Raw genomic sequence first — 57,671 nt, 5'->3', positions numbered from 1 at the left:
ATACTTATCTTAAATATTAATAATATCTATTGAATAATTCATTATTATACTCATCTGCTCCATCTAAATTGGAACTTTTAAATACTGGTGGTTCTATTCCTGCCTTTACTAATTTATCAATAACAGCTGCTATTATAGCTTGAGCTATTGCTATACCTGTTGCATCTGAAGTTGCTCCTATAGGTACATCAAATCCTTCTACATAAAATGCAGCGTCACCTTTTTCAGCGCAATTATCTATTACTACATCTGCTATTTGATACATATTTTTTCCTGACTTATGTCTTGATTCAACTTTAGTAGAATGTTTAAGAGATGTTAATGCAATAACACTTGCTCCTATTTCCTTTGAATATAAACACATTTCAACAGGTACATTATTTCTTCCTGAATTAGAAACAACCATTATAGTATCATTTTTGTTTACTTTATATAAATCTAGAATGCTTTTTGAATATCCATCTAATCGTTCTAAATATGTGCTTTTATTAGGCATTTCATGTAACATTAATTCTGGAGGTAATATCCCTTGTACATATGCTAATCCTCCAGCACGAATATATAATTCTTCAGCTACCATATGAGAGTGCCCTGAGCCAAATACATAAAATCTTCCACCCTTTTTACAAGATTCTACTATTAAGTCTGCTGCCTTCTCTATATTTTGACTTTGAGTTTCTTGTACTTCTTTTAGTTTTGAAATTACAAAATCTAAATAATTGTTTATTATCATTTATATACCCCCTACATAATTTAGTTAGCGTAAAATTTTTTTTACACTATTTTCTTTTTAAAATCTTTATATTTTATTTATTATCAAAATCTTGTTTTAGCTTTTCTAATATAAAAGAAATCATCTTTTCCCCTTGTCCTCTTTTTATAATACTTGAGGAAGCTTCATAGCATTTATTATCAAAAGATTTTTCATCAGCAAAATATAAATAATATCCATTGGTATATCCTAAAATTATATTATTACCAACTTCCTTTATCTTCTTGCCTAAGCTTGAAAAAAGTTCCCCAGGTACTGTTATTAAATTCCAATTACTTATTTTTATTATATTTATTTCTACATTTAGCTTATCCATTTTACCTATATTTTTAGCAAATTTTAAATTTGTGCAAGCCCCTTCATATTGAGATTCTATTACTCTTAAATCATTATAAGAGATTTCTTTTTTCTTAACTTCTTCTAATTTCTTTTCTAACTCATATAATATTTTTTGAGCTTCTTCAACACTATCTAAATCTTTAATTTCTAAATCTAAATTATAATTTTTAACTTGTATATTATTTATAGGCCCTTTATATATAGGATTGCTTAAACTACTTTTAATTGCATCTGATAAATTTTTTCCAAGCCTATCTACTTCATCAAATGATGATTCTTTTCTTGTAAATCTAGTACTTATATCACCAGCACTTCCATTAGTAAAAGTAATCATATCGTATGAATTTCCTAAATGCTTTAATACACCAGAAGGAAGATCCGCTGTAATATATAAATTTTCCTGGTTCATTATTGTTGGATGACATGAAAAATTATACATTAATACTTTTTTACCATTATTAAGTAAAAATTCAATTGTAAATAATTCTGTATCCCAAGGAAATTTAATATTATGCCTTTCACTACATACATTATAAACATTTGAAATTCCTATTTGTATTTCACAATTTTCTCTATTATCTAGTGCTCCCCTTACTCCTTCTATTAATTTATTAATATAATCTTCAACTAAATTTTTATTGTATTCTCCAAATATTTCTTCTAATCCATTAAGTATTCCATTTATATTATCAGAAACTCCCTTAGGTCCAGAGTGAGTGTGTGTAGCTCCCACAATTAAATTTCCTCTTTTTATTCCTAAGTGTTTAATTTTATCATGTAATTCTTGAATAAAATAATTATCTACACAAAGTGTATCCATTTGTATAAAGCATAATAATTCTTCATTATTGTCAATTATTAATATTCTTGCAAATAAATCATCATGGATACCTTTTGAAGGCCTAAAATTATCATACCCTGAAAGTAACACTCCAATTTCTGGTGTTATATTTACTTGAGAAAACCCGACTTTTGTCCCCATATAAAATCTCCCTTACATTATTATAAACCTTAAATTCTTTATATAATTATTTTACTTATAAATCTTTTTATATAAATTAATAATTTGTATATACTATTTGTATATACAAATTATATTATCCTTTAAAATGTAAGTCAATAAGAAATAAAAAATTTTATACAAAAAAAGACTGCTGATACTTATCAGCAGTCTAGGAGTCATTAGCTAATCTAATGATCCTCTATTTATAGGGAAAATCAATGTATATTAATCCATATCTAGGATGTTCTTAATTTCATTTTTATATGCATCTGCTTTAGCTCCGAAAATAGCTTGAATTCCATTACCAACTTCAACAACGCCAGCTGCACCTAATGATTTTAATTTGTCTTTATTTACATTTGCTTTATCTTTTACTTCAACTCTTAATCTAGTTATACAAGCATCAACACTAACTATATTTGCTTCTCCACCTAATGCTTCTAAAACTGCTGGAGCCTTTTCAACTATTTCATTGCTTTTACCCTTTGAAGCTTCTTTTATATCAGCTTGAGGAATTCCAGCTTTTTCTTGGTAATCTGCTTTAGTATAAAGTTTAGTTTCTTCTTCATTTTCATCTCTACCTGGAGTTTTTAAGTTGAACTTCTTAATGATGAATAAGAATAAGAAGTAATAAACTACTGCATATACTAGACCAACAATTACAGCCATTATCCAGTTAGTTGGTACTCCTGCTCCCGCTGGTAATAAACCAAATAATGTGAAGTCTATTATACCACCTGAGAATGTCATACCTATGAATACATTTAGTATATCCATTAGCATGAATGATAAACCTGCTAATAAACAGTGTACTCCGTATAATACTGGAGCAACGAATAAGAATGTAAATTCGATTGGTTCAGTAATACCTGTTAACATTGCTGTTACTGCTGCTGATACTAATAATGATCCAACAACTTTTTTCTTGCTTGGAGCTGCTGTTCTATACATTGCTAAAGCAGCTGCTGGAAGACCAAATATCATGAATGGGAATTTACCAGCCATAAATCTTGTTGTACCTGAAACTATCGTTGCCATATCTGCTGATGAAGCTCCAACTAAGCTACCCATACTTGATAATTGAGTAAAGTAAGCTGTGTTAGCTCCTGCAACTGTTTGCCATGTTCCATCTACTAATATCTTTCCTTCAACAAATGATCCAAACCAGAATGGTGTATAGAATACATGGTGTAATCCAAATGGAATTAAAGCTCTTTCAATAACTCCATAGAAGAATGTTCCAATTGCTCCTGCATTTCTAACTAATTCAGAAAGTACTCCTATACCGTTTTGAACTATTGGCCATAAGAATGCTAAAACTGCTCCAACTAATGCCATTGCTAATGATGTTACTATAGGAACAAATCTTGATCCTGAGAAGAATCCAATAACTTGTGGTAATTGTATTGTATGATATTTATTGTGTAATATTGCTGTAACTATACCTGTTATAATACCACCAAATACTGACATATTTAATGTAAATATACCTAAGTTAGTAGTTACATAAGTACCATATGCACCAACTTCTGTAGGAGTAACAACACCTAATTGAGTTAATCCTAAAGTTAACATTGTAGAAATAACTTGGTTCATAACTATGAAACCAAATACTGAAGCTAATGCAGCTGTTCCTTTATCCTTTTTAGCTAGTCCAACAGAAACACCTACTGCGAATAATAAAGGTAAGTTACCAAATATTATATCTCCAATGTTTTTCATTATTGTTAATATTGCAGTTACAGCTGGAATAGTAACAAAAGATATAAGTGGTTGATAAACTGCTGGTGGATTGTCAAGTCCTGCTATTCCTAGTAAAGCACCACCAACTCCTAATAAAATACCTGCTATTGGTAAAGCTGCTATCGGAAGCATGATAGCTTTACCTATTCTTTGTAAAAATTGTAGCATTTATAATTCCTCCTTAAAAATTTATATTAATAAAAATAGATTACTACAGTAGTTCATGCTACTATGGATTTATTATTTCCATTTAAGATTAAAGTTATGAAGCTTTTTATAAATAATATTAAAAAATAAAAAAAGGACCAAAACCTTATAGATATATCTATATCTATAATATTTTTAGTCCTTGCCTGCATAACCAGTAACACACTACTTATTTATTTATGTACTTATAATATCATATGTTTTTTTAAATGTAAATGTTTTTTTGAGATTTTTTTATTTTTTTATTCAATTAATAATACAATATAAAATTTATATTTAGAATATACTTTTCAATTACTTTTATAAATTTTGATTATAACTCTATGAACTGGATATAATTTCAATGAGGTGATATTTTGGAAAATAACAACAGTTCACTTAGAATAGATTTATCTATAATTTTATTATTAACATCCTTATTATTCTTTTTAATATATTGCTTAAGCTTATGATAAATAAATCTTTACAGATTAGATAAAGGAGTAATTTAATATTAAATTTACCCCTTCTTTTAATCTACATTTATACTATTCAAAAACTTATTGCAATCTTTTCTGTTATTAAAAATATATACAGATTTTTCTCTTTCCGCTTTTAGAATATTATAAAAATCATCTCTATGATTTTTATTAAAATTCCATATCCATTTCATAAATTCCATATCAAATCTCTCTGGGCATCCCTCTGACATATCCGGTCTAACCTTGCCATAATTTAATAAAGTTCTTTTTATTACACTACATATGCAGGTTATTCTTGAATAGTCTAAATATATTACAGTATCACAGGCTTTAAGTCTTTCTTTTAAAGTTCTATCATAGTTACCGTCTATTATCCATTTATCTTTTTTTAATTCTTCTTTAAGAAAAGCATTAAACTCTTCTCTTGAAATATTTACCCAGCCTTCTTTCCAAAAAATTTTATCAAGATGAATCACTGGTAGACTAGTTTTTTTAGATAAATTTCTAGCTAATGTAGATTTTCCACTTCCACCACATCCAATAATTATAACCCTATTCATACCTTAGCCTCCTTTGTGCATTCATAGTCCTCTTCCTATATAAGCTAATTATTTATCTCATTTACATATTTCTCTAAATCATTTCCCGCGATTTTCTTTAAATCTTCTGTGTTCGAAACATGATTTCCACAGTTATTTCCACAGTATATACCTTTCTTTATTGGTGCAATTAAAAAACCAGCTACAACACCTCCTAAAAAACATGTTATACCTAATAATGCCTTTTCTTTATTTTTCATCTATTTCTCCACCATCCTTTTATATTCTAATACTTTGTTTGCTCTATAATATAGTTATATAATTATACCATATCATTATACATTTTTATCCATATAGAACTTTATTTTATCATTGCTATTAATAAATAATAAATCTATTAATCTACCATTAAATATAAAATAAAATGGAGCTGTCTACACAACAGCTCCACTTTATTTATTTCTTTTCAACTGGTATCCATATCTCACAAAAACAATCTGTATTATTTTCTTCTTTATATAATTCAAAATCAATATCATCTAACATAACATATTCTGAGCCTGGTAGAAATTCATTAAATATTCTATTCCACATTTCACCAATACATTTTTCATCTTCTCCTATGCACTTAAAAACTCCCCATAATGTTGGCTTTACATCCCATACCACAAATCCTTCTGGTATATCACCACCACAATATTCCATAGCGATTCCATAATCAAAATATTTACTTTCTTTAGATATAGGCTTACAAGCTCCATAAATGTCCTGTTTTTTTGTATTACTTTTTAACTGCTTTAGAACTCCACTTTCTGCACATTCATTCCAAAAATTAGGTATATCCCTATTATCTTCTTCTGAAATTGACTCAACTCTAAACTCCTTAACCTTTGTTAGTAACTTGAAACTCTCTTTTTTTACAATCTTATAATCCATAATTGTTCCACCTTCCAATGAAATTTTTATTATAAGGCGATTAAAAGATTTTAATTCCATTCCAGAACGTCTTGCTATACTGGGGGTTACTCCATGGAATCTCATAAATGCCTTCGAAAAACTCTCTGGAGAATCATATCCATACTTTAATGAAATATCTAAAACTTTAGCATCCGACATAGAAATTTCTTGTCCAGCCATAGACAATCGTCTTTTTCTTATATATTCGTTAGCCGTTATACCTGTTATCATGCTAAATAATCTATGAAAATGATAATTTGACATGTAAACATATCTTGCTACATCCTCATAATTAATGTCTTCTAAAATGTTACTTTCCATATAGTCAATTGATTTTTGTATACTTTGGATACAATCCATCTTTATCTCACCTCATGTATTTATTGTAAGGTATTAAAATTTATAAATCCTAGCTAAGTTTGCTCAAATTTGTCCAAATGGTTTATCTAAATTTAAGTTTTACGGAGTAAAACATACTCAATGTCAATTATTCATTTTATAAATTACTTTTTAATCTACTATAATTATATCAGAATACAAATAATGAAATATAGTTATCCTATGATATAATAAATAAAAATAATGTTGGAGATGATTTTATGCAAAATAATATATATAAATTAACTCAAATAATAAATGAGAGTGATAACATAGTCTTCTTTGGAGGAGCAGGCGTAAGTACAGAATCAGGTATTCCAGACTTTAGAAGTGCTAATGGACTTTTTAATGAAAATCTTAATATAACCTTTACTCCTGAACAATTAGTTTCTCATAGCTTTTACATTAGGTACCCTGAGGAATTCTTCAATTTTTACAAAACTAAACTTATTTATCCTGAAGCTAGGCCTAACAAAGCTCATATAGCATTAGCTAAACTTGAAGAAATGGGAAAATTAAAGGCAGTTATAACTCAAAATATAGATGGACTTCACCAAGAAGCTGGAAGCAAAAATGTTTTTGAATTACATGGATCTGTATTAAGAAATTATTGTATCAGCTGTAATGCCTTTTATGATGAAAAATTTATCCTAGAATCAAAAGGAGTTCCCACTTGTACAAAATGCGGTGGAAGAGTTAAACCTGATGTTGTTCTTTATGAGGAAGGTTTAGATGATGCTACTATTAGAGGTGCTATTGAAGCTATATCTAAAGCAGATACTTTAATAATTGGCGGTACTTCACTTGTAGTTTATCCAGCTGCTGGACTTATTAATTACTTTAGAGGTAAAAATCTTATTCTTATAAATAAGAGTACCACTTCTGCAGATAATAAAGCTAATTTAGTTATTCATGATTCTATTGGAAAAGTTTTAGGAGAAGCAGTTAATAATTTATAATAAAAGAGTCTATAGTTCTATAAATTTAGAACTATAGACCCTTTTATAAATATTTTGCCAAACAATAAATTATAATAGCTTGCTGCACACTTAATAAGCATTTTTTAAATTCATATCCCACAAAATATTTTGAATCTATTACATCTTCTGATACTTCTTCTCCTCTATAAAATGGTGGGCAAGGATTTAATATTGCCCCTTCATTTGCCATACTCATTACTTCCTTAGTTATCTGAAAGTCTTTAAGATATGATGAAAAACTAGCTGGAAGAGAATCTGTACAAATTATATCTTTTCCCCTAACTGCTTCAATTATATTATCGTAAACTTTTATTCCGTCAATTTCATATCCATCTGCAGTACTTTGGCATAAATTAAATCCCATAACCTCGGAAGCTTCCTTCCAAGCCAATCCAATATTCCCCTTTACTCCACAAAATAAAAACTTATCATTAGTGAAATCTTCTCTGATTTTAGAAAGTGCATACATATCTGAAATCACTTCACAAGGATGATTTATATCCGTCATTGCGTTAATTACTGGTACATTTGAATATTGTACAATTTTTTCTATAACTCTAATATCTTTATGTCTTACAATTACAACATCAGCCCAATTATTAATATATCCACATACATCCTTTAGATTCTCCTTTTTATCTAGTGTTTCAGTAGGAAATAATATGGTTTGACCACCTAATAAATATATTCCTTTCTCAAAGGTAACTCTTGTTCTAATACTAGAACTTGGAAAAAACAAAACAATAGTTTTACCCTTTAATATTTGATTATACTTTCCCGCTTCTACTTCATCTGCGATTCTAAAAATATCATATATATCTCTTGATTTATAATCAGTTAGTCTTATTAAATTTTTCATTTACATCCCCTTTCCCCAACCTGTATTATATACCTTTTTATAACTTTATTGAATTCTATTCAATATCCTTCCACCACTTTTCTTGGTAATTTAAATATTTATCTAAATATACAGTTTCTCCAATTTTAGGGGTAATTACCTCAGTATCAAGCTTTTCAGAAGCTTTTACAAATCTTTCTACTGAGTCATCCCAACCATGATCTGATAATACAAAGGCTCCCCAATGGATAGGCATAGCCTTTTTTGCTCCTAATATTTTTGCAGTTTCAGCTGCTTCTTCTGGAAACATGTGACTGCTATGCCACTTCATATTATACTGTCCATTTTCCATAATAGCGATATCAAAGTCACCATACCTTTCACGTATTTCCTTAAAATGTCCCCCAAAACCACCATCACCACTTTCATATACTTGGTAGTTCTCATTCTTTAATACCCAAGAAGCATAAAGTGTCCTATTAATATTGAAACCCTTTCTATTAGAAAAATGTCTAGCCGGAGTACAGGCTATTGTTAATCCATCTACTTCAAATTCTTCCCACCATGCCATATCTTGAATCTTACTTTTATCAATCTTCCAACGTTCCAAATGTTTATTTACTCCTAGGGGTACTATATATTTACTTACTTTACTATCAAGTTCTTTAATTGATTTCATATCTAAGTGGTCATAGTGGTCATGAGAAATAATTACTATATCAATTTCAGGTAATTCTTCTATTTTTATTGGTGGTTTGCTAAATCGCTTTGGCCCCATAAAAGAAATAGGTGATGAACGTTCAGAAAACATAGGATCAATAAGAATATTCATTCCATTCATTTGAATTAATAAACTTGAATGTCCAAACCATGTTACTGCAAATTCCTCTTTTGAAGTCTTGCTAATTGACGGATTTGCTGATGGTAATACTCCTTTTGGAACTTTCTCTTTCTTTGATACAGGATCATCAGTAAACTCATTTTTTATTTCATATTCTGATGGATATATAAACCTTCCATTTACATAGTTTTCTGCACGTTTTTCATAATCACTTTTGTCTTCTTTTGATATTCTCCCCCCAAATATAGGGTTAATATTTATAAATACTGTAACTAGTATAATTATTGCTATTATAATTTCTAATATTCTCAATGCTATTTTCACCAACTTCTTTTTTTGCATTATTAATTTACTCCTTAAAGTATTTTAAAGTATCTAATTAATTCTTTCTCTTTTACAATGTTTATATTCTAAAATACACCTGAAAATATTATATAATTCTTTCAGGTGCATTTTTCATTATTATTAAAATTTATATTATAGCTTTTTTTCTATCCTATTTCTTATCTCTTCCATACGCTTGTCTAAGGCAGCACTAACCTCTGAACATTCTACTAATTCTCTCTCTAATAGTTCAATCTCTTCTGAATCAATATTTTTCTTATATTTTAATTTATGTTCTAGGCTTGCCCAGAAATCCATAGCTATTGTTCTAAGTTGAACTTCTACCTTCATATATTTCTTTTCATTTTTCAAGAAAATTGGTACTTCTATTATTAGATGTAAGCTTCTATATCCACTTTTTTTAGGATTTTTTATATAATCCTTTCTTTCTATCAGTCTAATATCATCTTGATTTAACAAGCAATCTGCCAGCATATAAATATCTTCTGGAAAGGAGCAAATTACTCTTACTCCAGCAACATCATTTATATTTTCTTCTATTGATTGCAATGAAAAAGGTAGTTCCTTCCTTTTAAGTTTTTTCAAAATGCTTTCATTAGATTTTAGTCTAGATTTTATAGTTTCTATTGGATTTCTATCATATTGTACTGAAAATTCTTCATTTAATACATTGAACTTTGTTTCAACCTCCATTATTGCACAACGATAGTAAGTCATTAATTCGTTTACTGGTCTTATATTTTCATGCATTGCTGATAAAAAATCATCAGTAATTATTTTTTCCATAATTAACTTTTCTCCAAACTCCCTAAGCATATAATCATCCCTCACATTGTAATATAATATATTCTTATATTAACATTATATAAGAATAAACGCATCTTTCTTAACTATATTTTAATAATTATATGTACTATATTTGTATAGAAATTAGTCATAAAGTATTTATTTTACAGTATATATTTTGATATGGGGGGATGCCAAATAAAAGATGGAAAACTAAATAAATATACTATTGCATTGACTTGGAATTTAAAATCAAGTAAGCAATAGTATATTTTTTTATTTAAAAGCAAAAAATTTTAATAATACAAAGGTTACTGGAATTCCTATTACTGCAGCTAAACAATAGGCAACTAATTTATGTAATTCTAAAATATTAAAGGTTATTATTACAACAATATTTTGAATTATAAAATTTGGTATATATGAAATTCCAAATTTTAAAAACTTAGTAATGGATAGTTTTTCTTTAAAGGTTATATAACTATTTAGAATGTATGAAACTATTAAACCAGAAATATATCCTAAAACAAATGCTAAGTTTTCATTAAGTAAACTTGAGTATATAAAGGAAAACACAATTCCATTAAAGGTATTTATAACACCTATAATTATAAATAATATAAATTCCTTATTTATAAATATATTTTTTATTTTATTTATTATATTCATTTATCTTTTATTCCTTATTCTTTATTAATTTATCTTTAATAATATATCTTGGTCTAGCCTTAGTTTCATTATATATTTTTCCTATATACTCTCCTATAACTCCTAATGAAAGAAGTTGTATTCCTCCTATCATCCAAATGGATATTGTTAAAGATGTCCATCCTGTTGTAGTTCTACCAAAAAATTTTACTGATAAGGAATATACTAATGCTACTAAGCTAAGTATAAATATAGAAAATCCTAAAGTTGAAATTATTCTTATAGGCTTTATGCTAAAGGATGTTATTCCATCCCAAGCAAAGGCTAACATTTTTTTTAAGGGATATTTAGATTCTCCTGCAAATCTTTCATGCCTTTCATATTCAACAATGGAATACTTATATCCAATTAGCGGTACTATTCCTCTTAAAAATAAGTTAACTTCTTTAAATTCACTTAAACCTTCTAAGGCTCTTTTGCTCATAAGTCTATAATCTGCATGATTATAAACAACATCTACACCTAGTTTATTCATAACCTTATAGTAACCAAGTGCTGTTGTTCTTTTAAAGAAGGTATCTGTTTTTCTTGAACTTCTAACTCCATAAACCACATCACTTCCAGTATAATATTCCTTAACAAATTCATCTATTACATCAATATCATCTTGTAAATCTGCATCTAAAGATATAACCATATCTGCATGTTCTTTTGCTGTCATAAGTCCTGCCAATAATGCATTTTGATGTCCCTTGTTCCTGGAAAGATTAACGCCACTAAATATTTTATTTTCTTCATATAAATTCTCAATTATGTCCCATGTCTTATCTTTTGAGCCATCATTCACAAATAATATCTTGCTTTTTTCTGATATATATTTATTTTCTATCATTGAATTCATTTTTTCTAGAAGCCTGCTACTTGTTTCTGTTAAAACTTCTTCTTCATTATAACAAGGAATAACCAAGTATAATGTCTCATTCATAATACCCCTCCTAATTATCCTAACATTAATCTACCTTATTTGTATTCACATAATAGTTGTTTTTTATTATCTTATCTGCAATGTCATAAGCTTCCTTCAGCATTATTTCTTCTTCTTTAGATGGATTTCCTATTATTATTCCATCTTTTATGACCGTAGCATCTCTTTTGGTTGTAAGTAAATTTCTTCCCATACAATAATCTTTTGTATCTATGCCTAATAAATAAGATACTGTTGGAACTATATCTATTTGCCCCCCATTAACATCTATAGTCTTTTCTTTTATATCCTTGCCATATACTATAAGAGGAACTTTACTGTCTTTTTCTTTCCACCATTCTCCTGGAATATTTGAAGCTTCTACATCTTCCATATAATATTTATGCACTCCTCCATGATCCCCGTATATTACAACTATTGTATTATCTAATAAATTATATTTTTCCAATAAATTAAAAAATAATCCAATTTGTTTATCTGCATAGTTGACACTTTGAAAATAGCCACCTAATTTATTTTCATCTAACTCTTTAGGTAAATCTAATTCCCTATACTTTTTAGCTATGTCAAAGGGTCCATGACTTGTTAAAGTAGGAATAACTGCAAAAAATGGTGATTCTAATTTTGAAAGTTTTTCACTAAATTGAGTATATAAACTTCTATCTGATAGACCAAATCCAGCATATTCATCTATTGTATATTGTCTTATGTCCCAAATTTCATTATACCCTGCCGCCGACTTACCAGCTTCTGCCCAATTCCAATCTCCAGCTCTTTCTGCATGACTTAAAATTGTATTATACCCTTGCTCTTCTAAAAGCCTTGGTAATGATTTATACTTTACTTCTGGATATTCTAAATATGTTATAACATCTCCTAAGGGTAATACTCCTGAAGCTGCCATCATATCCATATCAATACTATTTCCTGCATTATTTTGCTCGTGAATATTACTAAAATATAAACTTTTCTTTATTAAATTATTTAAATTTGGTGTTATCTCTTGGTCATAAATTTTATTATTTATAACAAAATTTTCTAATGATTCAATTTGTAGAAATACAACATTTTTTCCCTTTGCTATTGATTTATATTCATTATCTTCAGTTACTTCCTTATTCCATAATAACCATTTATTAATTTCTTCTATTTCATTATCCTTAACAGTACTATTTACTTTCTTTAAAGTCTTATAAGCTTCGTATAAATGATTTCCTATAGGTGATCTATTGGAAAATCTTTGAGCTGGACTCCATGAAGCCTGCCACTCATTCTGAATAAACTTTATTCGTCCATCTAAAACTCCCTTTATATCAAATAAATAATGATATGAAGCCACTATTGTTATTGATGCTATAACTCCTATTAAAGCAACTTTAATATTTCTTTTAAACTTTGAGATATATTGATATTTTTTATATTTGTATATTAATACTGGAATATCTATTATATAAAATATATCTATTAATGATGGATTTATTAGACTTCCATTTAGAGGATTAAAGTTATCCTTAAAAAATAAGTACTTAAGCTCTAATACATAGCCTGTCCCTCTGTATGCCCATATATCAGAAATAATTAAAATTGAATATATTATATCTATAATAATTAAATATCTTACTTGTGATTTACCTTTAAACATTAAACTTGGAAATATAATTATTCCTAATATAGCTAAGTGTGGTAGCATTAGCCTTACATCAACAGATACTCCATATAAACCAAATCCGCTATTTGAAGAGCTCATAAAAGTTAAAATTAAGCTTTTTATATATAAGATAAACAGCATTATAGTTGCCCAAAACATTCTTTTGTCTATTTTCTTCATTTAAACTACATTCTCCAATTTATTATTTTTATTAAATTTTTTTGTATTCTTTTTATTTAATAAAAAGTTTACTCCTTCCATTGCCAAAATTACAAATACCCATGAAACAATATAAGAATATCTTCCCTGCTCTTCAGTTAATAAATACATAAAACTATATCCATATAATATTATATAGAATAAATTCATCTCTTGGGTTTCTTTATTATTTTTCCTATTTAAGATTCCTAAAAATATAAGTATCATTATAAATGTATAAATAATTTGTGGAATTTCTTGTGAAACGTCTACTATTATATCTTCATCTGGAACATCTGACTTTGTCCAAAGAGTCCCTTCAAAATCTCCTACACTCCACTGTAATGCAAACTTTTTAATATAAAATCCTATAAGCTTTAGGGGTGGCGTTGTAGTTAATCTTTCTTTTATAATTTCTTCACTTGCTTCTTTTATTTCTTCATAATCATAGTTATACTTTTCTACAATAGATGAATCTTCTTTATTCCATCTTCCATGGTTTTCTATATTAGTTCCCTTTAATATATTAGTTATTTTAGGCTCACTGCCTCTCCATAATGGAAACTCTGTTATTTTTAAATTTTGAAGTGTAGAGCTTACTAAAAATAAAAGCATAAAATATGGAATAGTATATAACGCTATATTTCTTATTTTATTAACTATTTTATCTTTAGGATAAATTATTATATACATTGCATATGCAATTACCATTATTACAGCTACCATTCTAAATAAATTTCCTAAAGACAAGCTTAATCCTGATAAAATAAGATAGTATTTATTTTTTTTCTCTCTAAGAACAAGTATAAATATATATACACTAAACAAATATAATGGTATTGCTATATTTTCCGTACAAAAAACTCCTGTATATGTTACAAGGGGTGGAAATACTGTAGATAATGCAGCTGCATAAATTCCTTTTTTATTTGAATTGAATATTTCCTTTACTATTAAATATATAAGGTAAATTGTTAAAATGCTTAAACCTAAATTAATAACTTTCATCATTAAAAGATTATTAGTCGGAAATATCTTAATCATTAACGCCATATAAAATACCATTATTGTTAAGTGTGGAAACCTAGCTATATAAGAAGTTCCCCAAAACATGCTTGTACTTCCATTTAAAACTTCTTGTGCACTTTCGTAAATAACTCTAAAATCTGATGTTGGAACGCTATCTACGTTCAGTAACCACAAAGCCCTCAAAGCAAGTCCACAACATAATATTAAAAATAATTTCTTTTTATATTGTAAGTCCTTCTTTAAAATATAAAATTCTGCTGCCATTACACATGCTACAATTAAAAATACTATTATGAAGTTTTTAATAAAGTTTTCATTATCAACAAAAATATGTGAAAGAAAAGTAGCTCCGATACTGCAAACTATAATTATTATAACTAATACTTTTAATACTGCTAAAAAAGTTATAGTAAACCTTTCTTTAAAGTTTTCCAAATCATGCACCTCCAAGAAGTTATTTTAATATTCTATTATATATTTATAAACATTTTATTTGCTAAATAGCACCAAACAAATTATATCATACATATTTTACATAAGGATTATAAATATGTATTTAAATGTAAATATTCTAATTTTATACCTATACTTCCTTTTAAATATTACTTAATAAACTTAATAAAATTCTTAATAATATGTTAATATTATCTTAATATATATTTCTTAAGCATATCTTATATAATTCTTAACTATATCTTATATAAATCAAAATTCTTTTTATATTTATTATGATACTCTATATTAGATATTTTAAATTTATTTAAAATAAAGTTTATTCCTTCTATCGCCAAGATTATAAATATCCATGAAATAATATAAGCATATCTTCCTTGTGACTCAGTTACTAAATACATCACACCATATCCACACAATATTATGTAAAGTAAATTTATTTCTTGGCTATCTTTATTATTCTTTCTATTAAAAAGCCCTATAAATATAAGTATCATAACACTTAAATAAACAATTTGTAAAACTTCTAATGAGATATCTACCTTTATATCCTCCTCTGGAACCCCTAGTTTTGTCCAATAAACGCCTCCAAAGTCTCCTTCATTCCATTGCAGGGCAATCTTTCTAATATAAAACTTCACTAATTCTAATTGTGGAGTTTTAGTTAATCTCTCCTTTATAATTTCTAAACTAGCATCTTGAATTTTTTGATAATCATAATTATATTTTTCAACAATAGCTGCATCTTTTTCATTCCATCTACCATTACTTTCTAAGTTGCTTCCTTTTAATATACTTGTTATCTTAGGTTCGCTACCTTTCCATAATGGAAACTCTGTTATTTTTAAGCTTTGTAATGTGTAGCTAACTACAACTAAAAATACAACATATGGAACTATATAAAGTGCTATATTTCTTAATTTATTAATTATTTTATCTTTTAAATAAATTAATATATATATTGCATAAGCTATTACAACTATTGCAGCTACCATTCTAAATAAGTTACCAATAGATAATAAAATTCCAGATGAAATAAGATAATATTTGCTCTTTTTATTTTTAATTACAAGTATAAAAAAATATATACTAAGTAAATATAATGGTATTGCTACATTTTCTGTGCAAAATACTCCTGTATATGTTATAAACGGTGGGAATATTGATGCTAAACTTGCTGCATAAATCCCCCTTTTCTTTGAATCAAATAATTCTTTGACTAAAAGATATATAATGTAAATTGTTAAAACACCTAAAGCTAAATTAACTAATTTCATCATTACTATATTATTTGTTGGAAATATCTTTATCATAAGAGCCATATAAAGTACCATAATTGTTAAATGAGGAAACCTTGCTATATATGAATGTCCCCAAAACATACCTGTATTACCATTTAAGAATTCTTGTCCACATTCGTAAATAACGCTAAAATCAGATATTGGAATGCTCTTTACATTTAATAACCATAAACCTCTTAATATAAATCCACAAATCAATATTAATGCTATTTGTTTTTTATAACATATATTTCTTTTTATAATATAAACCTCTATTACTATAATACTTAATAAAATAGCTCCTACTATTATGGAGTTTTTATTAAAATTTTTAATATATCCACTACTGGCGACCATAACTACTATCATTAGTACTTTCAATGTTGTTAAGAAAAATGTCGTGAATTTTTCCTTGAATTTCTCCAAATCTTACCCCTTTCTAGTCTATAAGATACTGATAAACATTTTACTTTTCTAATAGCATAAGTACAAATTATAATTTTACTTACAAGAGTTATTATCTCCCGCAATTAATAACCCTTTAATTTTATGTTAGTTCATATTTATTAAGGATTTATTAAGAAATATAGAATATATAATTAATAGTTCATTAACATTTATTACAATGATTAGTTATCTTCCATAAAATATGTATTCATAATAATCCTTATATAACTAAAAAGAGCTACTTGTTTAAGTTATCTTTAAACAAATAGCTCTTTAAATACCTTATTTAATTTATTCTAGATTTTATAGTTTTCTTATAATTTATTTATATTTTGATTTTACAATACTGAATTTTCAGATAAACTCTTATATCTTTGATATCTTTCTTTAGCATCCTCCTCTGTTTTAGCAAATAACTCTTCTGCTATTTCAGGGAAAGCTTTTGCTAATGAAGAATATCTTACCTCTCCCATTAAAAACTCTTTAAGATTACTATTTGGCTCTTTTGAATCTAATGTGAATTTATTCTTTTCTGCAATTTTTAAGTCTGGATTATATCTATATAAATGCCAATATCCAGATTCTACTGCTCTCTTTTCTTCATATGGTGTATTAGACATACCCATCTTTATTCCATGGCTTATACAAGTTGAATAAGCTATTATTAACGAAGGGCCATTATAAGCTTCTGCTTCTGATATTGCCTTAAGAGTTTGATTTAAATTAGCACCCATACAAACTTGAGCTACATATACATAACCATAAGTCATTGCCATTAATCCTAAGTCTTTTTTCTTTGTTCTCTTTCCTGTTGCAGCAAATTTTGCTACTGCTGCTTCTGGAGTTGCTTTGGATGATTGACCACCTGTGTTAGAATATATTTCTGTATCAAATACTAAAACATTAACATTTTCACCTGATGCTAAAATATGATCTAATCCACCATATCCAATATCGTAAGCCCAACCATCTCCTCCAAATATCCATTGAGATCTATGTACAAAGAATTCTTTATCCTTTAAAATCTCTTTTGCAATTTCAAAATTCTCTTCTTCTAAAACTCTTGTTAGGTTTTCTGCTCTTTGTCTTGTTCCTTCTCCACTATCTTTATGATCTAACCAATCTTTCAATACAGCCTTTGAATCTTCAGACATATTGCCTTCTAAAGCTATCTTAATATTATCTGCAACTCTTTCTCTAATTGTCTTAACACCCAAGTACATACCTAAACCGTATTCCGCATTATCCTCAAATAATGAGTTCGCCCAGGCTGGACCATGACCATCATAGTTTGGTCTATAAGCTGTTGCTGCTCCTGATGCTGCCCAGATTGATGAACAACCTGTAGCATTTGCAATCATCATTCTATCTCCAAACAATTGAGTAACAAGTTTAGCATAAGCTGTTTCTCCACAACCAGCACATGCTCCTGAGAATTCAAGTAATGGTTGCTCAAACTGACTTCCCTTAACGGTAGTTTTATTCATTGGGTTTTTCTTATGGGTAACTTTTTCTACAGCATAATTCCAAGCTTCTATTTGCTCACTTTGCGTATCCATAGGTTTCATAACTAATGCTTTTCCTGGTGCAGGACAAATTTGTGCACAATTTCCACATCCAGTACAATCTAAAGGAGTAATTCCTATTGTATAGAAGTATTCCTTATCTCCTTTTATTCCATTAGCTTTTAAGCTCTTATAGCTACTTGGTGCATTTTTTATTTCTTGAGATGTTGCTAAAAATGGTCTTATTACGGCATGTGGACATACAAATGAACATTGGTTACATTGAATACAATTTTCTGGAATCCATTCTGGAACATTAACAGCAATTCCTCTCTTCTCAAAAGCAGTAGTACCAGCCATAAATGTACCATCTGCTGCTCCATGCTCTATAAATTTAGATACAGGTAAATGATTTCCTTCTAATTTATTTATTGGAATGCATATTTCTTCAACAAACTTAGGAACATTCATTTTTTCTTCTAACTTATCATCTTCAGCATTTTTCCACTCTTCTGGTGGGTTTATCTTAACTAAAGATTCAATTCCCTTATCTATGGCTTCGTAGTTCATGTTTACTACTTTTTCTCCCTTTTTACCATAAGATGTAACAACTGCTTCCTTTAAATATTTAACAGCATCTTCAAGCGGAATTATATTTGCTAACTTAAAGAAAGCTGATTGCATTATCATATTTATTCTTCCACCAAGTCCTATTTGTTGTGCTATTTTTATTGCATTAATAATATAAAATTCTATATTATTTTCTACTATATATCTCTTAATACTTGCAGGAAGCCTATCATTTAGTTCTTCCTCAGTCCAAATAGTGTTTAAAACAAAAGTACCATTTTTTCTAAGTCCTTTTAATAAATTATAATTATATACATAAGATTGATTATGACATGCCACAAAATCTGCTTGATCTATCTCATAATGTGATTTTATTGGAGTTTTACCAAACCTTAAATGAGATACAGTTATTCCTCCTGATTTTTTAGAATCATAAGCAAAATATCCTTGTGCATACATATTTGTATGATCACCAATTATCTTAATTGCACTCTTATTTGCACTTACTGTTCCATCCGAACCTAATCCCCAGAATTTACATGCAGTCGTTCCTTCCTCTGCAACATCAATTTCTTCTTTTGGTGAAATTGATAAATTAGTAACATCATCTTCTATGCCAATAGTAAATCTATTTTTCGGCTTATCTTGACTCAAGTTTTCGAAAATTGCTACTATATGTGATGGATATGGGTCCTTTGAACCAAGTCCAAATCTTCCTCCATATACTTTAGGTGGGTTCTCCATTTCATTAACTGCTCTAACAATATCTAAATATAAAGGCTCTCCAATAGAACCAGGTTCTTTAGTTCTATCTAATACAGCAATTTTTTTAACTGTACTTGGAATAACCTTTAGTAACTTTTCTATTGAAAAAGGTCTGTAAAGTCTTACTTTTACAAGTCCAACCTTTTCTCCCTTTTTTCTTAAATAATCTATAGTTTCTTCTGCGACCTCCATCACAGATCCCATAGCTATAAGTATTCTATCTGCTTCTGGATCTCCATAATAATCAAAGCAGTGGTATTCTCTTCCTGTAAGTTCTGTAATTTTTGACATATACTCTTCAACGATTTCTGGAATATCATCATAATATTTGTTTAAAGATTCACTTAATTGAAAATATGTATCTGGATTTTGTGATGTTCCTCTTACAACTGGATGATCAGGATTTAATGAATTTTTTCTAAAATCATTAATTGCTTCATAGTCAATTAATTTAGCCAATTCATCATATTCTAAAACTTCTATTTTTTGAATTTCATGAGATATTCTAAAGCCATCAAAAAAATTAAGAAATGGCATTCTAGCCTTAATTGCAGTTAAGTGTGCAACTGGTGCTAAATCCATAACTTCTTGTACTGATCCCTCTGACAATATCGCAAAACCTGTTTGTCTTGCCGCCATAACATCTTGGTGATCTCCAAATATACTTAATGAAGATGTTGCTATTGCTCTAGCTGCAACATGTATAACTGCCGGAAGTCTTTCACCAACCATCTTATACATATTTGGAATCATTAATAGTAAACCTTGAGATGCGGTAAAGGTAGTAGTTAATGCTCCAGCTTGAAGTGACCCATGAACTGCTCCAGCTGCTCCAGCCTCTGATTGCATTTCTACGATGTTAACTGGTTTCCCAAAAATATTTTTTCTTCCTTGTGCTACCCATTCATCCATATGCTCAGCCATAGGTGAAGATGGAGTAATTGGAAAGATTGCACTTACTTCTGTAAAAGCATACGAAATATGTGCTGCAGCAGTATTTCCATCCATTGTCTTTGTTTTTCTCATATATTTACTAATCCTCCTTATAATTATTATATTAACTATTTTATATAAAAATTTTTTAATCTTTATAATAACTTAAGTATTTGCATCGCCATGTTCTATTATGCGTTATTATTTTTATTACGTATGTAATATATCTTAAATTTTATACGCTAAAATTTTCTTGCAAATACAAAATTATAGTTATTTTTTTATAATCATTGATTAGTATTATTAGCTTACTAAAAATATATTATAATTTTAAAAATCCTTTTTATGATGATTGTAAAAACAAAAAGTAGGAGAAGTTCTCCTACTTTAAAATTTACCACTTTAATTGCTTTTTCATTTCAATTACAAGTATATGTGATTTTTTATTTGATTTAATCTTTATATTTTCTTCTATTATTTCTAGTGCATCTCTTTCATCTAATTCTACATCATTAATAATTGAATTTCCTTCTATTTGAACTAGATAAGCCTGTCTATTAGAAGCAACTTGAAAATCTATCTCTTTTCCTTCATCTAACTCAACTACATAGAAGTTAGCATCTTGATTAATTTTAATAGGAGCATAGCCTTCTTTACTTGAAACTATATTAAGCCACTTATTTTTTCTATCTTCCCACTGAAATCTATAATCACCATATGCTGGTTTATAATCCTTTCTATCTGGAACTACCCATATCTGAAGTAATCTTGCAGTTTCATCACCAAGGTTATGTTCACTATGATATACTCCTGTTCCAGCACTCATATATTGAACTTCACCTCTATATATAGTGTTTTTATGCCCCATTGTATCTGCATGAGTTAATGCACCATTAATAACATAAGATACAATTTCCATATCCTTATGGGGATGAAAATCAAAGCCTGTTCCTGCTGATATTAAATCATCATTTATAACTCTTAATACCCCGAAATTCATATTATCTATATTAAAATATTCTGCAAATGAAAAATGGAATATACTATTAAGCCAGCCTAAATTACTTTTTCCCATATTTCTATGGTCCAATTTTCTTAACATAATTAAAACCTCCCTTATATCAGTTTAGAGTTCACATAACACAGTTCACAGTTGTTTTGATTTTATAGGTAACAGGGAACAGGTATCAGGGAACAAGTACTAAGTGTAAACTATAATTAAAATTAAGAAACATCTACTTCAGACAAGCTTCAGTAGATGGGCTTTCATACTAAGTTCAGTTATCGCTACACTCAACTTCACTAAGTATTCGTCAAATGAACATCTACTTCAGACAAGCTTCAGTAGATGGGCTTTCATACTAAGTTCAGTTATCGTTACACTCAACTTCACTAAGTATTCAATGCCGCGTACATTATATGGTTTAGGTTTTGCGGAGCAATTTATATAATAACCTGTTCCCTGTTCCCTGACACCTGTTACTTTCTCCAAGAAACTGTGAATTGTGAACTATGAACTATAAAAGTGCTTTACACTTTTATAAATTATTTTATAACTTTCACTCTTTCTTCTATTGATGTAAATTCCTTTTCCCCTGCTGGAGCAGTTCCTTTACCAAATGGCATTTGAGCAACCATTTTCCAGCTACTTGGAAGGTTAAATTCTCTCTTTACTTCCTCTTCTATTAATTCAGTATAATGTTGCAGGGTTGCTCCAAGTCCTTCCATTGATAAAGCAGTCCAAATTGCAAATTGTAACATACCTGAAGTTTGCTCTGCCCAAACTGGGAAGTTATCTTTATAAAGTGCAAATTGATTTTGTAATGCTTCTATAACATTAAAATCTTCAAAGTACAATACTGTTCCATATCCAGCTTTAAATGAGTTTACTTTTTGTTCTGTTGAAGCAAAATTTTCCTCTGGAACTATTTTTCTTAATGCTTCCATTGTGATATCCCATAGCTTATCATGACTTTCTCCTAATAATACAACTGCTCTTGAGCTTTGTGAATTAAAGGATGATGGTACATGTTTTACTGAATACTCTACTATTTCCTTAATCTTTTCATCTGATATTGGTGACTCCTTACTTATTGAATATATACTTCTTCTTTCCTTTATTGCATCATAAAAATTTTTATTCATTTATATCATTCTCCTATCTTATTTTCATTTTTTAATTAATATTCATTTAGTATTAATTATATAAGTATTAATTTGATGAAATTTATCAAGCAAAATAAATTCTATTACTTTAATGCCTTTCTTAAATGTATTAAGTTATCTACTAATTCTCTTTTTGTATCTTCATCTAACTGAATAAATAAATTATCTAAGAAATCTTTGTGTTTTGGAAATATATCTGAAATAAATATCCTACCTTTCTCTGTTAATGAAACGTGAAATACTCTTTTGTCCTTTTCGCATTTTCTTCTAATAACTAATTCCTTCTTTTCTAATTTATTTATTACATATGTTATTGTCCCACTAGTAACTAGAATTTTCTCAGCTACCTTTTGAACAGATTGGTCACCTTTATGATATAACATCTCTAAGACACCAAACTCACTAATATTTAATCCAAATCCCTCTACATTTTTTTCTATTTCAGAAAACATGTCATTATAAGTTCTAGCCATAGCAATAACTAGTTTTAAATTTATATCACTCATATATTCACCTACATTATCTTGATTTCAAGATAATTATATCTTTAAAATATCTTGAAGTCAAGATATTTTAAAAAATTAATTATCTTCCCTCTTCCCCCTGTGCATTTCTATAGCTTTTCAATATAATTCTTTATTATCTATTTATATTTATAAAATTATTCTTAATTATTATTTGAAATATTTTAATAGTATAAAATAAAGTATTTTACACAAAATAGACTCGGAGGTGTGATAATATGGATATAACATTAACACAAAAGGAAAGATTATTACTTGAAGATCAAAAAAGTCATGAGCAAATTTGCATAGAAAAATATACAAACTATGCTAATCAAGCTCAAGATCCTCAATTAAAACAAATATTTAATTTACAAGCTCAAGATGAAAGAACCCATCTTGATAGCATTAATCAGTTATTAAGCGGCACAATCCCTCAAATGGGTCAGCAGCAAAATCAAAATTCAAGTCAAAATATGGCTAATCAAAATTCGGCTCCTACTATGAATACTACACAGGTAAATACAGCAAATGTATCTGATGCTGATATGTGTAAAGACCTACTAATGACAGAAAAATATGTATCAGGAACTTATGATACTACAATTTTTGAATTTAGAGATACTAGAGTTCGTGATGTGTTAAACCATATACAAAAAGAAGAACAAAAACATGGGGAAACCATATTTCAGTATATGGAAAGTAAGGGACTATATAATCCTCAATAATTATATTTTTAAAACTATATAAAAATAAAAGTACATAAATCTCTAAATTATATATTAGAGATTTATGTACTTTTATATATTAATTTATGTAATCATTATGATATTTTTCTTTTAGTCTTATTATTTTCTAATATTATACATTTTTTAATGCTTCATTAATATTATCTACATATTGAACCGATTCAGTCCATCCAGGTATTTCTTTGCCTAATCTCTTAAATTGAGATATAGTAACAACATTTCCTTTTGTAATAAAAAGTCTCTTTTTAAAAGGTACATCCATATATCTTTTTAGTAATACACCTAACGCTTGTGCTACTTCTGGACTTGATGGCTTTAATTCTGCTGCATCAATAATTAATGCATATTCTTTTGCAGGAAATGTTTTAGTTAACTCATCATAATCCTTTAAAAAAGCTGCTCCGTCCTCTGCACTAAAGAATCCAGATGCTTGCGCATGAAAAATCTTTTTTAGCTTGTCTGCATTTAATTGATAATTTGAATTTTTTCCTTGGTATTTTACCATAATAACTCCTCCTAATATTTTATTATATATTTCAAATAATATTAACTATCTATGTTGTTAATACTATATTAAAACCTAAATAACAAAACGGTGACTACAGATCCAGAACCCATGGATGATAAAGTAACATAATCGTTTTTCTTAATTTTACCTGACTTTAATGCTCTATCAAGTGCTATTATCGGACTTGTTGTTCCTGTATATCCAAATTCATTTCCAATATAAGTTGTCCTATTTTTATCTATATTTAACTTTTCTAAAGTAAGTCTAGCATCTGGAATAGTGAATTGTGAAAAAATTAGATGATTTATATCTTTTGCTTTTATTTCGTTGTCTTCAGCTATCTGTTTAATTAAATCTACCCATACATCCGAAATGAAATTCCCATCAAAAGGTTCCCAAGACCATTTTTTATCATCTTCATTTTTTATTTGCCCTTTTATAACCTTGGAATATCCTGCCCTAGGCATAAGTATATTATTACATTCTGCCGTTTGTGCTAAATGTATAGAATCAATAAATCCCCTCTTTTCATCCTCTTCTATCTTCTCTAAAACTACAGCCGCTGCTGCATCTCCAAAATTAGCATATGAAACTGAGTCATTTGGACTTCCTACTGAACTAAATAAAATTCCTCCAACAACTAATGCTCGTTTAAATCTCTTATTAGTCATTAATATTCTGCTTGCCTGATCTAATGCAGTTATCATACCTAAGCAATTAGAATTTGTATCATATGCCATTTTTATTCTTATATCTGATCCACCAAGCATCTCCAATACCTTAATTGCATTGGAAGGTGATGTGTACTCTGGAGTATCTGTCGCAAAAATAAGTAAATCTATATCTTTAATATTTAAGTTTGCTTCTTCTAATGCGCTTATACTTGCCTTGTAACCCATAGTTATTACAGTTTCATTAGGATCATTAGAAATATATCTATACTCTCTTTCTAAATGATTTAGTAACCCTTCTACTTCAATTCCCATCTCATTAAAATGATTAATAAAGTAATCGTTATGAACCCTATTTGAAGGATGATATATTCCTGTACTGATAATATTAATATTTTGTTCTCTCATAGATACCTCCCCTTATGTTGCTTTAAAATTACTTCAAAGTAATTTTCTATATTTTTCATGTATTACTTTAAATTCCATATAAATAAATATTATAACATAATGTGTAAAATTTCAACTTTTTTAGATTTATTTTTAATTGTAATTATATTTTATATTATAATCATCTGTTACTTAATATATATCTAATAAGTCTTACATTTTCAAAAGACTTTTACAACTTCCAAGTTATAAAAAAACTATTACAATGAGTAAAACTCGATGTAATAGTTTTTTTATTTATTTATTATTTAGGGTATTACTAAATGGCTTATTTTTTCTTTGCTTTTCAATTTCCAATTAATGATCTTACCTCGTTGTAGTAGTATTCGATTTTGCTTAGTATTTCACTATCTTCCGGTAGTTTTGCAACTTCTGATAAAGATCCCTTTACACCTTTGCTCTTTATTAAACTTTGTAATTTAACACTCTGCTCATCCTCATCATTTTTGTAATTCATTGCCGCGCCTACACCTAGAAGTAAATTTTCAGTGTTTATATTATATGATCTTGCTGTAATTAGAGGCTTTATAAGTCTATCATTTTCATTAAGTTTTCTTAATGGTTCTCTTCCAACCCTAGCAACATCATCCTTCAAATAAGGATTTCTAAATCTTGTAATTATCTTATCTATATATTTCATATGCTTTTCTTCATCAAAATTATATTTAGCAATTAAAGCTTTTCCACTTTCTATCATTGCATTTCTTACAAAGTTATATATCTTTTCATCACTTATACTTTCATCTATAGTTCTATAACCTTTAAGATATCCAAAGTATGCAGTTATAGCATGTCCAGTATTTAGTGTAAATAATTTTCTCTCTATATATGCTGTTAAATTACCTACTAAATTCATTCCTTCTATTTTAGGAATTTCACCTTTAAATGCATCTTCTTCTACATTCCATTCATGGAAGCTTTCAACCACTACATCTAGGATATTTTCACTTTTTACTGGTGGAACTATTCTATCTACAGAACAATTTGGGAAACCTATATATTTTTCTAAATATTCTACTTCTTCTTCATTTAAATACTTAACAACTTCATTTTTAAGTTGTGTGCTAGCATTAACTGCATTTTCACACGCTATTATATTTAAGTTTTTTTCCACTCCTGATTCTTTTCTTCTTTTAATACCTTTTGCTATTGTTCCTGCTATCTTAGGTAATACTAATGGTCCTACAGCTGTTGTAATTATTTCAGCATTATTTATCTTATCTAGAATTAAATCATCTGTAGAAAAAACTCCACTTATATTTGTTACTTTTTCTTTAGTACATTCAACATCCATAACATTAATAACATATTCTTTATCTTCATTAATTTTATTAATTATGTCTTTATTTACATCTGCAAAAATAACATGATATCCAGATTTAGATAGTAATCCTCCTATGAAACCTCTCCCTATATTACCTGCTCCGAATTGTATTGCTTCCTTCATTGTTTTTCCCCCTTATTTTTGAAATACGTCTAGTATATCCTTTTTATTCTCAGTTTTGCTTAATCTATCAACAAGTTCTAGGTCTTCTAATGATATTGCTATATTTGATAATATCTCTAAGTGCTCATCTCCAACCCCTGCTATTCCAATAACTAAGTATGCTAATTCCTCACCAAAATTAACTCCTTCTGGATATTGAAGAACTACTATTCCTGATGCCTCTATTTGTCTTTTTGCTTCTCCTATTCCATGAGGTATTGCTACTCCCATTCCTATATACGTTGAAACAACTCTTTCTCTTTCTTGCATAGCATCAATATATTCTTCTTTTACATATCCTCTGCTAACTAGAAGTTTTCCAGCTCTTTCAATAGCTTCTTCTTTAGTTTCACTTTTTAAACCTAAAAGTATATTTTTCTCTGATAATACTGATAATTTTTCTTCAATCATAATATCCTCCGATTTCACTTCACATGCTAAATTATTTTTTGACTTTTCTTCTAATCTTTCAAATAACTCCTCTATTTTGTCATCTTTTAAGAAACTTTCTATAAAAATATGCTCCGCATTTGGAGAATTTCTTTTTGCTCTTTCTACTAAATTTACATGACTTACTACTATATCGGCATCTTTTGGTATTGTATCTACTGATGAATTAGCTACCTCTATATCTAAATCTAAAGACTTGATCCTATTTCTTAATTTAGTTGCACCCATTGCACTTGACCCCATTCCGGCATCGCAAGCAAATACTATTTTCTTTATTGTCTCTTTTTTCACTTCTTTTTCTTTAGTTGTTTCCATAGTTAGTATTCCTTCTTTTTCTTCCATTTGTTTATCATTTTTCTCTTCATTTTTAGCTGCTCTCTTTACTAATGGAACTGCTATTATAAATGAAACAATTATTGCTACTATTACTCCTGATAACACTTGAATTATTCCTCCTTTTGGTGACATTGCAACCAATGCAAATATACTTCCTGGTGATGGTGTTGCAACAAGCCCTGCCCCTAAAACAGAGAATGTAAAGGCTCCTGCTGCTCCACCTGCAATTACTGATATAATTAATGCTGGGTTCATTAGTATATATGGAAAATATATTTCATGGATTCCTCCAAGAAAATGTATTATGGCTGCTCCTGATGCTGACTGCTTTGCTACGCCTTTACCATATAGTAAATATGCTAAAATCACTCCTAGTCCTGGGCCTGGATTAGATTCTAGCAAGAACATTATAGATTTTCCAGTTTCCTGAACTTGCTCTATTCCTATTGGTCCTAAAACTCCATGATTTATAGCGTTATTTAAAAATAGTACTTTTGCTGGCTCTATAAATATTGAAACAAGCGATATTAAACCATTTTGTATTATTACTTCTGCTCCATTTTTTAAGAAGGTAGTTATAACTAATATTATTGGACCAATTGTTTTGAATCCTATTATTACAAAAAATACTCCTAGAATTCCAATTGAAAAGTTATTTACTAGCATTTCAAAACCTGCTGGGACTTTATCTTTAATAAGTTCATCAAATTTTTTTATTGTAAATCCTGCTATAGGCCCAATTACCATAGCTCCAATAAACATTGGAATTTCTACACCAACTATAACTCCCATTGTAGCTATAGCTGCCATAACTCCTCCTCGTTTACCTGCGACTACATATCCACCAGTCATACCAACCATAAGTGGTAATAAATATTTTAAAATCGGATCTACTAATTCACCTAAAGATTCATTTGGCATCCACCCTGTTGGTATAAAAAATGCAGTTACTAGTCCCCAAGAAATGAATGCTCCTATATTTGGCATCACCATGGCACTTAAAAACTTACCAAACTTTTGTATATTGTCTTTAATCATTTTTAATTGCCTCCAAGCTTTTTTGTACCTTTTTTAAATAGAAATCTTTCAATATTCTTTCTACTTCTTCTACTACCTTTTCTTCTTTTTCTTGTCTTAATATTTCTATAAATTTATCTTCTTCTATTAATGCACTATTTAACTTACTCATTAACTCTGGCGTAATTTCTTTACTTTCTTCAGGTATTATAGAGACTACTGCTCCCTTTATAATCTTTTCTTTATCTATAAATTCATCTTTAATTCTTATATATCCAAATCTGCTATTACTAAAACAATTACATTTGCAGTGTAAAAGAATTATTTCTAATTCATGTAAATAAGTACTGCTGATATCTTCCCTTTGTAAAAGTTTATTCTTAACTTCCTTTATATCATCTTCATTATCTGTAAATAGCTCACTTCCTACATCAATAATATCTTCTAAAGATTTGACATTATCTATTACCTTTATCTTCACATTATCTATGATAGATATAATCTCACTTCCTAAGTCTGTAATTTCTCTAATTCCAATTTTACCTTTATTTACTTTTGCTTTTTTTATTATACTTTTATACTTTTTTTGCTTAGATATCCTTCTAAAGTTATCTTGTAGTATAGCTTTATCTTGTAATGATAAAATTGGATTAACACAAACATTTTTAAAATCTATATTTAGAGGTATCGTAGAAACTATGATGTCTATTCCATCTTCCTTTAGCTTTTCTTCATTTATATTTAATGCTGAAATAGTTCCCATAAGCTCTATATTATTAAATTCTTTTTCTAAGATAGCTTCTAGTAGACTTGATGTTCCAATCCCCGTTGGACAAGATATAACAACTTTAACCTTATCCTCAAAACCTTTTTTATATAAAGCTGCTGCTATATGCATTGTTATATATGCAATTTCTGATTCTGGGATTTCATCTACTTTAGTTTGAATTTTTAATATTTCACATGCTTTCTTAGTAATTTCATATTCTACAGAATATTTATCTTTAATATTATTTAATAGTGGATTTCTTATATTTAGTTTCATCTTTAATCTACTTATAGCAGGTACTAAATGATTCGTAAGATCCTTTATAAGCTTTTCATCATTTTTAAGATAAACATTTAGTTCATTTTCTACTACTGTTATTATGTGGTTTGCTATTTGTTTAACATCTAGATTGTTTAAATCTTTTTCTAAATCTGATACAGAGTTTAATCTAAGTTTCGCTCCTTTAAGGTGCATTGTTATATAACCTATCTCATCTTTTGGAATGCTGACTTCAAATCTTTTTTCTATATCTCTAACTATTTTTTCTCCAATTCTAAATTCTGGCGATTTTGATAATTCATCTAAAACAGCCTTATCCATTTTTATATTTTCATTGTTTTTTATTCTTTGAATAGCTAATGATAAATGAACTACAAGTCCTATATAAGCGCTATCTACAAGATGTATATCTATATCCTTCTCTAATCCTTGAACAATTTCTTCAATTGACTTTATTATTGACTTATCAATAAAGCTTAAAAGTCTATTTTCTATAGAAAATTCTATAACGTTTTCATTTCTACTAGTTTTTAAGGAGCCCTTTAAAAGATTAATTAATTCTTTTTCTTCTAAGGTATCATATAAAATATTTATAAGAGCTTTTCTATAGTCATTTTCTCTTCCTTCAACATAAATTCCTAAGCCAGGCTTTCTGATTAGTTTTATATTAAAGTCTTGAAGCCATTTTTCTATACTATCTAAATCATTACTTAAAGTTCCTTCCGAAACCTTCAGATGAGATGTGAAATAGAATAACTTAATAGGTTCTTTAGCTATAAGCAATTCATTTGCTATTATTTTCTTTCTTTCTTCCCTAGAGTATTCCTTATGAATTTTTTCTATTTCTAGTAACTCTAATATTAACTTTTGATTTTCTAAATCTTCATCAATAACCAATCCAACACCTGGCTTTTTTATAAACTTAAACTCATTTTCTTCTAGCCAAGCTTCAATTTTAGGCATTTCTCTTAATACTGTTCTAGAACTTAATGAAAGTTTTTCCGCTATAGCTGCTATTGTTATAGGGCTTGTAACTGTAGACTTAGTTAGAATTTGTATTATTTCCTTTTGTCTAGAGTTCAACTTTTTACTTTTCATATTAAACCTCTCCATTAATGACATTTTTATATGCTAAGCTCCTTCTATCTTTATTTTAATCCCATGAATCCATTTACTCAATTCAATCATCCATTACAAATGTCTTAAACCATTAGTGACATATTTAAAGATGTCACTATCTCTTAATACTTATTAATAAATTTACATATTAATTATATCAGAAGAATAGCTTCCTTTTTTGGATATATTTACTAAATATAACTTATATAATTAATTAAGTAGAATACAAATATCTATTATATTATTTGAATAAAATATTAAATGAAAAATTTATATATTTTTAATTTACCCAAATATAGTTTAAAAACAATTGTGTTATTATAATTTATCTTTTTAAATTTAGCTATACATATTTTTTATAGTTTACTCATATATAAAAAAGGATTGAGACTGGTTTAATACCATACTCAATCCTTTGGAACTGTATAATAAAATTATCTAATATTTGAGGTTTTAATTATTAGTAAATTATTTTAATTTATTTACTTGCTAGTCTGTTATATAATTCTTGAATATTATTATCTGTTAAGAAGTTTTGAATACCGATGATTTCTGCACTTGGGCAAGATTTTCTTGCTCTTTCTATTAAAGTTACATGAGTAACTACAATGTCCGCATCTTTATCTATATCGTCAACAGATGCATGTTTTACTTCTATTCCTAAGTTTAAATCTTTTATTTTATTCTTAAACTTTGAAGCTCCCATTGCACTTGATCCCATTCCTGCATCACAAGCAAATATAATTTTGCTTACATTGCTTTTTACTGTAACTTTCATATCTTTTATTTGTGCTTTTGCAACTTCTAAATCTTCATCTTTACTATTTTTTGAAGCCTTTTTAACAAATGGTGATGCTACTAAGAATGATACTACTGTAGCTACTAATACCCCTGCTAAAACTGGGAATAATCCTCCCTTAGGTGCCATTGTCATTAATGCAAATATACTTCCTGGTGATGGTGTTGCAACAAGTCCTGCTCCTAATATTGAGAATGTAAATACTCCTGAAGCTCCCCCTGCAATTACTGCTAATATTAAAGCTGGATTCATTAATACATATGGGAAGTAAATTTCGTGAATTCCTCCAAGGAAATGTATTATTGCAGCTCCTGGAGCTGATTGTTTAACAGATCCTTTACTAAACATCCAATAAGCTAATATTATACCAAATCCAGGACCTGGGTTTGCTTCTAATAAGAACATTATTGATTTTCCAGTTTCTTGAACTTGTTCTATTCCTATTGGTCCTAAAATACCATGGTTAACAGCATTATTTAAGAATAATATTTTTGCTGGTTCTATAAAGATTGAAATTAAAGGTAATAATCCTTTTCCAACTATAAATTCTACACCTACTTTTAATATTCCTGTTATTGCAACTACTACTGGACCTATTGCAAGGAATGCAAGTATAGCAAGTACCATTCCTAAAATACCGATAGAGAAATTGTTTACTAACATTTCAAAGCCTGCTGGAACTTTTCCATCTATAGCTTTGTCGAACTTCTTAATTACGAAACCAGCTAATGGTCCCATAATCATTGCTCCAATAAACATTGGCATGTCCGCTCCTACTATTACACCCATAGTAGCAACTGCCCCTATTACTCCTCCTCTTAAACCTCCTACCATCTTACCACCTGTGTAACCAATTAATAGTGGTAATAAGTACTTAATCATAGGATCAACTAGTGAACTTAGTGATTCGTTTGGTAACCAGCCTGTTGGTATAAAAAGTGCAGTTATTAGTCCCCAAGCTATAAAAGCTCCGATATTAGGCATTACCATACCACTTAAAAATTTACCAAATCTTTGCATTGTATCATTTGTTTTTAATTTAGTGTTTGACATAATTCCACCCTCCATTTAATTTATAATTGCTGTCTTTTCTTCATGTAAACTTTTACTTTATGACTTAATTATATTTTCTTATTCACAACAATTCAATTTGAAGAAACCTTCCTTTTGTCATCTAATGTTGGTGACAAATTTACACTATAATTTATTCATAGTCTAAAACCATTCGCAATTCACAAGGCAAATTTCACAGTTATTAGCCAGTTAACAGTTGATAATTAAGGGATGAGAGTTGAGAGTTTCGTAGTATTTTTTTAATTCAACAACGCTGAATTATTCCTATAATTTTCCATACAAAACTATCAATTCTCAATTAAAAAGGTAACTATAAACCAAAAAGGCATCATATTACCAGATTTTAATCTGCTAATATGATGCCTTTTTGAGTGCTTGTATTATTTTTTCTTATTCTATATCGTTTATAGCTTTTATAAAAGCCTTTTCTTCTAAATCTTCAAATCCTCTAAATATTATTTGATCTATATCACTATTATTAAATACATAGCAATATTCCTCGCCTAAGTATCCCTCTGGATAAAGACAACCTAGATAGTCGCTTAATTCTTCTCCTCTTCCTACTAAAATCTTTCTCCCTATTATTATTAACTTTTTATATCCATCTCTCAATACAACTATTGATCCTAGTGGCAATAAATCCATTTTATGTCCTCCAGTTATACTATCCCCTAATTTATTTACTTCTTTCTAAACATCTATACTATATATTGTACTACATTCTGATAATAATATAAATATTACCTATCTTAACATTAAATATAAATAATTTTTTTAATAATATTCAATTATAAAAAAGCCCTACATCTATAATTAGTGTACGGCTTTGTGTTTGTACTTTATTTAAATCAAACTATAATAATTCATAATTTAAGCATAATGGTACATTATAATTTTCGCTTTTTATAAGGTCAGCATCTATATTGTAAATATCTTTTAAGACCTTTTTATTCATTATTGAATTTGGTTCATCATTATAAAGTATTTTCCCTTTTTTCATTGCTACAATAAAATCAGAATACTTTGCAGCATGATTTATATCATGTAATACCATTACTACAGTACATCCTTCTTTATAATTTAATTTTTTTACAATATTAAGTACTTCAAGTTGATGAGACATATCTAAAAAAGTCGTTGGTTCATCCAATAGCAATATATCCGTATCTTGAGCTAATGCCATTGCAAGCCAAACTCTTTGTCTTTGTCCACCTGACAAGTCTGATAATTCTCTATCTCTAAATTCAATTGTATTTGTTACTTTTAGTGCCCATTCAATTTTTTCTTTATCTTTATTAGTTAACTTATTTATATTACTTCTATGAGGATACCTTCCATAAGACACTAATTCTTCAACTTTTAATTGAGAAGGTGCAGTTGGATTTTGAGATAACATAGCCAATTTCTCTGCGATTTCTTTACTCTTCATATCATTCATATCTTTATCTAAAAGAAATATATTTCCCTTTTCCTTTTTAAGGATTCTTCCTATACTCTTTAATAAAGTTGATTTTCCACAACCATTAGCTCCAATAATACTAGTTATCTTCCCTTTTTCAAGAGTAAGGTCTAAATCTTCAATTATAATTTTTTTATCATATCCTACTTTTAATTTTTTTATATCAATAGCTTTTTTCATATCTTACCTCTTTACGATCTGTATAATAAATATATAAAATAAGGAATTCCAATTATAGATATAACTATCCCAACTGCTAATTCTGATGGTGCAAAAATAGTTTTAGCAATAAAATCTGATAATATTAAAAGAAGAACTCCAACTAAGATAGTTATTGGCATAAGTTTTCTATGCTTTATACCCACTAATTGCCTAGCTATATGAGGTGCCATTAATCCTATAAATCCTATATTTCCAGCAACACATACACAAGCGCTAATTAAACCAACACAAGAAAATAGTAATTTTCTCTTTTCTTTATCTAAATCTATACCAAGACTAACTATGCTACTTTCCTCTAACTGAAAATAATCTAATAAATGAACCTTTTTATAAAGATATACACTTAAAATTATTATCCAAGGAAGCATCATATAAATAAATGTCCAATTTGCATTATATATTGAACCAGCTTGCCAAACTGCTGCAAATTCAAAATCTGAAGCATTCATCTTCATAGAAAAAAGCATTGAAATAGCTGAAAATCCACTATTTACTGCTATACCAGTTAAAATAAGTCTTTGCATGTCCATCTTTTTATTATTCTTTGAAAATATTAATATTATTAAAGCTGCTAAAAAACCTCCTATAAATCCAAATATAGGCATTGAGAAAATGCTCAAAAAATTACTTCCATCAGATGCTGATGCTTTAAAATTTATGAAATACATATACATCATTATTGCTGCTCCTGCACCAGAATTTATTCCTAGGATTCCCGGATCAGCTAATTCATTTTTTGTAATTCCTTGAAGAAAAAGCCCTGATACTGATAATCCTATTCCAATTAATATAGATATAATTATTCTTGGAAGCCTAAATTCAAATATCACTAATCTAAATTTTTCATTATCATTTAAATTAAATAGGGTTTGAAATATTTCAATTACACTTATATCGAACATTCCATTAGTTAGATGTAAGTAAAAAGCTAAAAATATTAATATAAGTAATAATATTATTACAAAAGAATATTTAAGTTTTTTATTATGCATTTTTTGCTCCTCCCTTAACTTTTATCATATATAAAAAGAAAGGTACCCCTATAATAGATGTTACAGTCCCTATAGGTGTTTCAAAAGGAAATGCTATGTATCTACTTAATAAATCACATAATCCTAAGAAAAAAGCTCCTCCAATTAATGAATAAGGAATTATATATTTATAATCATGTCCAACTAACATTCTTGTAATATTGGGTATTACAAGTCCTACAAAAGCTATTTTCCCAACTAAAGCAACAGAAATAGCTGTTAGTAATACAACTGATGTCATTGATAAATATTTAATTATATTTGTTTTTTGTCCTAAACTAATAGCTATATCTTCTCCTAAAGAAGTTATAGTAATATCTTTGGCTATTATTATGGCTATTAAAATACCAATAACTCCTATTGGTACTGTAAGCTTTAATAAATCACTATTTACAGTATGAACTTTTGTATTATACCAAGCTGAGATTGTCTGAGAAATTTGAAAATACATGGCAATAGCAGAACCTAAACTACTTAAAAAGCTACCTACTATTGTTCCTATAATTGCAAGCCTAACAGGAGATAAGCCATTTTTTATAGACGATCCTATACCTAATACTAATACAGCTCCTATTATAGAACCAATTATAGAAACTAAAATTAAACTTCCATTTGAAAGTCCTGGATAAAAAACCATTGCTATAGTAATTAGAAATGCTGAACCATCATTTACTCCCATTAAAGATGGAGAGGCCAAATAATTTCTTGTTATACCTTGCATAATTGAACCAGCTACTGCTAAAAAACCTCCAACTAATAGTACAGCAATAGCTCTAGGCAATCTATTATTTCTAATTATTATATGATCTACATTGCTTTGATCAAATTTAAAAATAGCATTGTAAACAACTTCTTTTGGTATGGCTTTCGTTCCCATAGTTACTGATAAAATCGTTACACTAATTATTCCTATTATACATATTATAAAAATCAATAAATATTTTTTATTAAAATTCTTCATATCTATCCCCTTAAAGTTCGCGCTGAAGCTCAATGTAAAATTCAAAATTAAAGAAGAAACTCCTTTCGGAGTTTCTAAAATAGAAATATCTTTAGTAACTTGTTTCAAATTATATTAATAATTCTATATTTTTAATTTAATATGTTGCTACAGTACTATATATTATTTCAATAAATTATCAACAACTGCATCTAAGAATCTAACCTTTGACCAACCTGTTCCTCCTTGAGCTAAAGGTTCAACAGTATTTACAAATACTTTACTACTTTTAGAAGCTTCTAAGTTTTTAAATATAGGATTTTCTAAAAGCTCATTTAGTGCTTGTGGAGCATCTAAATTTTCACTATCTTCAAATTGTAAAAATATTGCATCTGGATTTATTTCTGCTAAAGTTTCAATTGTTATTTCAGCTTGTGCTTTTGATTGAGTAATCACATCAGGAACCTTCACTCCTAAATCTGTATATAAAACTGGATTTAAATATACATCTGCTGGATATATATACATTAATCCACCTCTTACTCTAATAACTAAAATATTTTTATCTTTATACTTGCTTGAAATTTCATCCTTAGCCTTTGAAGCTTTTTCTTCATAATCTGAAATCAATTTCTTAGCTTCATCCGTCTTATTTATTATTTCTCCTAAAGCTAGAAGATTATCCTTCCAATTTGATGATATATGTGAATATGGTAATGTTACTGCTATCTTATTTAGTTGAGTCATTACATCTTCTGAGAACTTTGAAGTTCCTACAATAACATCAGGATTTAATCCTAATATAACTTCTGGGTTAGGAGCTTTTTTATCTCCAACTAAAGTTACATCTTTGAAGTTCTCTGCTAAATATTTTGGAACCTCTCCAGCAACTTCTAAAACTCCATCTGCTTTAATTCCTAAAGCTGCTGCATCTTCCATACCTTCTAAACTTGCAAGAACTACTTTTTCAACCTTTTTGTCAAAAGAATATTCTTGTCCTAAATAATTTACTGTAAAGGAAGTATCTGAATTTTTTGTCTCAGCTGTTTCCGGTGTTGTTTTTGCTGTGCAAGCTGTTAAGCTTGCAAATAAAACTGTTGATAGCAATAATGATAAATATTTCTTCATGTTTATCCCCCCGTTCATAATGATAATCATTTTCAATTCATGAATATTTTATCAAATGCTTATGGAAGGTGAAATAGACTTTATTATTTTTTTTTTGTACTTTTGCCGAATTTAATTTTTAATCAAAAAATTTTGAACAACATCACTATTAATCTCTCTATATTTTCTAGGGCATATGCCTACATTCTTTTTGAATGTTTTACTGAAATAAAAACAATCATTATATCCAGTCATATCTGCTATTTCAGTAACTGTATAACTAGAAAATTTTAATAACCTTTTAGCTTCTTTTAATCTATATTCCGTTAAATATTTTATAGGAGATAGTCCTGTGACTTCTTGAAAAAGCTCACTAAATCTTCTTCTATCTACTTCTAATATATCTGATATATCACTTATTGATATTGAAGAATTATAATTTTTATTTATATATTCAATTCCCTTATTAACCAGCTTTAATTTATCATTATACTGTGACGTTCTTACATTTTTGATTAATGAATCTATTAAACTTATAAAATCAACCTTACAAGAAAACTTTGAATAATTATCTGGACTTAGGGATTTATCAATAATCTCTTCACAATACTTCAATAATGATAGTCTATCCTCAATCTCTAAATAAAAAGAGCTTTGTTGTATATCCTCAAACTTTTCAGTAGTACAAATATTTTTATAATGAACCACATAATATTCTATACCCACTTTCTCCGTTTCTACTTTTATCTTCATATTTGATCCACAATGAAGTATTATATTTTTATTTAAAATGTATTTATCTTCGTTTAAAGAGAATGAACATTCTCCATTTATGGGTATTACAATTCCACATAAATTCTTAGCAGTTCGTCTATTAAGATCCTTTTCTTTAGGAGGCAAACTACTTTTAAAAATATCAACAAACTCCATAGAATTTTCAGAAAAATATTCAGTTAACCAATTGATACTTCTTTTCATATTCATTGACCTTTTCCTTTTATTATTTTATACTTGTGAATAAATCTTAACATAAAGGAGTTAATTTATGAATAATTTTAAAATAAAATCAAATTATACTAATAGCTTTTATGATATTAGTTTCTATATACCAGAAGAATCAAGTGAAAATAATTTACCACTAATATTGGTTTTAGACGGTGGATACTACTTTGATGTAGTAAAAGCTTGTGTAAAGCAACAAAGACAAGCATCTGCTAAAACTGGAGTTAAACCAGCTATAGTTATTGGCATTTCTCATCAAGAATTTGAAAAAAAAGAAAAGAGATTTTTAGATTTTACAGCTCCAGCAGATAAATACATAATTGATGAAAAAAGAAAATCAATAATCCCTGAAAACCTTGGTGGAAGTGAGGACTTTAACAAATTTATAGAAAAAGAACTTTTCCCAATAATTGAAGGTAATCTTAATTTTGATAAAAATAACACTACTATAATTGGCCATTCTCTAAGTGGCTATTATGTATTATGGAATTTATTAAAAGGATCAAATATCTATAAGAATATAATTTCCTTTAGTCCATCAGTATGGTGGAATGACTACGAACTTTTAAACTTTCCTAACTTAGAAAAGAGTAATAAAAATATTTTCATTGGAGTAGGCGAAAAAGAAGGATATATGGTTGATGGAGCACAAAAAATATATGATAAAATTAAAAATTTTAATAAAAATTGTACTATATATGTTGCCCCAGAAGAAAACCATGGCTCTGTAGTAATTACTAGTATAAGTAGGTCCCTTAGATATATTAATTTATTTGGGTGAAACTACACTCCAAAAGACCCCATTACTTGTATAAAATGAAATCTTTATAGTATTTTATAATAATTCTTCATACATATAAAAAAATTGCAGATGTATGCAGTCTCTTCTGCAATCTATCCACAATTTTTCTTTATTTTATTCTAAAGAGTTAATTTTTATATAAATTTTGAATTTAAACTTTGAACTTCATAATAATTGCCTGTAGATTCTGTGCTAAAATTGATAATCCATCACTTGAACCTGCTATTTCTTCTATAGAAGCCGTCTGCTCTTCCATTGACGCTGATGCTTGTTGGGTAGCGGCAGAATTTTCTTCTGCAATAGAAGAAAGATTTTGTAGAGTAGTAAGTATTTCATTCTTCATCTTTTCCATTTCTTCACCAGAAATATTTAGTTGTTTAATAGCTTGTTCAGAATCCATCATTGCTTCGGCAATTAGTTCATATTTACTTTTACTGCTAATCACGCTACTTTTCTGCTCATTTGATATAGTCGATACTCTTTCCATTGTTTTTACGGCATTTTTAGAATTGCTTTGTAACTCATTTACTATTTCATTAATTGTCTTTGTAGATGCTCCTGACTGTTCTGCTAATTTTCTTATTTCTTCAGCAACAACTGAAAAACCTTTTCCCGCTTCCCCTGCTCTTGCTGCTTCTATAGCCGCATTTAAAGCCAATAAATTAGTTTGCTCTGCAATAGAAGCAATTACATTACTTGCTTGTCCGATTTTATTAGAACTATCATTGGTTTTTAAAATAACCTCGTGAATTTCTTTTGTAGCCCTACTACTTTCTTCAGTTACTTTTGTTAATTTTTCAATTTCTTTTAATCCCTCATCAACAACAATCCCAACATTTTGATAAGCATTGTTTAACTGCTTCAGATGTCCTTGATCTTTTTCAATAATTTCTCCTAATGCATCGGACTTAAATGCACCTTCTTCTGTATTTTGTGCTTGATTAGTTGCACTTCTTGCTATTTCTTCTACTGTTCTTGATACTTCTTCTGCTGCAGTGGCTGATTGTTGTGATATAGCCGTCAATTCTTCCGAAGCAGCAGACACTTCTTCTGAAGAACTGCTAATATCTTTAATTATATCCCTAAGATTTATAGTTATACTCTGTAAAGATTTTGATAGTACTCCAACTTCATCTTTTCTACTTAAAAACATCTCTGACACATCTTCTCTAAGGTCTAAATCTGCTAATTTTTCTGAATGATGTATTATGCTTATAATTGGTTTTGTAATGGAATTACCAATTAAGTATGCTATAATAACACTCACTATTAAAACAATAATCATAATCATTGCAATATTCTTTTGTAGGGTTGGGATTGCAGACAACACTTCATTCTGATTAGCAGTAATAACAACTATCCAATTACTATCTTCGATAGGTGCATATCCAGCATATAGCTTATTTTTATTAAAGGAGTATGTACCAACCCCCTTCTTTTCTGCTAATATTTTTTCAAACATTGCAGCTAATGAAGTTAAACTTTTATCGCTTTTTGCTTCTTCAATTGGTGTAAACTGTTTTACTACTTTTTCTCTATCAGTGTGACCAACTACAGTTCCATTATTATTGATTATGTATCCATATCCTTCTTTACCATATCCCACATCATCTGTAATTTTACTTACTGCCTCTCCCTCTCTACGACCTATTAATGCCCCTATTACTTTTCCATCTCTTTTAATAGGAGTTGCATACATTAGAACAATATCATTTGTTACTTTACTAATTAATAAATCAGATATATTCGTCTCTCCCTTTAAGGCTTTTTGTACGTATTCTCTATCTCCTAGCTGACTTATGTTTCCACCTGAATAATAGGCAGTACCATCAAGCTGTACAATTGCCAAATCAAGAAAATCTGTACTTTCTACTTGTCTTTGTAATATGGGTTTTTGTATCTCCCAATCCATACTTTGAATATCTGCCCTTAACGATATCATTTCTAAGGTTTTCTTTTGTGTTTCAATTCGGCTATTTGTAAGTCTTGCAGCCTCAAATGATAGTGATTCCAGTGATTTTTCTGCTTCTTTAGTAAGAGATTGACCTGCTCTATATACAGAAACAATACCTACTGAAAAAGAAGATAATAAAATTAAAATTGAAAAATAAGTTATTAATTTTGTTTTAATACTTTTCATTTTACACACACCTCTTCCATCTTATTTATTTAAATATTAGTTTATTATGTATAACAAATTTTCTTATTTAAAAAGTAGTCAGAAAATCTGTAAAACTAAACTCTTTAAATACATAAAAAAAAGACTTCATTAGTTCTGCATAATCAGAACAAAAGAAGCCTTTAATTATGCAACCGGCTGCCATATTACTTATGTAATTTAGGCCCTTTGGCTTTGCGTCCTTACTTTTCAATAAGTTTGCCTTTTTATATATTTTCTCTCATTAATTACCTATATATCATTCAAATGTACTAATTGTACGCTTGAATTCAAGTATACTTTCCCATTAATTATTATGGGTTCCGAATATACTTCTACTTCCTTAATTTCATTGTTACCAATCTTATGCTTAAAAGAAAAGGTTTTTCTTAATTCTAATTTTGCTTTTCTCATTTCTTTAAATATTTCTTCCATAGATAGTGTGTTTATATCTGTTATCTTCATCTTTTTTAGTTGCTCTAAGGTATATTTATAAAACTCTACAGCACAGTCATTGGCATCAATAATACTTCCAGTAAAAGGATCAATAATTAACATTATTTTATTACTTTGATTAAATATTGACCAGTAATTATCCTCTTTTAATTTTATTGAGTTCCTAAATTCATCTAATAAATGATTATTATCTTTTAAGAATCTAATAAACTTAAAAACTTCTGGTTCATTAATAATGAAATCTTTAAAATCTATTGGAATTCTCTTGGCTTTCATAAACAATTCATCAATACTAACATTTAAAGTCTCTGCTATCTTTATTAGAACTTCATCACTTGGAGTAGTTTCAACATTATTCTCAAGTTTACTTATATACGGATATCCTACCCCTATTTCTCTTGCAAGTTCTCTTTGTGTCATCTTTCCTTTTCTAATACTTTTTAGGTAAGTTCCGAATTGTTCCATCTTCAATCACCCTCCATTTCACAATTATACATATTGTTGTGCTATCACGCAACATAAAAAGACTATTTTTTACATTTTTTATACTATTGTTATAAATAAAGTTAGGTATCAAGGTTTAAGGTATAAAATCTTCCCTTTTTCAGTCTTAAAATTGATAAAATCTTATGTTCCCCGTGCTATCTTCCTTCAGAAAAATAAAAAATTGTGCACAGATTCAGTGTGTAAACTGTAATCTATCCACAATTTTTCTAACAACTTTATTTTCTCTCTGAAAAGTTTGTTTTATATCTCAAGACTTTATTTGAATCTAATTAGTTGCCTTATCTGATAACTTTTCTAAATCTGCTATAATAACTTTTACTAAATCTAACTTTCCTTTAGCATAATCCTTGTCAGTTAGCCAGTTTATTCCTAATTCTAATGCTTTTTCAGTTTCTTTATATTCATTTAGTAATGTCTTTATTAATTCTTCATTCATATATATCAACTCCATAAATTAATTTAAATTCATTGTTGTTTTATATAATTTAATTATAAAATAACAATATTTTATTTAACCCTTTTACCCTCTTGTTGGTTTTGAATAAAGTTTAATCAAAATAATGTCTATAAACCTTAATTTTATGTGAAATAAAAAATAATATTTTTAAACAAAGTTTAATCAAAACTTATTTCTTCTTTTTTAACATTATGTAATAGATATAAATTATAATCTATTAACATTTTTTTATTAATAAGTCATCATTAAATACTTCAGCATTATATTCTTTGTGTTCTTCACCGAGATAATATCTATTATCTTCATCATAAACAATTATCCTTTTTTTTGAATCAATTAATAAATTTCTTACTGCATCATTTTTGAGATCATATAATTCCTCAAATTTAAAACCAAACTCTCTTAATAAAAAGTACAGAATCATTGCATAGTTTTTATAATTGTATTCATCATAATAATCTGTATGAGGAGGTATTTGTATCATAAGATTATCACTTTGCCTATTATTATTTTTAACTGTCATAATAGATTGTTTGTTCTTTAATAAACTTCTATTATAAAATACGTCTGCTATAAGTTGTCTAAATTGTATATTATGTAATTTTATATCATAGAACGGTTTGAAATACTTTCTAAATCTATATTTCATTGCTTCAGAGTCATTTAAACAGCATATTATACCAATTCCATTTGACATTAAAGCAACTTGCGATCTACCTACATCATCAATATAGTAGTAGTCATATTCTGATTTTTTTCTATAGTAAGGTAAAATACTAAATATAAAAATTGATCCCATATCTTCTCTAATCTTAACCCTTCCTAAAATGCTTTGCATATAGTCAAACATAACAGTATATTCTTTTAAAATTTCTGATGAAATTATCATAGTACTATCTTTGTTTCTTATATCTTCTTTTAATGATAATTGTTTAAATAAAAGACAATATAATATTTTCATAATCCATTTATATAATATGGTTTTATCTAACGCCCTAACTTCTTCAATACCTTTTTCAAATGCATCTTTTACCTCTTTTTCAATTTTAGCTAAATGATTATTATTGCAATCTTTACAACAAGGGACAACAAGTTGCTTATATTTAATTAAAGTGCCATTAAGAAGAGTTATATTTTGATTCCATAAATTATGTCTATGCTGTAACCATTTCGGGAATATATGTTCAACTGTGTAATTCTGTTTATTTAAAATCTCTCCACATAAAAAACAATGTTTATAATCAAATGTCATTTTTCCAAACCATGTTTCTAATTTACTATTTGAATTCATAATTACTCTCTTTCAAAATATTTATTTATGGTTAATCAAATTTATTTACTTTACCATACTCCCACAATTTATTCAAATCGTCTTTATTTCTTTATCAACACTCCTAATCTCTTATTTGCTTCTGCTTATACATATATATTTTTTAAAGCCGTTCACAAACTTCAACTAATGATTTAGCATAATCAAACGCCTTTCTTTTTATTGTTTTTTTATTTACTGCTAAAAACAATATTATACTTATCATCATAATTATAAGTGGTATATACGTAGGGGATGGCTTAGTAATAAATTCTTTAAAATCAAAGTTATTTATTAATAAAATTTCTCTTATGGTTATAAGTATATATAATCCTATAGCTATAAACCTACTTCCATATAGATTCCTCCAAAAATTATATTCCTTTAATTCTTGATATACTCTAAATTCTGTTTCCCTATTTGAATTAGCATAATTTCTTAACCAATTAATAGCAGCTCTATATTGCTCATCACTATCTATATTCTCATCTCTTTCTTGAATAGGAAGAACTACTCCATCAACTATTTTATTCAATTTTTCATGATACCTTCTCTTAGTTACTGAATTTAATGTATTATCACTATATCGCAAAATTATAGTAGTTGGCATACCTTTCAATTCTATGTACATTTTTTCTTCATATTTTTTTCCTAATTCTCTTGCAATACGAGCTGTAAACGCTAAAAATATAATTGAAACAATAGTATACAAAGGAATCTGTAAGATATTTTCACCAACCACTCCCTTGCAAATTCCCAAAACAATAATTGGCAACAGAATAACTAAAACTGGAACCACTCTTGCATGAAATGTAAAATCATCAAAATATTCTTTAACTTTTTCCATAACGCTAATATATCCTTCCCTCACTTAAATTTTCACTTTAAAATTAAACCAATCTACTCCTAATAGGTTCTTTTATATTTGAAACATTCATGATATGGTAAATTATTAATCCTTAAAGATCACATCTTAATCTATTACCTAACAAAAAATTTTATTTACTTATTAATGCATAAATAAAACTTTTCGCTTAACTAAACAAATTTACCTACTCAAACCGTTTGCCTTTTATTGGTCGCCCCCTATAAATCACCAAATCTTAACCCCTTTTCAATTGCTAATTTTTCTGGTTCCTTTGTTATATTAAATTCATGACTTTTAATAATATTTTCACGTGGGTCAACACTTAAGATACTAATATGTTGTCTATTTTCATTTGAAAAATCGTTACCTACAATTATAAATAAACATGGGCGAGAATTTAGATTAGTAATTTTAATCATAGATGCATAGTCTATAGAACTATACTTTACACAATTATTGGGATGTTTATGCCATTCTCCTAAATAATCAATTGAGTATTTTTTATATAGCATATTTATTATTTCATTTGAATAATCATAGTCCTTTTGGAACTCATTTTGTTTTTTTATAGCATTAGGTCCAGGATTTGTGGCATGGGTTATTAGAATATCTCCTGTTAAAAGAACACTTCCAAGAAGAATACCACCAGTTTCAATATTTCTAGATATCTGTACTTCCTTATAAATTATTTTTAGAGCATCTTCATTAATATATATTTTCATTTTCTTAACCTTTTCATAATTTCATTATATTTTTCTGTTTCTTCTTCAGTTAAAGCTATTTCTTCATCGCAAACTTTACAAGTCTCTATACCAGGCAAAGCATATCGTTTTATATCCATATATCCTTGAAAAAACAACTTCTTTTCTACATACATTTTCTCATTACCAATTATATATAAATTATAAGGATATCCTTGTTCGTTAATTTCTCTTCTTCCAAGCAACGTCTCTATCGATATTCTTGCTGCCAAGATTGAAATGGTATGCGTATTAATACTTCCTCCAGGAAATGTCGGAATACCACAATCATATTCAGTATTCTCTGGAACCAGAGCACTAAAATTAGGAATTTCTTTATTGTCGGCCATATAATCCATTATTTGTGATAAACATTTGAAGCATGCCATTTTTTTATCGCTTACTAAAACAAAGCCGGCAATTGAATTATAGAACGCTCCTGAGTATATTACTTTTTTCCCACGAGGAATCAACGTTGAATCAATCGCATATTTAGCCTCTTGGTCATCGATTGTAGATATTATTAAATCACAATCTAAAATATTATATAAATTAGAAGAACTATCATTCAAGACATTAGAATTATAAATTTCACACTTTATATTCGGATTAATATCAAGTATCTTATTTTTTACCCCTTGAACTTTATATTTATCTATATCTCGCAATGTCAAATCATGTCTTCCAATATTTTGTATCTCTAGTTTCTCATAATCTATTAAAACAAATCTCTCGACTCCACTTCTAGATAATTCTACGGCTAATAGTGACCCAATAGCCCCAAGTCCTATTAGTGCAACTTTTTTTCTCCTTAAATAATTTAAATCATCCCTATCCTTTATCCTACTAAATATATCTTCATATACTCTAAAATTGCTAAACCTACACGCTTGGATTGAAAATCTTTTATCATTCTTTAATAGTAAAAAGGAATGACCTTGACAATTTTCATTTTTATAAATAATTACGATAGGTATTGGAAAATCGATATTATTTGCAGTAGCAAATTTAATTAATCCCTTTACGCCCTGCTTAAAACAATTCAAATATACCTTTATATCAGAATATTCATTTGGGGTGCTGGAAACAATTGGTCTATGAGTTACTATAATTATTCCTTTCCCATTCATCCCTTCTTCATTTTTTAAGCTCTCAGGTAACTTTCTAACTATCTCAGTTTTATTTCCTATAGAAATTGATTGTACTACACATATCTTATCTTTTATATTTATAAATTCAAATGTTCCATATCCTTCTCTAATTCCACTTAATAAAGGTTCTGAAAAAATAAACAATTCATTATCTAAGTTATAATTAATTGGTACATTATTTCTTTTATCATATTGACCTTTTTCAAACCATTCCTCAACTCTTTTCATGATAACTTTAATACCATAATCCTCATTCCATTCATTGGGATAATGATTAAATAGACAAATTGTACCCATTGTATTATGATACCCCCCTTGAAATGGTAGGACTTCACTTAGTTTTTTATCATATTCAAATATAGATACTTCAATCCTAACTTTAGGGTACAAAACAGGATATAAACAAATAATTCCAAAAATTTTATTTTTATACTCATAACTATAGGATATTAATAAATTTTCAGATTTCCCCCAAAAGCTATATGTTATTTTACTTTTAGGTGTACTTTTTTTATATTCTTTAACAAAGTCAATTTCTCTTAATAGTCTTTTTTTATAAGAATCTTCTCTTTCATACCATTGTTTAACTTCTTCCATCTCTAATTACCAAAAGAATCTCTTGTTATTCTATATTGTGGTTTTTCTGTTCCAGGAGTAAAAGGTTTCTTTAGCGTATTATATCTTTGGGCTTTTCCTTTTAAAATAGTATATTTTTGAGAAGCACTTTCATTAAACTCAATTTCCGTATTCGTAAGTTCAAAGACAAGATTCCCTTCTTCACCTGTAATATAGACCCCTCCAGTACTACTTGTACATTCTTCATATATACTTATTGCATCATCGTGAGGTGGCCAATCTTCTTTTACTTTATCTTCTCTATCACACCCTGAGATAATTGTAATATCTGGAGAAATTGAGTCTATTCCTTCTTTATATGGCTCATCTTTATCCTTATCTTGTCCATCTTCAAAGAAGAATGTTCTCGAACCATGATGACTTGCATGCAGTACATCAGCGTCTAACATCGAACTATAATACTTGACTACTTTATTTTTCCAAGCTTCACAATTAGAATCACCAGCAAAAATAATAGATTTATTCCCCTCAACAAATTTAATTACTAACGAGTTATAGTGGACGTCATCATTATCATTACTTTTTGAGCATAAACAATATGCATCAACATTAGTATCTTTGAATGTCAACTTACTACTACCGGCACTTAGAGTCTTTGAGTTTATTTTAGCCACTAACTCTAATAACTTATCATATTCAGCACTTTCTTCAGCATCATCTGATCTTCTAAATCCACTTTCCCATATTTCTCCTATTTCAAAATTTTCATCAATAACATCTAGTCCGGTAATATGGTCTCTATCTGTATGAGTGATAACTAGATAATCTAACTTCTTCTTAGAATTATTATCTTCAGCTTCTGGAATTATATCATCTATGTATTTAAATACAGTATCCTCCTTACTAGATATTTTACAGTCAATCAGCATATATACACCATTAAATTCTATAAAAGATGTGTCACCATGCCCAACATTTAAAAAATGAATTTTCATATATATCCTCCATCATAATAATTATAATATAAACATACCTAAATAATATTAAGTATATCTTTTTTAAAGTATATTGCATTAATACCAATAAGTACCTACAAGATTTCTTTACTATTCTCAGATACGTTTTCTTTCTTTTAATTATTTTACTAATAAATATTCTTAGGTTTCCTAATTTTATTATACTATAAAAATTCCCTATATTTAATAAAATGTTTAATTTTTACAACATAAATAACCTTCTATCTTTGAATAAAATAAATATGAAGTAATGCATAAAAATCTTCTACATTACTTCACACTTTATATAATAGCTCTATTAACTACAAAATAATTATTTGATAATTTTCTTTTATACCCTTATTTAAATTACAACTAGAATGAACAACCTGAATATTTTCTTTTGTATCACTTCCCCCTATTGCAATCGCTTTTATATGATCATTATGAGTTAAATCTCCAATATACAAGCTGCCTCTACAAATAGGACATGTATTATTTTGCATTTTAATTAATTTTACTACCTCACTGTAATTTAGTTTTAATTTTCTTTTTTGAGAAATATACAAATCATTAAATTCATTTACCTTCTGCTTATAATACTCTAATGAATCTTCAGGAACATCCTTTGCCATAATAAATAAAACTGAAATATCTTCTTTTATCTTTTCTCTATATTGTTTAATCATATTTATATTTAAAGGACTCAAAATATACCATAAAGAATATAAATCCTGTAAACTTCTTCTGCTTGAATTTGCTTTTATTTGAAATAATTTATTTAATTCATCTTTCAAAAAATCATCTCTTTTTTTATCTAATAAATCCTGATCAATTAATATTAATTCTAATTTTTTTATAAAACTATCTAGTAATTTAATAGACTTTAAAAAATGACTTTTTATTTCTTCGCTTGCAGATGTATCTACTAATATTTTTGTTATTTCTTTTTTATCTGGTATTCTAAAGTTTATTCTATTACCTTTTTGATAAATATTCAAACCATTGTCACTAGAACATTCATCATATTCTTTTTTATAAAACAGATAAGCTAGTGAAGTCATCATTTCTTCATTATCCATTCGCTTATTGTTTTTTCTAAAATAAAACCAATTTTCAGAACTTAACGTTAATTCTTTTAATTTAGTTATTATATCCTTATCAATATATGAATTCCACATTTCAAAGGTATTATCTTTTATAGGATATGGTTTATTATTTAGTCTTATAAACAAATCTATAGGATTAAAATTAGGATTCTTATCTTCATCAATTTCAACAACTGCTAAATTAAAATCTAATATTTTTTCCTGCATATTTATTGGTAAATCAAGAAATGTATCTCCTTCTATCTCATCTTTTAGCACTCTCAACCCCTTAAGTTTAAACTTATTCTTCTTAGAGAATTGTTCTTTACCATTTTCATCCCTGAACCCTTGCCCAACATATCCTAATATAGAAAGTAATCTTTGTTGACCATCTATAACTTCACTTACACCATCTTTTCTTTTATAAATAAAAATTGGTGGTAATTTAATATCTAGTAAAATACTTTCTATAATTGCTGATGACTTAAGAATATTTATCACTTCATCTCTCTGATAAGATGGTCTAATTAAATGCTTACCTCTCAGCATTTGTCTGCCCAATTCATCAACTGTTATACTAGAAGGCTCTGGTTTTTTTATTCTCAAATCTTGTAATTCATTAATTTTACCTTTTATGTCTTCACTTTCTATATTTTCATACTTAAAATCAATCTTTTTATATTGACTTTCAATATAAACTTCTAACAAATGAGGTTTATTAATATAATTTGCAAAATACTCCAACGTATAATAATATCTAGGCTCATAATTTTTATAAAAATGACTTTCTACTGTTGTATACTTATCTATATCCTTACTAATATGATGCATTAATCCATTGTAAAATTCCTCATCTTTTTCAAAATCTTTCATACAACAATCTTCAGTATCACAGATATAAAATCCCCATATGATACATTCAAACATAAGTACATTATACCTAACCCCATTATTATCTAACAAAGTTTTAAACTTATGTAAATTTAATATCTTTTTTATAAAATCATTATATACATATTGAGGTTCTTCAATTTCCAACATGAAAATCTCATATAATTTTTCAATTACAAGTCGTCGATTATTTGACTTTGAAAAGTATTTTACAGGTACTTTATGAATTACCAAATACCTTCTTATTTTATCCATAATTGTGTCAACTGATATATTCTTATTTTTTTCATTAAAAAATAGTTGCTCTACATAAATTTTATGTTCTTCATTCTTTAAAAGACTATTCTTGAAGAAATTTGTTACATCATCGTGATTATATTTAGCTCTATTAATTTCAACAGCCTTTAATGGAGTTATACCCGAATTATACCTTCTAAAAATTTCTTTTTTAATCAAATCTTCTTGTCGTTCAGTTAATTTTGGTTCATTAACAATAGTAAATTCTATTATTCTTAATTTAGTATCCAGTAATAAATCTTTAGTGCTATTCTCTAAATCAGAGTATTTTTTTTTCGCCAGTCCTCTTAAAGAATCTAACCCTTGTTTAGTCAATACAATTTGGTCATTTAAAAATTTCTTTATTGTTTCATATCTTTGCCTTCCATCAATAATTTCAATTTTACCATCACTCGTATTAAAAAAAACTAATGGTGGTATTTCTGTCCCCAATAGAATACTTTCTATAAAATACGTTCCTTTTTCTGAATCCCAAACATATTTTCTTTGATAGTATGGATTAAATACGATTTTGTTTTGAAATCTCATATTTCCAAATAAGCTATCAACAGCCATTACTTTAGTTTCAACTTTTATATGATTTTTAAGAATATTTTCTATCTCATCTGAGATTTTAATAACATCATCCATAAATTCTCTTCCTTTTTATTATTCATTGTAATATTTTACATGTTTTGTTTATATTATAAAATCATTTCCTATAAAATTCCATAATTTTATTAATTCCCTATTGTATTCTTAGAAAAATACAAGTTTAATATTCTTTTTCATCTCTAAATCTCAACTTTTCATATATGTATTGTTGTTTTTGATAAATACTCTTTTTTTATATGTTTATTCCTATATACGTCTACCCCTTCAGTTTCTAATTTTTCTATAACCTTATTACTCCATTTACCACTTTCTTCAACTAATTGTAATAATAATTTACTATATACCCACTCCCACTTAACTTCACTATTTGACTTTAATAACAACATGGATAAAGCTTTATCCTCTCTCTCAACCTCTATCAAACTATATTCTCTCCCACTTAACATAGTTAGTTTCCCAATTGCATATCTTCTCTTAGTTATTCCATCTTTTAACCTTGAAAATCTTTTACCAATTCTGCCTTCTGGAAGTTCTCCAATTATTATATCTACTGATCTTATATCATGTTTCTTTTCTAATAACTTTAATACCTCTACAAATTCTTCTAGTTCACCTTTTTCTTTTATACCAGATATGCTACTAAATTCTAATCCTTTAAGTAATTCCTCTCCACCTGAATCAGCTGTTGTTCTTAATCCTCTATCTTCTGATACATATTTTTTAGTATTTTCATCTTCTTTATCTCTTCTAACCACTCTACTATTTTTACTTTATTTATTTTAGGTATTGTTTCATATTCATGGTTAATTAAGGAAGTATTTATTTCTTCCGATGTGTTCGTTGAGCCGTCTACACCTGAGTCTATTTCTTTTTCATTACTTACTTTTCTACTAATAAAACTTTTCTTTTTTATATCATTTGTTGTCATAGTTTGTTCTAGGCTAGGATGATATATGTTAATTTCCTCAACATTAATGATTTTCCTTTTAATCGTTATAATATCAAAAACTGTTATCTGATTTCCCTTTTTATTAATTCGTGCTTTAATATTAAACTTATCAAGCAAAAAATCAAACTTAAGCTCACCTAATTGCCATAAACCCTGACCAATAGAGTTAAACATTCTAGTAATATTAGGATTTGTAATAATCCATGCCAAATGATTTATTTTCTCCGCTTTTAACAACTTTTTTTCATACTCAGAAGTAAAATAAATATTTAAAGTATTATCTTTTATCTCATAAGTAAAGTAATTTTCTAAAGTATCCATTTCTACTATTCTGTTTAACAAAAATCTATTTGGTGCTAAAACTGCTCTTATAATTTCAATTATAGGAATCGTATATAGCATTCCATTTTTAGATATATTAAAGGTTTTAGATATTGTTTTTTCTTCTATATCTTCTATCCAATTCCTCCATGTTTTTTCATTATAGCTGACTTTACCCCCACTCAAATTTATATCTATAATATTCTCTCTTTCTATAATTTCACCATTATTTAAATCCCCATCAGTATAATATTTATTTATTGATAAAAAATGTACACTTGCCCAATCCAACAAAATCTTTCTTGTAGTTTTGTCTTTTCTAAAATAAGCATAAAACATCCATTTATTATTTTGTTTAAAAGGTTCTTCAATCCATGTTAACCTTAGCTTTTCCCCCTTTTTGAAAGGCCACTCCTTTATCCTCGTAACTATCTTCTCCATATGTCCCCCTATTGTTTCTCTGACTTATATACTTTAATATCTCTTCTTCTAATCTTTTAAAATTTTCACTTCTAAGACCTGCTAATCTTTGTATTTCCCAAAGTCTTACCTGCTCTCTACTTTCTATTTTATTATCTATTATTTTCTTACATCTTCTTAATTGAAAACTTTCCTATTAATTCAATATCTCTTTTATAATTGACTGATATATCCTCTAAACTTATAGATATGTATTCATATTTAATAACTTCCTTCATGTTATTATTTCTAAGAGCTTTTATCATCGGCTGAATCATATGCAGATCTTCTTTAGCAGTTGCTCTTAATATTTCAATTGTTATTTTTTCTTCTTCTTCACTTAATGCTCTTTCCTGTGCTAGTATAAACAGATTAGCTGCAACTGCTGTAATCCCTTGACATTCATCATAAAATGCATCTCTTATTTTATCTGTTAATATAGTATTTTCTTTTAAACATTGAAAATCCCATAATATCTCTAAAAAGAAACTCCATTCATCACTTTCTTTATCCATCCTATCCCAAATTATTGAACCTTCACTAGCTGCTCTTCGTGCCTGTCTAAAATTTCCCTTAAAAATTTTTTGTGCTTTAGATGTTCCTATTAATACCGTTGGTATTCCGACTGTATTGCTTAATGTCACAAAGAAGTTCAACATCTCCTCCATATCATTTTTAGAATTTAACAAATGATAAATCTCATCTATAACTAGAACACCGATTCCATAAATACTAGCAAGTGGAGTCATATGTAACATCATAGTAGATGTTACTCTATTAGCGTAACCAAACGTCTCTAAATATCTAGTTCCAAGTAAGTCATCTATTGCTTTCAAGAAGCTTTTACACAATGTAGATAGACTACCATCATAGGGACAATCTATTTTTAGCCATACTATTTGTGTCCTACTAAAATTCTGCACTTTATATTCTTCATGCTTTATTACCTGTGGATACATAAGTAATAGCCTTTGGTTTTCCCTATACCCGAAATTCCTATTATAGCCATATTATCTGCCGTTGAGCGTATATTTTTCATTCTTTCTTCTATTAGAAACTCATCATACACCTTATCATCTATAAGCTCATTCAGTATTCTTAACTTATCTAAAAAACTTCTATCTAAAGGGTTTCCCGCTAAATATCCCCTTCTAATAAGTGTTGATAACCGCCTCTCTACAGTAAAGTGTACTGGTAATGGCTGAACGAAATTCTTAGCTCTTTTTATTACGTGATACCTTAAATTTGATGTCATATTTCTATCATTTTTATCAATTATAGGTATAACACTAAACCTATTTATTACATCATCCTCAGAAAATATATTAGGTACCGCTTCTATAAATGGATTATTTGAATATTCCTCTATACTCTGATTTTTATAATTTGCCTTTTCGGTCTCTCCTTTAAGAATTAGACTCTGTTAAATAATAATGTTGATATGTGCATATAATTATTAAATAGTGTTATAATATAGATATTAATACTATTTTACTCTCTATATTTACTACACCTAAATCAAAAGTTTCAACTACTCTATTTACTTCTTTTTCAACTGCTCTATTATTCTTTATGCCTTTTAGTTTTTTACTTTTGCTATATTCATAACCTATAGATTGTTGTTTTTCTTTTTTAGCTTCTTTAACTATCTTCTCAATTTCTTTATCTAAATCAATATTCATTTGATTTTGCTCTTGTAATTTCTTCTCTTTCAATTCACTCAATAATTCCTGATTGAAGATTATTTCTTCTAAAATACAATTTTTATATTGAAGGCTATTTTCCATTAAATAACACTCATCATGTCCAAGTCCATTATCATATGAAATATATATCTTATTAATATTTCTTGGATCATACACTATATCGATACTCCTAGCTTTGGGCTTAATAAACCATTGCTCTTTTATAGCCTTTTCAGAAGTATATGATAAGCCTTTAAACCTCATTCCTCCTCTTGATATACTTGCTTTTCCCTTTGGCAATATATTAAATCTAAACCTTTTTCTTCCAACTGTTTTTAATCTACCTTTTTTATTTTCAATACCCTAATACCATAAATTAGTTGGAGTAGGTACTACTTCATCTTCTAACATAGCTTTTTCTAAAGGGTATTTTTCAATAATCTTATTATTATGATGAAGCACAATATTTATATATATTTTAGTAAAATCCTCTAATGTTAATGTGGCATCTAATCTATAGTCTTGATCACCTCTTTTTCTAAATTCCTTCTGAATTGCTCCTGGTGTTTTATGTTTTATTTTCTCATTTAATGTCCTAAAACTTCTTTCCACTATACCTTTCAAGTCTCCTCTATAAGGCGATGTATTTTCTATCTTAACATTTAAATTATTTATAAGATTTTCTGCATTATATCCTTCAAATTCACCTCTATCTGCAATTATAATATCAGGCAAATTTTTAGCTGGCCACTGTTCTTCTGTTATCCTACGTATTGCTCACAAAACTCCACTTTATCACTTATCATATTGTCCAATGCCATCATAGCCCCAACCCAAGACGGTCCTTCTAATCCAACATAAATACCTGTGATTAATCTTGAAAACACATCAATTATGGCATAAACAATAGGTCTTCCAATTATTCTTTTCTTATTTAAAGAACTAACCAAATATATATCAGCTATTGTTGCATCTATTTGGAACCTTGTTCCCGGTCCATCAGTCTCCATAGTGGAATTACTTGTTAAAGGCCTATACTTTAAATTTAATTCTTTAGTACTTTCTCTCAATATAATATCTTTTTTAATATCTTGTGATTTTTTAAACCAATAGTAAAATTGATTATAGGTAGGTATTCTAGATTTGTCCCAAACCCTATGCTTAATTTCATTATTCTCCCTGTAAACATCTGAATAGAAATCTCTTAGCATTAGAGTATACGTTTCTTTTAATGATATTTTATTTTTATTTCTATAATATTTATTGCAATTTCAAAATGTTTCTTTACATCATTTGTTATATTAATCCCTTCAACAATATTTCCATCATAGTCGGCTCTTTTAGGTCTACCAACTTTATTTTGTGATAAATTTTTCTCTTTACCTTTTCCACCTGAGTTTATGTAATCTGGTAATAGAGAATTTTTATTCATACCTCTCTGCTATAAATGATCATATAGGAATGCAAGTAAATGATCATATAATAATGTACAAATTAGTTTGAATAAATTATAATTACTCAAGATTTATTGGGGGTAATTATGATTATAAAAACTAATATTTATTCAGAACTTAAAATTAATACTTTAGAAGATCTTCATAAATTAAAGCCGATTATGGAGGTAAACAATTTGAAAGTAAATAAAAGCGAAATAGCTAGATAACTTGGAGTTGATCCTCGAACCGTAGGCAAATATTTAAATGGATATGTGAAACCTACCACTAGAAACTGCAAATCTAAAATAGAAGCTTTTGAGCCTATTATAAAAGAGCTTCTTAGCAAAGATTCAATTCAAGTATTTTATTATAAGCGCATTTTATGACAATATCTTAAAGATAATCATGGACTAGATTGTGCGCAATCTTCATTTAGAAGATACATCTCTAATCACTCAGAATTTAATGAGTACTTTAATAATAGGAAAAAGGGGCATATATCCACTACTTCGCCTATGAGGTATGAAACTGAGAAAGGAAAACAAGCACAATTGGATTGGAAAGAAAATATAGAATTTGTTTTAACTACAGGTGAAGTTATTAGTATAAATATTTTTGTTTTAATCCTTTCATACTCAAGATTTAGAGTATATAAATTATCTCTTGATAAAACACAAGACGTACTACTTTCTTTTTTAGATGAGTCATTCGAATCATTTGGAGGAGTACCAGAAGAAATACTTACTGATAACATGAAAACTGTTATGGATGAAGCTAGAACTAATTATTCTAAAGAAAAAGTAAATAATAAATTTCAACAATTTGCAGATGACTATCAATTTAATATCCGTCCCTGCATAGCAGGAAGACCGAATACAAAAGCTAAAGTTGAAGCTCCTATGAAACTATTAGATGAAATAAGAGCATATAATGGAACCTTAGATTATGAAGGTTTACATAAACTCATTTCAGATTTAAACAATCGAATTAATAGTACATGCCATACATCAACTGGCAAAATACCTATATTACATTTAGAAAAAGAAAAAGATTTCTTATCTGAACTGCCTAAAGAGCAAATAAGAAATCACTACAAAATAATCACCACAAGTGTTAAAGTAAATCGTCAAAGCATGATTTCATATAAA

50 protein-coding genes, 1 pseudogene and 1 riboswitch are annotated in these 57,671 nt (G+C 27.9%); of the genes and pseudogenes, 4 read left to right on the top strand and 47 right to left on the bottom strand.

Translation table 11 applies throughout. The annotated features are described in order from the left end of the window. Positions 1 to 16: 16 nt before the first annotated feature. The 6 genes from ABDZ60_RS04015 to ABDZ60_RS03990 all read right to left on the bottom strand — a co-directional run bounded on the left by ABDZ60_RS04015 (position 17) and on the right by ABDZ60_RS03990 (position 6,381). Entirely contained in the window at positions 17 to 733 is a 717-nt protein-coding gene (locus tag ABDZ60_RS04015; RefSeq protein ID WP_343776226.1) for an SIS domain-containing protein, read from the bottom strand. A gap of 73 nt (positions 734 to 806) precedes the next feature. Then, positions 807 to 2,093, bottom strand: a complete 1,287-nt coding sequence (locus tag ABDZ60_RS04010; protein ID WP_343776224.1) for a neutral/alkaline non-lysosomal ceramidase N-terminal domain-containing protein — start codon at positions 2,091 to 2,093, stop codon at positions 807 to 809. Between the two features lie 246 nt (positions 2,094 to 2,339). Then, positions 2,340 to 4,025 carry a PTS transporter subunit EIIC gene (locus ABDZ60_RS04005; protein WP_343776222.1) on the bottom strand — a complete coding sequence of 562 codons (1,686 nt, stop codon included), beginning with the start codon at positions 4,023 to 4,025 and terminating at the stop codon, positions 2,340 to 2,342. A gap of 550 nt (positions 4,026 to 4,575) precedes the next feature. Continuing rightward, entirely contained in the window at positions 4,576 to 5,085 is a 510-nt protein-coding gene (locus tag ABDZ60_RS04000) for a DNA topology modulation protein (protein WP_343776220.1), read from the bottom strand. Positions 5,086 to 5,129: 44 nt separating this feature from the next. Then, a complete protein-coding gene (locus tag ABDZ60_RS03995; protein WP_016205798.1) occupies positions 5,130 to 5,324 on the bottom strand; it encodes a hypothetical protein in 195 nt (64 codons plus the stop codon). 196 nt (positions 5,325 to 5,520) lie between these two features. Next, positions 5,521 to 6,381 (bottom strand): AraC family transcriptional regulator, encoded by an 861-nt coding sequence (locus ABDZ60_RS03990; RefSeq protein ID WP_047000051.1) that lies wholly within the window; start codon positions 6,379 to 6,381, stop codon positions 5,521 to 5,523. A gap of 239 nt (positions 6,382 to 6,620) precedes the next feature. Between ABDZ60_RS03990 and ABDZ60_RS03985 the strand changes: the two genes are divergently transcribed. Beyond that, a complete protein-coding gene (locus tag ABDZ60_RS03985; RefSeq protein WP_343776217.1) occupies positions 6,621 to 7,358 on the top strand; it encodes an NAD-dependent protein deacylase in 738 nt (245 codons plus the stop codon). 43 nt (positions 7,359 to 7,401) lie between these two features. On the opposite strand, the gene ABDZ60_RS03980 is transcribed toward ABDZ60_RS03985, so the two are convergent. From ABDZ60_RS03980 to ABDZ60_RS03925, 12 genes are all read right to left on the bottom strand, one after another. Further along, on the bottom strand, positions 7,402 to 8,238 hold the full coding sequence (locus ABDZ60_RS03980; protein ID WP_343776215.1) for an ornithine carbamoyltransferase: 837 nt from the start codon (positions 8,236 to 8,238) through the stop codon (positions 7,402 to 7,404). A gap of 55 nt (positions 8,239 to 8,293) precedes the next feature. Continuing rightward, positions 8,294 to 9,400 (bottom strand): MBL fold metallo-hydrolase, encoded by a 1,107-nt coding sequence (locus tag ABDZ60_RS03975; RefSeq protein ID WP_343776213.1) that lies wholly within the window; start codon positions 9,398 to 9,400, stop codon positions 8,294 to 8,296. A 135-nt stretch (positions 9,401 to 9,535) separates the two neighbouring features. Continuing rightward, a complete protein-coding gene (locus ABDZ60_RS03970; protein WP_242849773.1) occupies positions 9,536 to 10,189 on the bottom strand; it encodes a GTP pyrophosphokinase in 654 nt (217 codons plus the stop codon). Positions 10,190 to 10,465: 276 nt separating this feature from the next. Beyond that, positions 10,466 to 10,858 (bottom strand): GtrA family protein, encoded by a 393-nt coding sequence (locus ABDZ60_RS03965; RefSeq protein ID WP_343776210.1) that lies wholly within the window; start codon positions 10,856 to 10,858, stop codon positions 10,466 to 10,468. A 7-nt stretch (positions 10,859 to 10,865) separates the two neighbouring features. Beyond that, on the bottom strand, positions 10,866 to 11,822 hold the full coding sequence (locus ABDZ60_RS03960; RefSeq protein ID WP_016205804.1) for a glycosyltransferase family 2 protein: 957 nt from the start codon (positions 11,820 to 11,822) through the stop codon (positions 10,866 to 10,868). Between the two features lie 25 nt (positions 11,823 to 11,847). Then, entirely contained in the window at positions 11,848 to 13,650 is a 1,803-nt protein-coding gene (locus ABDZ60_RS03955) for an LTA synthase family protein (protein ID WP_343776207.1), read from the bottom strand. Continuing rightward, complete coding sequence (locus ABDZ60_RS03950) at positions 13,651 to 15,132, bottom strand: glycosyltransferase family 39 protein (RefSeq protein ID WP_343776205.1); 1,482 nt, start codon at positions 15,130 to 15,132, stop codon at positions 13,651 to 13,653. Between the two features lie 254 nt (positions 15,133 to 15,386). Continuing rightward, on the bottom strand, positions 15,387 to 16,856 hold the full coding sequence (locus ABDZ60_RS03945; protein ID WP_343776203.1) for a glycosyltransferase family 39 protein: 1,470 nt from the start codon (positions 16,854 to 16,856) through the stop codon (positions 15,387 to 15,389). 359 nt (positions 16,857 to 17,215) lie between these two features. Further along, positions 17,216 to 20,743, bottom strand: coding sequence for a pyruvate:ferredoxin (flavodoxin) oxidoreductase (gene nifJ / locus ABDZ60_RS03940; RefSeq protein WP_343776201.1), 3,528 nt, complete (start codon positions 20,741 to 20,743; stop codon positions 17,216 to 17,218). Positions 20,744 to 21,044: 301 nt separating this feature from the next. Further along, complete coding sequence (locus ABDZ60_RS03935) at positions 21,045 to 21,752, bottom strand: pirin family protein (protein WP_016205807.1); 708 nt, start codon at positions 21,750 to 21,752, stop codon at positions 21,045 to 21,047. A 443-nt stretch (positions 21,753 to 22,195) separates the two neighbouring features. Further along, positions 22,196 to 22,795, bottom strand: a complete 600-nt coding sequence (locus ABDZ60_RS03930) for a nitroreductase family protein (RefSeq protein ID WP_343776198.1) — start codon at positions 22,793 to 22,795, stop codon at positions 22,196 to 22,198. Between the two features lie 104 nt (positions 22,796 to 22,899). After that, a complete protein-coding gene (locus tag ABDZ60_RS03925) occupies positions 22,900 to 23,322 on the bottom strand; it encodes a MarR family winged helix-turn-helix transcriptional regulator (protein WP_343776196.1) in 423 nt (140 codons plus the stop codon). A gap of 236 nt (positions 23,323 to 23,558) precedes the next feature. On the opposite strand from ABDZ60_RS03925, the gene ABDZ60_RS03920 reads away from it, so the two are divergent. Continuing rightward, positions 23,559 to 24,047: a spore coat protein gene (locus ABDZ60_RS03920; protein WP_016205810.1), complete on the top strand. Its 489-nt coding sequence runs from the start codon at positions 23,559 to 23,561 to the stop codon at positions 24,045 to 24,047. A 133-nt stretch (positions 24,048 to 24,180) separates the two neighbouring features. Here ABDZ60_RS03920 and ABDZ60_RS03915 read toward each other — a convergent pair whose 3' ends face one another. The 12 genes from ABDZ60_RS03915 to ABDZ60_RS03860 all read right to left on the bottom strand — a co-directional run bounded on the left by ABDZ60_RS03915 (position 24,181) and on the right by ABDZ60_RS03860 (position 38,766). After that, the gene (locus ABDZ60_RS03915; RefSeq protein WP_016205811.1) at positions 24,181 to 24,573 is read right to left on the bottom strand and encodes a hypothetical protein; all 393 of its coding nucleotides are present in this window, start codon (positions 24,571 to 24,573) and stop codon (positions 24,181 to 24,183) included. A 68-nt stretch (positions 24,574 to 24,641) separates the two neighbouring features. Then, a complete protein-coding gene (locus ABDZ60_RS03910) occupies positions 24,642 to 25,655 on the bottom strand; it encodes a ketoacyl-ACP synthase III (RefSeq protein ID WP_047000042.1) in 1,014 nt (337 codons plus the stop codon). A 325-nt stretch (positions 25,656 to 25,980) separates the two neighbouring features. After that, a complete protein-coding gene (locus tag ABDZ60_RS03905) occupies positions 25,981 to 27,141 on the bottom strand; it encodes a mannitol-1-phosphate 5-dehydrogenase (protein ID WP_343776192.1) in 1,161 nt (386 codons plus the stop codon). 12 nt (positions 27,142 to 27,153) lie between these two features. Further along, complete coding sequence (locus tag ABDZ60_RS03900; RefSeq protein WP_343776190.1) at positions 27,154 to 29,004, bottom strand: PTS mannitol transporter subunit IICBA; 1,851 nt, start codon at positions 29,002 to 29,004, stop codon at positions 27,154 to 27,156. Beyond that, entirely contained in the window at positions 28,997 to 31,129 is a 2,133-nt protein-coding gene (locus ABDZ60_RS03895; RefSeq protein WP_047000039.1) for a BglG family transcription antiterminator, read from the bottom strand. The genes ABDZ60_RS03900 and ABDZ60_RS03895 overlap by 8 nt, the downstream gene beginning before the upstream one ends. Positions 31,130 to 31,628: 499 nt before the next feature. Further along, positions 31,629 to 33,002, bottom strand: a complete 1,374-nt coding sequence (locus ABDZ60_RS03890; protein WP_047000031.1) for a PTS mannitol transporter subunit IIBC — start codon at positions 33,000 to 33,002, stop codon at positions 31,629 to 31,631. Positions 33,003 to 33,413: 411 nt separating this feature from the next. Next, the gene (locus tag ABDZ60_RS03885; RefSeq protein WP_016205817.1) at positions 33,414 to 33,668 is read right to left on the bottom strand and encodes a DUF4176 domain-containing protein; all 255 of its coding nucleotides are present in this window, start codon (positions 33,666 to 33,668) and stop codon (positions 33,414 to 33,416) included. A 208-nt stretch (positions 33,669 to 33,876) separates the two neighbouring features. Continuing rightward, positions 33,877 to 34,662, bottom strand: a complete 786-nt coding sequence (locus ABDZ60_RS03880) for an ABC transporter ATP-binding protein (protein ID WP_343776185.1) — start codon at positions 34,660 to 34,662, stop codon at positions 33,877 to 33,879. Positions 34,663 to 34,673: 11 nt separating this feature from the next. Continuing rightward, complete coding sequence (locus ABDZ60_RS03875) at positions 34,674 to 35,696, bottom strand: FecCD family ABC transporter permease (RefSeq protein WP_343776183.1); 1,023 nt, start codon at positions 35,694 to 35,696, stop codon at positions 34,674 to 34,676. Next, positions 35,689 to 36,696 (bottom strand): FecCD family ABC transporter permease, encoded by a 1,008-nt coding sequence (locus ABDZ60_RS03870; protein ID WP_047000028.1) that lies wholly within the window; start codon positions 36,694 to 36,696, stop codon positions 35,689 to 35,691. The genes ABDZ60_RS03875 and ABDZ60_RS03870 overlap by 8 nt, the downstream gene beginning before the upstream one ends. A gap of 162 nt (positions 36,697 to 36,858) precedes the next feature. Beyond that, entirely contained in the window at positions 36,859 to 37,803 is a 945-nt protein-coding gene (locus ABDZ60_RS03865) for an ABC transporter substrate-binding protein (protein WP_343776180.1), read from the bottom strand. A gap of 111 nt (positions 37,804 to 37,914) precedes the next feature. Beyond that, a complete protein-coding gene (locus tag ABDZ60_RS03860) occupies positions 37,915 to 38,766 on the bottom strand; it encodes a helix-turn-helix domain-containing protein (protein ID WP_343776177.1) in 852 nt (283 codons plus the stop codon). Positions 38,767 to 38,827: 61 nt separating this feature from the next. Between ABDZ60_RS03860 and ABDZ60_RS03855 the strand changes: the two genes are divergently transcribed. After that, positions 38,828 to 39,565 (top strand): alpha/beta hydrolase, encoded by a 738-nt coding sequence (locus tag ABDZ60_RS03855; RefSeq protein WP_343776175.1) that lies wholly within the window; start codon positions 38,828 to 38,830, stop codon positions 39,563 to 39,565. Positions 39,566 to 39,737: 172 nt separating this feature from the next. Here the strand turns inward: ABDZ60_RS03855 and ABDZ60_RS03850 are convergent, their stop codons facing one another. The 17 genes from ABDZ60_RS03850 to ABDZ60_RS03770 all read right to left on the bottom strand — a co-directional run bounded on the left by ABDZ60_RS03850 (position 39,738) and on the right by ABDZ60_RS03770 (position 56,519). Beyond that, positions 39,738 to 41,726 (bottom strand): methyl-accepting chemotaxis protein, encoded by a 1,989-nt coding sequence (locus tag ABDZ60_RS03850; protein WP_343776173.1) that lies wholly within the window; start codon positions 41,724 to 41,726, stop codon positions 39,738 to 39,740. 165 nt (positions 41,727 to 41,891) lie between these two features. Beyond that, positions 41,892 to 41,978: riboswitch (cyclic di-GMP riboswitch) on the bottom strand. A gap of 18 nt (positions 41,979 to 41,996) precedes the next feature. Beyond that, positions 41,997 to 42,665, bottom strand: a complete 669-nt coding sequence (locus ABDZ60_RS03845; RefSeq protein ID WP_343776171.1) for a helix-turn-helix domain-containing protein — start codon at positions 42,663 to 42,665, stop codon at positions 41,997 to 41,999. A gap of 307 nt (positions 42,666 to 42,972) precedes the next feature. Beyond that, on the bottom strand, positions 42,973 to 43,143 hold the full coding sequence (locus tag ABDZ60_RS03840; RefSeq protein ID WP_016205825.1) for a hypothetical protein: 171 nt from the start codon (positions 43,141 to 43,143) through the stop codon (positions 42,973 to 42,975). A gap of 238 nt (positions 43,144 to 43,381) precedes the next feature. Continuing rightward, complete coding sequence (locus tag ABDZ60_RS03835) at positions 43,382 to 44,455, bottom strand: HNH endonuclease (RefSeq protein ID WP_343776167.1); 1,074 nt, start codon at positions 44,453 to 44,455, stop codon at positions 43,382 to 43,384. A gap of 142 nt (positions 44,456 to 44,597) precedes the next feature. After that, entirely contained in the window at positions 44,598 to 45,320 is a 723-nt protein-coding gene (locus ABDZ60_RS03830) for a hypothetical protein (protein ID WP_343776165.1), read from the bottom strand. 239 nt (positions 45,321 to 45,559) lie between these two features. Then, a complete protein-coding gene (locus ABDZ60_RS03825; RefSeq protein WP_343776163.1) occupies positions 45,560 to 46,063 on the bottom strand; it encodes a hypothetical protein in 504 nt (167 codons plus the stop codon). Next, on the bottom strand, positions 46,060 to 47,829 hold the full coding sequence (locus tag ABDZ60_RS03820; protein ID WP_343776161.1) for a ThiF family adenylyltransferase: 1,770 nt from the start codon (positions 47,827 to 47,829) through the stop codon (positions 46,060 to 46,062). Before ABDZ60_RS03820 ends, ABDZ60_RS03825 begins: the two co-directional genes overlap by 4 nt. Positions 47,830 to 47,831: 2 nt before the next feature. Next, positions 47,832 to 48,803: a ComEC/Rec2 family competence protein gene (locus ABDZ60_RS03815; RefSeq protein WP_343776159.1), complete on the bottom strand. Its 972-nt coding sequence runs from the start codon at positions 48,801 to 48,803 to the stop codon at positions 47,832 to 47,834. A 323-nt stretch (positions 48,804 to 49,126) separates the two neighbouring features. Next, complete coding sequence (locus ABDZ60_RS03810) at positions 49,127 to 51,709, bottom strand: GmrSD restriction endonuclease domain-containing protein (RefSeq protein ID WP_343776157.1); 2,583 nt, start codon at positions 51,707 to 51,709, stop codon at positions 49,127 to 49,129. A gap of 158 nt (positions 51,710 to 51,867) precedes the next feature. After that, positions 51,868 to 52,428 carry a Tn7-like element transposition protein TnsE gene (locus ABDZ60_RS03805; RefSeq protein WP_343776155.1) on the bottom strand — a complete coding sequence of 187 codons (561 nt, stop codon included), beginning with the start codon at positions 52,426 to 52,428 and terminating at the stop codon, positions 51,868 to 51,870. Continuing rightward, positions 52,365 to 53,384, bottom strand: a complete 1,020-nt coding sequence (locus ABDZ60_RS03800) for a hypothetical protein (protein ID WP_343776153.1) — start codon at positions 53,382 to 53,384, stop codon at positions 52,365 to 52,367. Before ABDZ60_RS03800 ends, ABDZ60_RS03805 begins: the two co-directional genes overlap by 64 nt. A 146-nt stretch (positions 53,385 to 53,530) precedes the next feature. Then, on the bottom strand, positions 53,531 to 54,325 hold the full coding sequence (locus ABDZ60_RS03795; RefSeq protein ID WP_343776151.1) for an ATP-binding protein: 795 nt from the start codon (positions 54,323 to 54,325) through the stop codon (positions 53,531 to 53,533). A gap of 20 nt (positions 54,326 to 54,345) precedes the next feature. Then, positions 54,346 to 54,657, bottom strand: a complete 312-nt coding sequence (locus ABDZ60_RS03790; RefSeq protein ID WP_343776149.1) for a hypothetical protein — start codon at positions 54,655 to 54,657, stop codon at positions 54,346 to 54,348. Positions 54,658 to 54,868: 211 nt separating this feature from the next. Further along, complete coding sequence (locus ABDZ60_RS03785) at positions 54,869 to 55,351, bottom strand: hypothetical protein (protein WP_343776147.1); 483 nt, start codon at positions 55,349 to 55,351, stop codon at positions 54,869 to 54,871. Between the two features lie 99 nt (positions 55,352 to 55,450). Continuing rightward, positions 55,451 to 55,822 (bottom strand): hypothetical protein, encoded by a 372-nt coding sequence (locus ABDZ60_RS03780; protein ID WP_343776145.1) that lies wholly within the window; start codon positions 55,820 to 55,822, stop codon positions 55,451 to 55,453. Positions 55,823 to 55,848: 26 nt separating this feature from the next. Further along, the gene (locus ABDZ60_RS03775) at positions 55,849 to 56,298 is read right to left on the bottom strand and encodes a hypothetical protein (RefSeq protein ID WP_343776143.1); all 450 of its coding nucleotides are present in this window, start codon (positions 56,296 to 56,298) and stop codon (positions 55,849 to 55,851) included. A 17-nt stretch (positions 56,299 to 56,315) separates the two neighbouring features. After that, on the bottom strand, positions 56,316 to 56,519 hold the full coding sequence (locus ABDZ60_RS03770) for a hypothetical protein (protein WP_343776141.1): 204 nt from the start codon (positions 56,517 to 56,519) through the stop codon (positions 56,316 to 56,318). 108 nt (positions 56,520 to 56,627) lie between these two features. Here ABDZ60_RS03770 and istA point away from each other — a divergent pair. Next, positions 56,628 to 57,671, top strand: a pseudogene (gene istA / locus ABDZ60_RS03765) (IS21 family transposase); the annotation flags it as partial.

Source organism: Clostridium sartagoforme, from assembly GCF_039521405.1.
Taxonomy (GTDB): domain Bacteria; phylum Bacillota; class Clostridia; order Clostridiales; family Clostridiaceae; genus Clostridium; species Clostridium sartagoforme.
Note: the sequence above shows the minus strand (reverse complement) of the source record. Positions and strands in the feature narration are given on the sequence as shown.

What these genes read in the sequence shown, in the direction of transcription:
- ABDZ60_RS04015 (WP_343776226.1), bottom strand. Translation starts at nt 733, where the DNA reads ATGATAATAAACAATTATTTAGATTTTGTAATTTCAAAACTAAAAGAA.
- ABDZ60_RS04010 (WP_343776224.1), bottom strand. Translation starts at nt 2,093, where the DNA reads ATGGGGACAAAAGTCGGGTTTTCTCAAGTAAATATAACACCAGAAATT.
- ABDZ60_RS04005 (WP_343776222.1), bottom strand. Translation starts at nt 4,025, where the DNA reads ATGCTACAATTTTTACAAAGAATAGGTAAAGCTATCATGCTTCCGATA.
- ABDZ60_RS04000 (WP_343776220.1), bottom strand. Translation starts at nt 5,085, where the DNA reads ATGAATAGGGTTATAATTATTGGATGTGGTGGAAGTGGAAAATCTACA.
- ABDZ60_RS03995 (WP_016205798.1), bottom strand. Translation starts at nt 5,324, where the DNA reads ATGAAAAATAAAGAAAAGGCATTATTAGGTATAACATGTTTTTTAGGA.
- ABDZ60_RS03990 (WP_047000051.1), bottom strand. Translation starts at nt 6,381, where the DNA reads ATGGATTGTATCCAAAGTATACAAAAATCAATTGACTATATGGAAAGT.
- ABDZ60_RS03985 (WP_343776217.1), top strand. Translation starts at nt 6,621, where the DNA reads ATGCAAAATAATATATATAAATTAACTCAAATAATAAATGAGAGTGAT.
- ABDZ60_RS03980 (WP_343776215.1), bottom strand. Translation starts at nt 8,238, where the DNA reads ATGAAAAATTTAATAAGACTAACTGATTATAAATCAAGAGATATATAT.
- ABDZ60_RS03975 (WP_343776213.1), bottom strand. Translation starts at nt 9,400, where the DNA reads ATGCAAAAAAAGAAGTTGGTGAAAATAGCATTGAGAATATTAGAAATT.
- ABDZ60_RS03970 (WP_242849773.1), bottom strand. Translation starts at nt 10,189, where the DNA reads ATGGAAAAAATAATTACTGATGATTTTTTATCAGCAATGCATGAAAAT.
- ABDZ60_RS03965 (WP_343776210.1), bottom strand. Translation starts at nt 10,858, where the DNA reads ATGAATATAATAAATAAAATAAAAAATATATTTATAAATAAGGAATTT.
- ABDZ60_RS03960 (WP_016205804.1), bottom strand. Translation starts at nt 11,822, where the DNA reads ATGAATGAGACATTATACTTGGTTATTCCTTGTTATAATGAAGAAGAA.
- ABDZ60_RS03955 (WP_343776207.1), bottom strand. Translation starts at nt 13,650, where the DNA reads ATGAAGAAAATAGACAAAAGAATGTTTTGGGCAACTATAATGCTGTTT.
- nifJ (WP_343776201.1), bottom strand. Translation starts at nt 20,743, where the DNA reads ATGAGAAAAACAAAGACAATGGATGGAAATACTGCTGCAGCACATATT.
- ABDZ60_RS03935 (WP_016205807.1), bottom strand. Translation starts at nt 21,752, where the DNA reads ATGTTAAGAAAATTGGACCATAGAAATATGGGAAAAAGTAATTTAGGC.
- ABDZ60_RS03930 (WP_343776198.1), bottom strand. Translation starts at nt 22,795, where the DNA reads ATGAATAAAAATTTTTATGATGCAATAAAGGAAAGAAGAAGTATATAT.
- ABDZ60_RS03925 (WP_343776196.1), bottom strand. Translation starts at nt 23,322, where the DNA reads ATGAGTGATATAAATTTAAAACTAGTTATTGCTATGGCTAGAACTTAT.
- ABDZ60_RS03920 (WP_016205810.1), top strand. Translation starts at nt 23,559, where the DNA reads ATGGATATAACATTAACACAAAAGGAAAGATTATTACTTGAAGATCAA.
- ABDZ60_RS03915 (WP_016205811.1), bottom strand. Translation starts at nt 24,573, where the DNA reads ATGGTAAAATACCAAGGAAAAAATTCAAATTATCAATTAAATGCAGAC.
- ABDZ60_RS03910 (WP_047000042.1), bottom strand. Translation starts at nt 25,655, where the DNA reads ATGAGAGAACAAAATATTAATATTATCAGTACAGGAATATATCATCCT.
- ABDZ60_RS03905 (WP_343776192.1), bottom strand. Translation starts at nt 27,141, where the DNA reads ATGAAGGAAGCAATACAATTCGGAGCAGGTAATATAGGGAGAGGTTTC.
- ABDZ60_RS03900 (WP_343776190.1), bottom strand. Translation starts at nt 29,004, where the DNA reads ATGATTAAAGACAATATACAAAAGTTTGGTAAGTTTTTAAGTGCCATG.
- ABDZ60_RS03895 (WP_047000039.1), bottom strand. Translation starts at nt 31,129, where the DNA reads ATGAAAAGTAAAAAGTTGAACTCTAGACAAAAGGAAATAATACAAATT.
- ABDZ60_RS03890 (WP_047000031.1), bottom strand. Translation starts at nt 33,002, where the DNA reads ATGTCAAACACTAAATTAAAAACAAATGATACAATGCAAAGATTTGGT.
- ABDZ60_RS03885 (WP_016205817.1), bottom strand. Translation starts at nt 33,668, where the DNA reads ATGGATTTATTGCCACTAGGATCAATAGTTGTATTGAGAGATGGATAT.
- ABDZ60_RS03880 (WP_343776185.1), bottom strand. Translation starts at nt 34,662, where the DNA reads ATGAAAAAAGCTATTGATATAAAAAAATTAAAAGTAGGATATGATAAA.
- ABDZ60_RS03875 (WP_343776183.1), bottom strand. Translation starts at nt 35,696, where the DNA reads ATGCATAATAAAAAACTTAAATATTCTTTTGTAATAATATTATTACTT.
- ABDZ60_RS03870 (WP_047000028.1), bottom strand. Translation starts at nt 36,696, where the DNA reads ATGAAGAATTTTAATAAAAAATATTTATTGATTTTTATAATATGTATA.
- ABDZ60_RS03865 (WP_343776180.1), bottom strand. Translation starts at nt 37,803, where the DNA reads ATGAAGAAATATTTATCATTATTGCTATCAACAGTTTTATTTGCAAGC.
- ABDZ60_RS03860 (WP_343776177.1), bottom strand. Translation starts at nt 38,766, where the DNA reads ATGAATATGAAAAGAAGTATCAATTGGTTAACTGAATATTTTTCTGAA.
- ABDZ60_RS03855 (WP_343776175.1), top strand. Translation starts at nt 38,828, where the DNA reads ATGAATAATTTTAAAATAAAATCAAATTATACTAATAGCTTTTATGAT.
- ABDZ60_RS03850 (WP_343776173.1), bottom strand. Translation starts at nt 41,726, where the DNA reads ATGAAAAGTATTAAAACAAAATTAATAACTTATTTTTCAATTTTAATT.
- ABDZ60_RS03845 (WP_343776171.1), bottom strand. Translation starts at nt 42,665, where the DNA reads ATGGAACAATTCGGAACTTACCTAAAAAGTATTAGAAAAGGAAAGATG.
- ABDZ60_RS03840 (WP_016205825.1), bottom strand. Translation starts at nt 43,143, where the DNA reads ATGAATGAAGAATTAATAAAGACATTACTAAATGAATATAAAGAAACT.
- ABDZ60_RS03835 (WP_343776167.1), bottom strand. Translation starts at nt 44,455, where the DNA reads ATGAATTCAAATAGTAAATTAGAAACATGGTTTGGAAAAATGACATTT.
- ABDZ60_RS03830 (WP_343776165.1), bottom strand. Translation starts at nt 45,320, where the DNA reads ATGGAAAAAGTTAAAGAATATTTTGATGATTTTACATTTCATGCAAGA.
- ABDZ60_RS03825 (WP_343776163.1), bottom strand. Translation starts at nt 46,063, where the DNA reads ATGAAAATATATATTAATGAAGATGCTCTAAAAATAATTTATAAGGAA.
- ABDZ60_RS03820 (WP_343776161.1), bottom strand. Translation starts at nt 47,829, where the DNA reads ATGGAAGAAGTTAAACAATGGTATGAAAGAGAAGATTCTTATAAAAAA.
- ABDZ60_RS03815 (WP_343776159.1), bottom strand. Translation starts at nt 48,803, where the DNA reads ATGAAAATTCATTTTTTAAATGTTGGGCATGGTGACACATCTTTTATA.
- ABDZ60_RS03810 (WP_343776157.1), bottom strand. Translation starts at nt 51,709, where the DNA reads ATGGATGATGTTATTAAAATCTCAGATGAGATAGAAAATATTCTTAAA.
- ABDZ60_RS03800 (WP_343776153.1), bottom strand. Translation starts at nt 53,384, where the DNA reads ATGGAGAAGATAGTTACGAGGATAAAGGAGTGGCCTTTCAAAAAGGGG.
- ABDZ60_RS03790 (WP_343776149.1), bottom strand. Translation starts at nt 54,657, where the DNA reads ATGACATCAAATTTAAGGTATCACGTAATAAAAAGAGCTAAGAATTTC.
- ABDZ60_RS03785 (WP_343776147.1), bottom strand. Translation starts at nt 55,351, where the DNA reads ATGAGGTTTAAAGGCTTATCATATACTTCTGAAAAGGCTATAAAAGAG.
- ABDZ60_RS03775 (WP_343776143.1), bottom strand. Translation starts at nt 56,298, where the DNA reads ATGCTAAGAGATTTCTATTCAGATGTTTACAGGGAGAATAATGAAATT.
- ABDZ60_RS03770 (WP_343776141.1), bottom strand. Translation starts at nt 56,519, where the DNA reads ATGAATAAAAATTCTCTATTACCAGATTACATAAACTCAGGTGGAAAA.